The 56,448-nt window shown below is 65.8% G+C and carries 54 protein-coding genes and 1 pseudogene; 23 read left to right on the top strand and 32 right to left on the bottom strand.

The annotated features are described in order from the left end of the window. Window positions 1–25: 25 nt before the first annotated feature. The 5 genes from EV641_RS26660 to EV641_RS26640 form a co-directional block, all read right to left on the bottom strand. Window positions 26–865, bottom strand: coding sequence for a F510_1955 family glycosylhydrolase (locus tag EV641_RS26660; RefSeq protein WP_132476104.1), 840 nt, complete (start codon window positions 863–865; stop codon window positions 26–28). A 39-nt stretch (window positions 866–904) separates the two neighbouring features. Beyond that, window positions 905–2,878 carry a copper-translocating P-type ATPase gene (locus EV641_RS26655; protein WP_199233401.1) on the bottom strand — a complete coding sequence of 658 codons (1,974 nt, stop codon included), beginning with the start codon at window positions 2,876–2,878 and terminating at the stop codon, window positions 905–907. Between the two features lie 271 nt (window positions 2,879–3,149). After that, window positions 3,150–3,821, bottom strand: coding sequence for a DUF305 domain-containing protein (locus EV641_RS26650; protein ID WP_132476099.1), 672 nt, complete (start codon window positions 3,819–3,821; stop codon window positions 3,150–3,152). A gap of 77 nt (window positions 3,822–3,898) precedes the next feature. Beyond that, window positions 3,899–5,416 (bottom strand): multicopper oxidase family protein, encoded by a 1,518-nt coding sequence (locus tag EV641_RS26645; RefSeq protein ID WP_132476096.1) that lies wholly within the window; start codon window positions 5,414–5,416, stop codon window positions 3,899–3,901. Next, window positions 5,409–5,696: an SHOCT domain-containing protein gene (locus tag EV641_RS26640; RefSeq protein WP_132476093.1), complete on the bottom strand. Its 288-nt coding sequence runs from the start codon at window positions 5,694–5,696 to the stop codon at window positions 5,409–5,411. The genes EV641_RS26645 and EV641_RS26640 overlap by 8 nt, the downstream gene beginning before the upstream one ends. Window positions 5,697–5,910: 214 nt before the next feature. Between EV641_RS26640 and EV641_RS26635 the strand changes: the two genes are divergently transcribed. Both EV641_RS26635 and EV641_RS26630 read left to right on the top strand, forming a co-directional pair. Beyond that, window positions 5,911–6,609: a response regulator transcription factor gene (locus EV641_RS26635; protein WP_132476156.1), complete on the top strand. Its 699-nt coding sequence runs from the start codon at window positions 5,911–5,913 to the stop codon at window positions 6,607–6,609. Next, window positions 6,606–7,763 (top strand): ATP-binding protein, encoded by a 1,158-nt coding sequence (locus tag EV641_RS26630; RefSeq protein WP_132476090.1) that lies wholly within the window; start codon window positions 6,606–6,608, stop codon window positions 7,761–7,763. Before EV641_RS26635 ends, EV641_RS26630 begins: the two co-directional genes overlap by 4 nt. 132 nt (window positions 7,764–7,895) lie before the next feature. On the opposite strand, the gene EV641_RS26625 is transcribed toward EV641_RS26630, so the two are convergent. From EV641_RS26625 to EV641_RS26610, 4 genes and pseudogenes are all read right to left on the bottom strand, one after another. Further along, a complete protein-coding gene (locus EV641_RS26625) occupies window positions 7,896–8,330 on the bottom strand; it encodes an arsenate reductase ArsC (protein WP_132476087.1) in 435 nt (144 codons plus the stop codon). Window positions 8,331–8,357: 27 nt separating this feature from the next. Beyond that, window positions 8,358–9,000, bottom strand: a pseudogene (locus tag EV641_RS26620) (arsenate reductase ArsC). 25 nt (window positions 9,001–9,025) lie between these two features. Further along, window positions 9,026–10,066: an ACR3 family arsenite efflux transporter gene (arsB, locus tag EV641_RS26615; protein ID WP_132476153.1), complete on the bottom strand. Its 1,041-nt coding sequence runs from the start codon at window positions 10,064–10,066 to the stop codon at window positions 9,026–9,028. 32 nt (window positions 10,067–10,098) lie between these two features. Next, a complete protein-coding gene (locus tag EV641_RS26610) occupies window positions 10,099–10,512 on the bottom strand; it encodes a metalloregulator ArsR/SmtB family transcription factor (protein ID WP_132476083.1) in 414 nt (137 codons plus the stop codon). Between the two features lie 53 nt (window positions 10,513–10,565). Here EV641_RS26610 and EV641_RS26605 point away from each other — a divergent pair, with 53 nt between their 5' ends. The 3 genes from EV641_RS26605 to arsA are packed head-to-tail and all read left to right on the top strand — an operon-like array spanning window position 10,566 to window position 13,296. Continuing rightward, entirely contained in the window at window positions 10,566–10,988 is a 423-nt protein-coding gene (locus tag EV641_RS26605) for a low molecular weight phosphatase family protein (RefSeq protein WP_132476081.1), read from the top strand. A gap of 58 nt (window positions 10,989–11,046) precedes the next feature. Continuing rightward, a complete protein-coding gene (gene arsD / locus EV641_RS26600) occupies window positions 11,047–11,439 on the top strand; it encodes an arsenite efflux transporter metallochaperone ArsD (RefSeq protein ID WP_064063745.1) in 393 nt (130 codons plus the stop codon). Window positions 11,440–11,496: 57 nt separating this feature from the next. Beyond that, window positions 11,497–13,296: an arsenical pump-driving ATPase gene (gene arsA, locus EV641_RS26595; RefSeq protein ID WP_132476078.1), complete on the top strand. Its 1,800-nt coding sequence runs from the start codon at window positions 11,497–11,499 to the stop codon at window positions 13,294–13,296. Window positions 13,297–13,366: 70 nt separating this feature from the next. On the opposite strand, the gene EV641_RS26590 is transcribed toward arsA, so the two are convergent. The 8 genes from EV641_RS26590 to EV641_RS26555 all read right to left on the bottom strand — a co-directional run bounded on the left by EV641_RS26590 (window position 13,367) and on the right by EV641_RS26555 (window position 23,000). Further along, the gene (locus EV641_RS26590) at window positions 13,367–13,714 is read right to left on the bottom strand and encodes a DUF3703 domain-containing protein (RefSeq protein WP_054720545.1); all 348 of its coding nucleotides are present in this window, start codon (window positions 13,712–13,714) and stop codon (window positions 13,367–13,369) included. Window positions 13,715–13,724: 10 nt separating this feature from the next. Continuing rightward, the gene (locus tag EV641_RS26585) at window positions 13,725–15,689 is read right to left on the bottom strand and encodes a cation-translocating P-type ATPase (protein WP_132476075.1); all 1,965 of its coding nucleotides are present in this window, start codon (window positions 15,687–15,689) and stop codon (window positions 13,725–13,727) included. Then, a complete protein-coding gene (locus EV641_RS26580; RefSeq protein ID WP_054720048.1) occupies window positions 15,686–16,057 on the bottom strand; it encodes a metalloregulator ArsR/SmtB family transcription factor in 372 nt (123 codons plus the stop codon). The genes EV641_RS26585 and EV641_RS26580 overlap by 4 nt, the downstream gene beginning before the upstream one ends. A gap of 148 nt (window positions 16,058–16,205) precedes the next feature. Beyond that, the gene (locus EV641_RS26575; protein ID WP_072738915.1) at window positions 16,206–17,072 is read right to left on the bottom strand and encodes a TniQ family protein; all 867 of its coding nucleotides are present in this window, start codon (window positions 17,070–17,072) and stop codon (window positions 16,206–16,208) included. 46 nt (window positions 17,073–17,118) lie between these two features. Further along, window positions 17,119–18,183 (bottom strand): ATP-binding protein, encoded by a 1,065-nt coding sequence (locus tag EV641_RS26570; protein WP_059384188.1) that lies wholly within the window; start codon window positions 18,181–18,183, stop codon window positions 17,119–17,121. Continuing rightward, window positions 18,180–20,234 (bottom strand): helix-turn-helix domain-containing protein, encoded by a 2,055-nt coding sequence (locus tag EV641_RS26565; RefSeq protein WP_199233399.1) that lies wholly within the window; start codon window positions 20,232–20,234, stop codon window positions 18,180–18,182. The genes EV641_RS26570 and EV641_RS26565 overlap by 4 nt, the downstream gene beginning before the upstream one ends. A gap of 101 nt (window positions 20,235–20,335) precedes the next feature. Next, window positions 20,336–20,953, bottom strand: coding sequence for a TnsA-like heteromeric transposase endonuclease subunit (locus EV641_RS26560; RefSeq protein WP_241997489.1), 618 nt, complete (start codon window positions 20,951–20,953; stop codon window positions 20,336–20,338). A 595-nt stretch (window positions 20,954–21,548) separates the two neighbouring features. Further along, window positions 21,549–23,000, bottom strand: coding sequence for an NAD(P)/FAD-dependent oxidoreductase (locus EV641_RS26555; protein ID WP_132476072.1), 1,452 nt, complete (start codon window positions 22,998–23,000; stop codon window positions 21,549–21,551). A 124-nt stretch (window positions 23,001–23,124) separates the two neighbouring features. On the opposite strand from EV641_RS26555, the gene EV641_RS26550 reads away from it, so the two are divergent. Beyond that, window positions 23,125–24,042: a LysR family transcriptional regulator gene (locus tag EV641_RS26550; protein ID WP_054716768.1), complete on the top strand. Its 918-nt coding sequence runs from the start codon at window positions 23,125–23,127 to the stop codon at window positions 24,040–24,042. A 1-nt stretch (window position 24,043) separates the two neighbouring features. On the opposite strand, the gene EV641_RS26545 is transcribed toward EV641_RS26550, so the two are convergent. Beyond that, a complete protein-coding gene (locus tag EV641_RS26545) occupies window positions 24,044–24,961 on the bottom strand; it encodes an alpha/beta hydrolase (protein WP_241997488.1) in 918 nt (305 codons plus the stop codon). Between the two features lie 163 nt (window positions 24,962–25,124). Between EV641_RS26545 and EV641_RS26540 the strand changes: the two genes are divergently transcribed. The 3 genes from EV641_RS26540 (at window position 25,125) to EV641_RS26530 (ending at window position 27,992) form a co-directional block, all read left to right on the top strand. Then, on the top strand, window positions 25,125–26,294 hold the full coding sequence (locus tag EV641_RS26540; protein WP_132476069.1) for a histidine kinase: 1,170 nt from the start codon (window positions 25,125–25,127) through the stop codon (window positions 26,292–26,294). Between the two features lie 10 nt (window positions 26,295–26,304). After that, window positions 26,305–26,976 (top strand): response regulator transcription factor, encoded by a 672-nt coding sequence (locus EV641_RS26535; RefSeq protein ID WP_054718718.1) that lies wholly within the window; start codon window positions 26,305–26,307, stop codon window positions 26,974–26,976. Between the two features lie 89 nt (window positions 26,977–27,065). Beyond that, complete coding sequence (locus EV641_RS26530; RefSeq protein ID WP_132476065.1) at window positions 27,066–27,992, top strand: CPBP family intramembrane glutamic endopeptidase; 927 nt, start codon at window positions 27,066–27,068, stop codon at window positions 27,990–27,992. A 35-nt stretch (window positions 27,993–28,027) separates the two neighbouring features. Here EV641_RS26530 and EV641_RS26525 read toward each other — a convergent pair whose 3' ends face one another. Further along, window positions 28,028–28,618 (bottom strand): PadR family transcriptional regulator, encoded by a 591-nt coding sequence (locus tag EV641_RS26525; RefSeq protein ID WP_132476062.1) that lies wholly within the window; start codon window positions 28,616–28,618, stop codon window positions 28,028–28,030. Between the two features lie 129 nt (window positions 28,619–28,747). On the opposite strand from EV641_RS26525, the gene EV641_RS26520 reads away from it, so the two are divergent. From EV641_RS26520 to EV641_RS26510, 3 genes are read left to right on the top strand one after another with little or no spacing between them, the layout of a single operon-like run. After that, window positions 28,748–29,863 carry an aromatic ring-hydroxylating dioxygenase subunit alpha gene (locus tag EV641_RS26520; RefSeq protein WP_132476059.1) on the top strand — a complete coding sequence of 372 codons (1,116 nt, stop codon included), beginning with the start codon at window positions 28,748–28,750 and terminating at the stop codon, window positions 29,861–29,863. A gap of 1 nt (window position 29,864) precedes the next feature. Next, a complete protein-coding gene (locus tag EV641_RS26515) occupies window positions 29,865–30,854 on the top strand; it encodes a PDR/VanB family oxidoreductase (protein WP_132476056.1) in 990 nt (329 codons plus the stop codon). Between the two features lie 17 nt (window positions 30,855–30,871). Beyond that, entirely contained in the window at window positions 30,872–32,215 is a 1,344-nt protein-coding gene (locus EV641_RS26510; protein WP_132476054.1) for an MFS transporter, read from the top strand. A 38-nt stretch (window positions 32,216–32,253) separates the two neighbouring features. Here EV641_RS26510 and EV641_RS26505 read toward each other — a convergent pair whose 3' ends face one another. Beyond that, window positions 32,254–32,853, bottom strand: coding sequence for a hypothetical protein (locus EV641_RS26505; protein ID WP_132476051.1), 600 nt, complete (start codon window positions 32,851–32,853; stop codon window positions 32,254–32,256). Between the two features lie 138 nt (window positions 32,854–32,991). Between EV641_RS26505 and EV641_RS26500 the strand changes: the two genes are divergently transcribed. Beyond that, window positions 32,992–34,152, top strand: coding sequence for an iron-containing alcohol dehydrogenase (locus EV641_RS26500; RefSeq protein ID WP_132476048.1), 1,161 nt, complete (start codon window positions 32,992–32,994; stop codon window positions 34,150–34,152). A gap of 180 nt (window positions 34,153–34,332) precedes the next feature. Next, window positions 34,333–34,989: a Fic family protein gene (locus EV641_RS26495; protein ID WP_132476045.1), complete on the top strand. Its 657-nt coding sequence runs from the start codon at window positions 34,333–34,335 to the stop codon at window positions 34,987–34,989. A gap of 72 nt (window positions 34,990–35,061) precedes the next feature. Here EV641_RS26495 and EV641_RS26490 read toward each other — a convergent pair whose 3' ends face one another. Together EV641_RS26490 and EV641_RS26485 are read right to left on the bottom strand one after the other, a co-directional pair. Then, a complete protein-coding gene (locus tag EV641_RS26490; protein ID WP_132476042.1) occupies window positions 35,062–36,696 on the bottom strand; it encodes an ABC-F family ATP-binding cassette domain-containing protein in 1,635 nt (544 codons plus the stop codon). 205 nt (window positions 36,697–36,901) lie between these two features. After that, the gene (locus tag EV641_RS26485; protein WP_132476039.1) at window positions 36,902–37,636 is read right to left on the bottom strand and encodes an MBL fold metallo-hydrolase; all 735 of its coding nucleotides are present in this window, start codon (window positions 37,634–37,636) and stop codon (window positions 36,902–36,904) included. Window positions 37,637–37,767: 131 nt separating this feature from the next. Between EV641_RS26485 and EV641_RS26480 the strand changes: the two genes are divergently transcribed. Both EV641_RS26480 and ygiD read left to right on the top strand, forming a co-directional pair. Next, window positions 37,768–38,616 (top strand): alpha/beta hydrolase, encoded by an 849-nt coding sequence (locus tag EV641_RS26480; RefSeq protein WP_132476036.1) that lies wholly within the window; start codon window positions 37,768–37,770, stop codon window positions 38,614–38,616. A gap of 21 nt (window positions 38,617–38,637) precedes the next feature. Then, entirely contained in the window at window positions 38,638–39,483 is an 846-nt protein-coding gene (ygiD, locus tag EV641_RS26475) for a 4,5-DOPA dioxygenase extradiol (protein WP_132476144.1), read from the top strand. Window positions 39,484–39,487: 4 nt separating this feature from the next. Here ygiD and EV641_RS26470 read toward each other — a convergent pair whose 3' ends face one another. Beyond that, window positions 39,488–40,471: an alpha/beta hydrolase gene (locus EV641_RS26470; RefSeq protein WP_054713944.1), complete on the bottom strand. Its 984-nt coding sequence runs from the start codon at window positions 40,469–40,471 to the stop codon at window positions 39,488–39,490. Window positions 40,472–40,597: 126 nt separating this feature from the next. Then, window positions 40,598–41,734 (bottom strand): nucleotide pyrophosphatase/phosphodiesterase family protein, encoded by a 1,137-nt coding sequence (locus EV641_RS26465; RefSeq protein ID WP_054713947.1) that lies wholly within the window; start codon window positions 41,732–41,734, stop codon window positions 40,598–40,600. A gap of 222 nt (window positions 41,735–41,956) precedes the next feature. Between EV641_RS26465 and EV641_RS26460 the strand changes: the two genes are divergently transcribed. Next, window positions 41,957–43,348, top strand: a complete 1,392-nt coding sequence (locus EV641_RS26460; protein WP_054713966.1) for a sodium/glutamate symporter — start codon at window positions 41,957–41,959, stop codon at window positions 43,346–43,348. 17 nt (window positions 43,349–43,365) lie between these two features. Here the strand turns inward: EV641_RS26460 and EV641_RS26455 are convergent, their stop codons facing one another. Further along, complete coding sequence (locus EV641_RS26455) at window positions 43,366–44,280, bottom strand: universal stress protein (protein WP_132476033.1); 915 nt, start codon at window positions 44,278–44,280, stop codon at window positions 43,366–43,368. A gap of 1,049 nt (window positions 44,281–45,329) precedes the next feature. On the opposite strand from EV641_RS26455, the gene EV641_RS26450 reads away from it, so the two are divergent. Together EV641_RS26450 and EV641_RS26445 are read left to right on the top strand one after the other, a co-directional pair. Beyond that, window positions 45,330–46,931 carry an AMP-binding protein gene (locus EV641_RS26450; RefSeq protein WP_132476030.1) on the top strand — a complete coding sequence of 534 codons (1,602 nt, stop codon included), beginning with the start codon at window positions 45,330–45,332 and terminating at the stop codon, window positions 46,929–46,931. Then, window positions 46,928–47,731 (top strand): class I SAM-dependent methyltransferase, encoded by an 804-nt coding sequence (locus EV641_RS26445; RefSeq protein ID WP_199233398.1) that lies wholly within the window; start codon window positions 46,928–46,930, stop codon window positions 47,729–47,731. Before EV641_RS26450 ends, EV641_RS26445 begins: the two co-directional genes overlap by 4 nt. 28 nt (window positions 47,732–47,759) lie before the next feature. On the opposite strand, the gene catC is transcribed toward EV641_RS26445, so the two are convergent. The 3 genes from catC to catA all read right to left on the bottom strand — a co-directional run bounded on the left by catC (window position 47,760) and on the right by catA (window position 50,177). Further along, window positions 47,760–48,044: a muconolactone Delta-isomerase gene (gene catC, locus EV641_RS26440; protein ID WP_054713957.1), complete on the bottom strand. Its 285-nt coding sequence runs from the start codon at window positions 48,042–48,044 to the stop codon at window positions 47,760–47,762. A 42-nt stretch (window positions 48,045–48,086) separates the two neighbouring features. Next, window positions 48,087–49,214: a muconate/chloromuconate family cycloisomerase gene (locus EV641_RS26435; protein WP_132476027.1), complete on the bottom strand. Its 1,128-nt coding sequence runs from the start codon at window positions 49,212–49,214 to the stop codon at window positions 48,087–48,089. Between the two features lie 111 nt (window positions 49,215–49,325). Next, window positions 49,326–50,177: a catechol 1,2-dioxygenase gene (catA, locus tag EV641_RS26430; RefSeq protein ID WP_132476024.1), complete on the bottom strand. Its 852-nt coding sequence runs from the start codon at window positions 50,175–50,177 to the stop codon at window positions 49,326–49,328. Between the two features lie 207 nt (window positions 50,178–50,384). Between catA and EV641_RS26425 the strand changes: the two genes are divergently transcribed. Beyond that, entirely contained in the window at window positions 50,385–51,182 is a 798-nt protein-coding gene (locus EV641_RS26425) for an IclR family transcriptional regulator C-terminal domain-containing protein (protein WP_054719314.1), read from the top strand. A gap of 32 nt (window positions 51,183–51,214) precedes the next feature. Here EV641_RS26425 and EV641_RS26420 read toward each other — a convergent pair whose 3' ends face one another. Beyond that, on the bottom strand, window positions 51,215–52,150 hold the full coding sequence (locus EV641_RS26420) for an AraC family transcriptional regulator (protein WP_132476021.1): 936 nt from the start codon (window positions 52,148–52,150) through the stop codon (window positions 51,215–51,217). A gap of 200 nt (window positions 52,151–52,350) precedes the next feature. On the opposite strand from EV641_RS26420, the gene EV641_RS26415 reads away from it, so the two are divergent. The 3 genes from EV641_RS26415 (at window position 52,351) to EV641_RS26405 (ending at window position 55,160) form a co-directional block, all read left to right on the top strand. Next, window positions 52,351–52,914, top strand: coding sequence for a flavin reductase family protein (locus tag EV641_RS26415; RefSeq protein ID WP_132476018.1), 564 nt, complete (start codon window positions 52,351–52,353; stop codon window positions 52,912–52,914). Between the two features lie 49 nt (window positions 52,915–52,963). After that, window positions 52,964–54,577 carry a 4-hydroxyphenylacetate 3-hydroxylase N-terminal domain-containing protein gene (locus tag EV641_RS26410; RefSeq protein WP_132476015.1) on the top strand — a complete coding sequence of 538 codons (1,614 nt, stop codon included), beginning with the start codon at window positions 52,964–52,966 and terminating at the stop codon, window positions 54,575–54,577. A gap of 91 nt (window positions 54,578–54,668) precedes the next feature. Continuing rightward, window positions 54,669–55,160: a hypothetical protein gene (locus EV641_RS26405; protein ID WP_054719443.1), complete on the top strand. Its 492-nt coding sequence runs from the start codon at window positions 54,669–54,671 to the stop codon at window positions 55,158–55,160. Window positions 55,161–55,166: 6 nt separating this feature from the next. Here the strand turns inward: EV641_RS26405 and EV641_RS26400 are convergent, their stop codons facing one another. The 3 genes from EV641_RS26400 to EV641_RS26390 all read right to left on the bottom strand — a co-directional run. Continuing rightward, a complete protein-coding gene (locus EV641_RS26400) occupies window positions 55,167–55,427 on the bottom strand; it encodes a Txe/YoeB family addiction module toxin (protein WP_054719440.1) in 261 nt (86 codons plus the stop codon). A 2-nt stretch (window positions 55,428–55,429) separates the two neighbouring features. Beyond that, window positions 55,430–55,690 (bottom strand): type II toxin-antitoxin system prevent-host-death family antitoxin, encoded by a 261-nt coding sequence (locus EV641_RS26395; protein WP_054719449.1) that lies wholly within the window; start codon window positions 55,688–55,690, stop codon window positions 55,430–55,432. A 75-nt stretch (window positions 55,691–55,765) separates the two neighbouring features. After that, window positions 55,766–56,448, bottom strand: a 683-nt coding sequence (locus tag EV641_RS26390) for an AraC family transcriptional regulator (RefSeq protein WP_241997487.1), incomplete at its 5' end; no start/stop codon positions are given.

Genomic DNA, 56,448 nt, shown 5'->3' with positions numbered 1-56,448 from the left:
GATCCGGACCAGTGCTCCTCCGGGGTCAGTTCAGCGGATAGAGCATCTGGGCGGTCGCGGCGTAGGCGGTGTCGAAGTCGACGGCGAGCACTGCCTCGACCGGCCCGACCACCGCGTGCTGCTCCCAGGCCTGGCCGGTGCGGCTGCGCCACGCGGTGCCGGCGGTGTCGATACCCCACACTGAGCCGTCCTGCGCGGCGGACAGCAACGCCAGCGGTGGGGCGTCGGGCACCACGGTGAAGGTGAGTCCGGCGTCGGTGCTGTGCTGGAGTCCGGCGGTGGTGGTCGCCCACACCCCGGCGTCGGTGACGGCGAGCGCGGCCGCAGCCACCGGAGCGCCCGCGGTCCAGCTGCTGCCACCGTCGGTGGAGATCAGCAATCCGGTCACGCCATCGAAGCCGACCAACAGCGCACCGTCCGTAGCAAGAGCGTGAAAATCCACCTCGCTGCTCAAGGATGTCGGCGTCCAGGTGCGGCCGCCATCGGTGCTGTCGATCAGCCCCAACGGATTCGGCGCCGAACTCGACGGTCCCGGATGCCCGGACGCGAAGAGACGGTCAGTTCCCGGAGCGCCGGTCAGTCCCATGAAGTCGTCGTCGGATACGCCGACGCGGGTGGTGCGCCCGCTGTCGGCGATCTCGACGAGACCGGTGTGGGTACCGGCCAGCACCACACCGCCGGAATCGAGGTGCAGACCGTGCAGATGATCCAGGGCCGGTTCCAACGCTGTGCCAGGCACCTCCGATGCGACCCCCGACTCGGTGGTCGTGGTGGATTGTTCACCGGTCGCACAAGCGGCGAGCACAGCCACCGCAGCAACAGGCACCAGGACACGCGCCCACCGGCGCGGGGGAAAACTCGACATGAGAAGCAGAAACTCGTTTCGGATCGATCGGGTGCCGGCTCAGGTGTGAGCCAGGCGGGTGGGGTCGAGGTCGAGGCGCCGCAACAGCTGGGCGTTGAGCGCCACGACGATGGTCGAGACGGACATGAGGATCGCGGCGACCGCCGGGGAGATCGCGACGCCGGCGAATGCGAGCACACCCGCGGCGAGTGGCACGGCGATGATGTTGTAGCCGGTGGCCCACACCAGGTTCTGCCACATCTTGCGGTAGCTGGCGTGCGAGAGCGCGATGATCGACAGCACCGCCCGCGGATCGTTCGCCGCCAGCACGACCCCGGCGGATTCGATGGCGACGTCGGTGCCGGCGCCGATCGCGACACCGACATCAGCCCGGGCCAGAGCCGGGGCGTCGTTGACACCGTCGCCGACCATCGCGACCGTGTGCCCACGATTCTGCAGCTCGGTGACCTTGGCGTCCTTGTGTTCGGGTAGTACCTCGGCGAAGACCTCGTCGATCCCGAGGTCGGCGGCTACCGCGTCGGCGACCTGCCGCGCATCGCCGGTGATCATCGCGACCTTCACCCCGCGGGCGTGCAGGGCGTCGATGGCCTGACGGGATTCCTCGCGCACGGCGTCCTCGAGCGCCACGGCCCCGAGGACGCGGTCGCCTTCGGCGATGTGCAGCACCGACGCCCCGCGCGCTACCCACTGCTGGGTCACGGCGGTGACGTCGGTGGGCACCGACAACCGCAGATCGGCCAGCATCGCCGGGCCGCCGACAGTGATTTCGGCGCCGTCGACGAGCGCGCGCACCCCGCGGCCGGGCAGCGACCGGAAATCGGTGGCGACGATCCGCTTACTGGCCGGCACCCGATCGTCGGCGGCGGCGACAATGGCCCGGGCGACGGGGTGCTCGCTGTCGGCTTCGGCCGCCGCCGCCAGCGCCAGCAGATGCTCGTCGGTGACTTGGTGGGCGGTGGCGATGCCGGTGACCTGGTGCCGGCCCTGGGTCAGGGTGCCGGTCTTGTCGAACAGGACCACGTCGACGGTGCGCATGCGTTCGAGCGCGAGCCGGTCTTTGACCAGCACCCCGGATCTGGCGGCGCGTTCGGTGGAGATCGCGATCACCAGCGGGATCGCCAACCCGAGTGCGTGGGGGCAGGCGATGACGAGCACAGTGACGGTGCGGACCACCGCTTCGTCGACGTTGCCGACGAGCAGTGTCCAGATCGTGAAGGTGAGGATGCCGGCGACGGTGGCGAAGTAGAACAGGAACGCTGCGGCTTTGTCCGCCAGCGCCTGGGCACGGGACGAGGAGGCCTGGGCGTCGGCGACCATCCGTTGGATACCGGCCAGGGCCGTGTTCTCGCCGACGGCGGTGATCTGCACCCGCAGGGCGCTGTCGGTCGCGACGGTGCCGGCGACCACGGTGTCGCCTACCTGCCGGGTGACGGCCTTGGATTCGCCGGTGATCATCGATTCGTCGACCTCGGCACGGCCGTCGGTGACGGTGCCGTCGGCGGGCACCCGCGCCCCGGCCCGCACGAGTACCAGATCCCCGAGCGCCAGTTCCGACAAGGGAACGTCGGCGGTGCCGGTATCGGTGATCTTCTCTGCGGTGTCCGGCAGCATCGCCGCGAGCGCGTCGAGGGCGCCCGACGCCGAGCCGAGAGCGCGCATCTCGAGCCAGTGCCCGAGCAGCATGATCACGATCAGCAGCGCGAGTTCCCACCAGAAGTCCAGGTCGAACCCGCCGAGACCCAAGGTGGTGACCCAGGACGCGAGGAACGCAACGGTGATCGCCATGGCGATCAGCAGCATCATCCCGGGCCGGCGAGAGCGTAGTTCGGCCCAGCCGCCGGTGAGGAACGGGGTGCCGCCGTAGACGAAGATCACCGTGCCCAGTACCGGGGGAATCCACATGGCGCCGGGGAAGTCGGGCATGGTGTAGCCGAGCAGGTCGGCGACCATGTGGCTGAAGAACACCACCGGTATCGCCAGCACCAGTGACACCCAGAACCGGCGGCGGAACATCTCCCCGTGTGCCCCGTGCCCGGCATGCCGATCGTGCCCACCATGGCCGCCATGAGCGTCGTGCTCAGGGTGGGTGTCGTGACCGACGTGGGCGAGGTGCTCGCCGTGCCCGGCGTGCGCATCATGCTCGTCGGGTGGCGGGCTCTGGACCTCGGCGCCGTCATTGTGTCCGGCGGGCGACGGGTCCGGGTGGGGGTGTCCGTGCTGCGGGTGCGACATCGAAAGCCTCCTGGGATGGCGAACGGGCCGAGAGGAACCGGGCGGCGCCCGGTTACAGGGTGGTCAGCAGCTGCCGCATGGTCTCGATCTCCTGCTGCTGCGTGTCGCCGATGGTGCGGGCCATCTCTACCGCGTCGGGGAACTGTCCGTCCTCGATCTCGGTCTGCGCCATGTCGACTGCGCCTTCGTGGTGGGCGATCATCTGCTCGAGGAACAGGCGAGCGGCGTCGGCGCCCTGTGCCTCGGACAGCGCCTGCATGTCCTCCTCGCTCATCATCCCTTCCATCTCCATCCCCTCCATCCCCTCCATACCGTCCATACCGTCCATGCCCTCGTCCATGCCGGGCATGTCGTGGCCTGTCTCGGGCATCGCGGTGGGCTCACCCCACTGCTCGAGCCAGGACTCGAGCTGCTCGATCTCCGGGCCTTGAGCGGCCTTGATCTGCTCGGCCAGGGCGGTCACGTCCGCGGGAATGTCCTGCTTGGCCAGCAGCATGTCGCTCATCTCGATCGCCTGACTGTGGTGCGGCAACATCATCTGCGCGAACATCACGTCGGCGTCGTTGTGCGCCGCGGCCTCGTCGGCTGCCGAGGTGGCGGTGGCCGAGGTCGTGGCCGGCGAGGTCGCGACGGTGGTGCCGGTCCCGGTGTCGCTGCACGCAGCCGCGGCGAACACCACCGCCAGGGCGGTGGCGCCGACGGCGAGAAACTTCTTGTTGTTCATGGGATGTGGTCCTTTCTCGAACGGTCACAGACCGCCATGGCACCGAAGTCCGGACACGGCCGGTCCGCATGCGGGGATCAGGCCAGGTAGGACACGGTGGTCATCATCCCGGCTTCCTGGTGATACGCGTTGTGGCAGTGCAGCGCCCACTGGCCCGGGTTGTCGGTGTCGAATTCGATCTCCACGGTGCGCATCGGCCCGATCGTGACAGTGTCCTTGCGCAGGCCGGTGTCGGTGAGCGCGAAGGTGTGTCCGTGCAGATGCATCGGATGGAACATGTCCGACATGTTCCGCATCCGCATCCGCACCCGCTGCCCTTCGGCCACGTTCAGCGGTGGGATATCGGGATGAGCGCGGCCATTAAGAGTCCACCGGTACGGCGACATGGTCCCGCCCATATCCACGCTGTGATACACATCGTGCTCCCTCTCGGCCAGACGCACATACTCCCGAGGCGCCAGATCGGTGCCCAGTAGTACCTGCCGGTCCAGCTCGCCGGGTCGCGACTGTGCGGGCAACTCGCCGACGGCGGTGCGCACCAGGGCCTGCCCGTGCCCGGTCTTGCCTTCCGCCTGCGCGAACAACGGGAACACGCCGTCGCCGAGAGTGACGAGCACATCGACACGCTCGCCCATCCCGATCAGCAGCGCATCGGTGTCCTGCGGCACGACCGGGAAGCCGTCGGTGTGGGTGACGGTCATCCGGTGCCCACCGAGGGCGACGCGGAACGCAGTGTCGGCGCCGGCGTTGACGAACCGGATCCGCGCCCGCTGTCCGGGTGTCGCGGTGAACACGATCGGGTCCTCGGGGACGCGCCCGCCGACCAGGAAATGCGGGTAGCTCACGTCTCCGGCGCCGCCGAGCAGCGGGGAGAGCATGGTCTCCTCACCCGTGTCCATTCCGTCCATGTCCATGGCGCCGTGGTCCATTCCGCCCATCCCGCCGTCGCCACTGGCACCGGTGGCGGCGCCGATGCCGAGGTCGCGGGCCACGTCGTCGGGGGTGCGGCCGGTGCCGTCGAGCCAGTCGTCGAGCACCACGATCCACTCGTGGTCGTAGTCGCCGGGCTCGTTCGGATCGTCGATGACCAACGGCCCGTACAGGCCGCGATCGAGCTGCAATCCCGAATGCGAGTGGTAGAAGTACGTGCCCGGATCCGGGACCGTGAACTCGTAGGCGAACCGGCCGCCGGCCACGATCGGATCCTGGGTCAGCCCGGGCACACCGTCCATGTCGTTGCTCAACGCCAGCCCGTGCCAGTGCACACTCGTCTCCGCCGGCAGCTGGTTGTCCACCTCCACCCGCAGCAGATCCCCGGCGCGGGCTCGCAGCAGCGGCCCCGGTAGCTGCTCGTCGTACCCCCAGGTCGACACGATGCGCCCGCCAAGGTCCACCTCGACCGGACGCGGCGTCAACCGCGCCGAGACCACCTGCTGACCCGGGATGCGGCGTTGCTGTTCGAGACGGCGCACCGCAGTCGACGAGGCCTGCACGGGGGCACCGGTCGGTGAGCCCGACCCGGAACAGGCCATCAGGACTCCGGCCCCGGCAAGTATTGATCCGAGAAGGAAGGATCGACGGACCAGCTCAGCCATGAACATGCCCCTGCCGGTGCTCGACCTTCGTGGTGTCGCCGGGGTGCATCAGCACCTGCCGACGGGCCACGAATTCATCGGAGTCGATGTCACCGCGGGCGAAACGCGTCTCGAGCAGCCGAAGCGGATCGGACTCCTGGCTGGTGCGGCCGGGTCCGTTCGCACGGTCGGTGCGGAACATCATGGCCATCAGATAGATCACCACCGCCCAGAACGCGAACATGCACACGGCCATGACGATCCATCCGGTCCAGGTCAGCTCACCTGCCCAGCCCATCATGGTCGCCTCCTTTCACCGGTTCGTGCTTCCAGCCTGGTGTGCCTACCCGTGGATTCCTGTGGAGGTCGTATGAAGATTTGCTCAAGAAGCCACACCGCCTCGTCGACAGCGGTGTCCGCTGGTGAAGATGGACGCCATGGACTCCTCCGCTCGCACCCCCACCGCGACCAGCGACTCTGCGGCGCCGCCGCGCCCGTCGACCGGGTTGCGGGCGATGGTCGTCGAGGACGAGGCACCGTTGGCGAACCTGATCGGCTCGTATCTCGAACGCGACGGGTTCGAGACCGCGATCACCGGTGACGGCGCCGACGCCGTCACCCTCGCCCGACAGGTCGACCCCGACGTCGTGGTCCTCGATCTCGGCCTGCCCCATCTGGACGGGGTCGAGGTGTGCCGGCAACTGCGGACGTTCTCCGACGCCTATGTCGTGATGCTCACCGCCCGCACCGAAGAGATCGACACCCTCATCGGGCTGTCCGTCGGCGCAGATGACTACATGAGCAAACCGTTCAGCCCCCGCGAATTGATGGCCCGCATCCAGGCCATGCTGCGCCGTCCCCGCGCCCACGTCGCCGCACCCAGACCGGCCGAGACCGCCGCCACCGGCCTGATCCGCCGCGCCGGGGACCTGGCCCTCGATGTCGACGGCCGGGAAGTCACCGTCGCCGGGAGGCCGGTGGCCTTGACCCGCACCGAGTTCGACGTCCTGGCCGCGCTGGCCCGCGATCCCGGCGTGGTGCTCACCCGGGCTCAGCTGATCGAGGCGGTGTGGGGACCGAGCTGGACCGGCGACGCGCATCTGGTCGATGTGCACGTCGGTCATCTGCGCCGCAAACTCGGCGACGATGCTGTCCGCGGCCGCTATGTGCGCACCGTGCGTGGGGTCGGCTACAAGATGGGCGCCGGACAATGACGGCCCGGCGCCCCCACCGCAGACGAGGTTCAGCTGCATCGCCCCAGCAGGCACTGGCGGGATCGAGTTTCGGCACCCGGCTGTTCCTCGCCTTGACCGTGGTGGTGGTCGGCTGCGCCGCCAGCGCCTGGCTCGTCGCCTCCGCCCTCGCGCCCGGGATCTTCCATGATCACCTCGGCCAGGCCGGCATCGACCACAACTCGAGTCAGGCCGCGCACGTCGAAGAGGCGTTCGCCTGGTCGATCGTCCTTGCATGGGGTCTGGCGGTCGCGGTCGCGGTGCTGCTGGCATTGGCGGTGAGCTGGTACATCACCCGCCGTGTTCAACGCTCGTTGACCGCGGTGACCACCTCGACCGCCCGGATCGCAGGCGGCCGGTACGACACTCGCGTGTCCAGCCCCGGTCTCGGCCGCGAATTCGACGAGCTCGCCGTCACCGTTAACGAACTCGCCCGCCGTCTCGACGCCACCGAAAGTACCCGCCGCCGGATGCTCACCGACCTCGGCCACGAGATGCGCACCCCGATTGCGACCCTCGACTCTTATCTCGAAGCCCTCGACGACGGCGTCCGCACCCTCGACGACGACACCCGACAAGTTTTGCGCGATGCCACCCACCGGCTGGGGCGTCTCGCCCAGGACATCACCGCGGTCTCGCGCGCCGAAGAACACCTCACCCGCATCCGGCCGGTGCCCACCACCACCGGCGTCTTGGTCACCGCCGCGGTCGATGCGGTGCGCGAACGGTACGAGAACACAGGCGTCGAATTGCACAGCCGTCTCGACGACTCCCTGGTCGTATCGGTCGACCCCGACCGGCTCGGCCAGGTCCTGGGCAATCTGCTCGACAATGCCCTGCGCCACACCGCCTGTGGCGGCACGGTCACGGTCACCAGCAGACGAGCGAACCGCGATCGGGTGGAGATCACGGTGGCCGACACCGGCGAGGGCATTGCTCCCGAGCACCTCGACCACCTCTTCGACCGGTTCTACCGCGCCGATACAGCCCGTGATCGCCGACACGGCGGCAGCGGTATCGGCCTGACCATCACCCGTGCCCTCGTCGAAGCCCACCACGGGCGCATCCGAGCACACAGTGACGGGCCGGGCCGTGGGGCACGCTTTACGATCGAACTGCCCGTCATTGCAGTCTGACCTCGGAGCCTGCTTCGGTGTTGCCGTATCCGGCACATCTCAATCCGTGGACTCACGACCTTCGAGCGCGGACCCTCGACTCGAGGGACTGAACGCCTCCGTCATGTTTGTTGTCATCGGCGCCCACCCCTGTCAGGCTTGGGCGCCGTCTGGAACGAGCTCGGCGATCAGCGCCTCGACCTTGGCTTTGATCTCGTCGCGGATCGGACGCACCGCCTCCACCTCTTGCCCGGCCGGATCCTCGAGCACCCAATCCCGATACGACGTGCCCGGAAACACCGGGCACGTGTCGCCGCACCCCATGGTGATCACCACATCGGAGGCCTGCACCGCGTCGATGGTGAGGATCTTCGGGTTCTGCGCGGAGATGTCGATACCGACTTCGGCCATCGCCGCGACCGCGGCCGGGTTGACCTGCTCGGCCGGAGCGGAGCCCGCGGAACGGACCTCGACCCGGTCGCCGGCCAGCGCAGTGAGGAATCCCGCGGCCATCTGGGAACGGCCCGCGTTGTGCACACACACGAACAACACCGAGGGTGTGCGATCGGTCGAGGAATCAGTTGTCATGAAAACAGACGTCCTTTCGAAGAGAATTCAGGCAGAAACGGTGTCGAGTTCGGCCAGCAAAGCCCGCACGCGAGTGTCGATATCGTCGCGGACGGCGCGCACCGTGCCCAGCGACTCGTCGTCCGGATCGATCAACGACCAATCGAGGTAGCGCTTACCCGGATACACCGCGCACGCATCACCGCACCCCATGGTGATCACCACATCGGCGGCTGCCACCACATCGTCGGTCAGGGGTTTGGGATATTCGCCGCCGAGATCGAGCCCGATCTCGGCCATCGCCTCGACCACGACAGGATGAATCGCCGCTGCAGGAGCCGATCCGGCGGAGCGCACGTGCACCCGTCCCGCGCCGTGATGAGCCAGCAGTGCCGCGGCCATCTGCGAACGTCCGCTGTTACGCACGCACACGAACAGCACCTCCGGCACATCCTTCGGTATAGCGCCCTCGGCCTGCGCCAGAGCAGTGAGGCGTTCGCCCGCGAAGCGGGTGGCCAGCGAGGGCAAATGGGTATGGATCTTGGCGGTGCGCCGCATACGACTCGAAGACCATCCGCTCGACGGTCTGCGCCGAGAACACCCCGGCGTACTTCTCGGCGAGATGTTCGGCACTGCGGTGCAGCACCGCCTGAGGCATCAGTAATTCTGGCTGAGCAGCGTGCTGGGACATCGACATCTCCTGACGTGGCCGATCCTTACGACACAGTGGGGGCGGGAGAACTGGTGAAACGCTTACGCAGGGCGAGCGAGACGTAGATCAGAGCAACCAGGACGGGCACCTCGATGAGCGGACCCACCACCCCGGCCAAAGCCTGGCCGGAGGTGACACCGAAGGTGCCGATCGCCACCGCGATGGCGAGCTCGAAGTTGTTTCCGGCGGCGGTGAACGCCAGCGTCGTGGTGCGCTCGTAACCGAGCCCCACTGCCGCACCGAACAGGAACCCACCACCCCACATGAGGATGAAGTACGCGAGCAGCGGCAACGCGATCCGCACCACGTCCCACGGCTGCGAGGTGATCTGCTCGCCCTGCAGGGCGAACAGGATCACGATCGTGAACAGCAGCCCGTAGAGCGCCCACGGGCCGATCTTCGGCAAGAACGTGTCCTCGTACCACTCACGTCCCTTGGCTTTTTCACCGAAATGGCGGGTCAAGAAGCCGGCGACGAGGGGGATACCGAGGAAGATCAGCACCGATTTGGCGATCTGCCACGGGGAGACATCGAGGGTGGTCTGTTCGAGCCCGAGCCAGCCGGGCAGGATCGACAGGTAGAACCAGCCGAGCACAGCGAACATGATCACCTGGAAAACCGAGTTGATCGCAACCAGTACTGCGGCGGCTTCGCGGTCGCCGCAGGCGAGGTCGTTCCAGATGATGACCATCGCGATGCAGCGAGCCAGGCCGACGATGATCAGGCCGGTGCGGTACTCGGGCAGGTCGGGCAGCAGCAGCCAGGCGAGGGCGAACATCAGCGCCGGGCCGAGCACCCAGTTGAGAATGAGCGAGGAGATCAACAGCTTGCGATCGCCCGTGACGGTGTCGAGGCGGTCGTAGCGCACCTTCGCAAGCACCGGGTACATCATGATCAACAGACCGAGCGCGATCGGCAGAGAGATGTTGTCGATCTCGATGACGCTCAACGCGTCCCCGAGCCCGGGAATGAGGCGGCCGAGCAGCAGACCGGCGACCATGGCGATGCCGATCCACACGGCCAGGAACCGGTCGAGGACCGACATCTTGCCGGCGACGGACCGGTGTTCAGTGGTGGTCACGAGACGATCTCCTGAAGGGCTTCAGTCGGGGCGCAGGTGCAGGTGCAGGCCGATCCGGGCAGGACCCCGGATTCGGTGGCGAGCACCGCGGACAGTTGCTCGAGGGCGGCGGGGATCACCCGGTAGTACACCCAGGTGCCGCGGCGCTCACAGTCGAGAAGTCCGGCTTCGCGCAGCACCTTGAGGTGGTGCGAGATGGTCGGTTGCGACAGGTCGAACGCGGGGCTGATGTCGCACACACAGCTCTCCCCGCCCTGGTGGCTGGCGATCATGCTGAGCATGCGCAGCCGCACCGGATCACCGAGGGCCTTGAACATGCGGGCCAGGTCGGTGGCCCAATCCGAGGTCAGGGGCTCACGGGCGAGCGGCGGGCAGCACGGTTCGGCCTCACTCGACAGCTGATTCGACATGCGTCTATATTGACTGTTATCAATCCAGTCGTCAAACGGGAAGGGACCTCCACGTGCCCACTGCTTCGGTGCTGTTCGTGTGTGTGAAGAACGGCGGAAAATCCCAGATGGCCGCAGCGTTGATGCGCAAGACAGCCGGCGACCGCGTCACCGTCCATTCGGCCGGTACCGCCCCAGGGGCGTCCCTTAATGCTCTGTCGGTGCAGGTCCTCCACGAGGTAGGCGCCTCCATCGACGGTGAGCGCCCCAAGCCGATCGATCCGCAACTCCTCACCGAAGTCGACCTGGTGGTCACCCTCGGCGGCGAAGCCCACGTCGATGCGCCCGCCGGGGTGGTCGTCGAGAACTGGGACACCGATGAGCCGTCCGAGCGCGGCATCGACGGCATCGAGCGGATGCGCCTGGTGCGCGATGACATCGCTGTCCGCGTCGAGGAGCTCGCTACCCGGCTGCTTTCCGACGCCGACGCCCGATAACCGAGTTCGTCCCGGAAACTCTGTTCGCCCTCGAGCACTGAAGGAATACCTGATACCTATGAGCACCATCGCAGTCTTCGAACCGGCCCTGTGCTGCAACACCGGCGTGTGCGGCGAGGACCTCGACCAGAACCTGGTCACCTTCACCGCCGACATGGCCGCGCTGACCGAGCAGGGCGCCGCCATCACCCGCCACAACCTGGCCAACGACCCGCTCGCGTTCGCCCACAACGAGACCGTCAAGAAATTCCTCGAACTCGCCGGATCGGACGGGCTGCCGCTCGTGCTCGTCGACGACGTCACCGTCGCTACCGGGCGCTACCCGACCCGCACCGAGCTCGCCACCTGGGCCGGCCTCGAGGTACCCGCGCCGCCGTCCGGGGTGACCATGCTCGGGCTCGCGGACGACAGCGACTCCTGCTGCACCCCGGGCGAGTCCACCTGCTGCTGACCATGTAGATCCGCACCCCGCCCGCCGATACCCATCCGACGAGGAGTACCTGCTTTCATGGCTGCCGCCGACCCGACGTTTCTGACCGACCCGCCCCGGTTCGTGTTCTTCACCGGTAAAGGTGGGGTCGGTAAGACCTCCATCGCGTGCGCGTCAGCGGTGCGCCTGGCCCGGGCCGGAAAGAAGGTGCTGCTCGTCTCGACCGACCCCGCCTCCAATGTCGGGCAGGTCTTCGGTCTGAGCATCGGCAACACGATCACCGAGGTCCCCGCGGCGGCGGGGCTCTGCGCGCTCGAGATCGACCCCGAGGAGGCCGCCGCCGCCTACCGCGAACGCATCGTCGGTCCCGTCCGCGGGTTGTTGCCCGCAGCGGAGATCGCGTCGATCACCGAGCAGTTGTCCGGCTCGTGCACCACCGAAGTCGCGTCGTTCGACGAATTCACTTCTCTGCTCACCGATCCCGACGACCGGGTCGCCGGGTTCGATCACGTGCTGTTCGACACCGCCCCCACCGGCCATACCATCCGGCTGCTGCAACTGCCCGGTAACTGGACCGAATTCCTCGACCACGGCAAGGGCGACGCGTCCTGCCTCGGTCCGCTGGCCGGGCTCGACAAGCAGAAAGCCATGTACGCCGGCGCGGTCGAGGCGTTGTCGGATCCCGGCCGTACCCGCCTGGTGCTCGTGGCACGCGCGAACCGTGCCGCTCTGGCCGAGATCGCCCGCACCCACAGCGAACTCGCCGCGATCGGCATGACGAGACAGCATGTGGTCGTCAACGGCGTGCTGCCCGACCCGGCCGATGACACCGACCCGCTGGCTACCGCCGTGTACCAGCGTGAGCAGGCAGCATTGGCGGGTCGCGGCGCCGCGATCGTCGCGCTGCCCACCGATCTGGTGGAGCTCAAGCCGGTCAACATGGTCGGTCTCGATGCTTTGAGCACCCTGTTCGACACCACCACCACCACCACCGCTGTGAGTGTCGACGACACCGAACCGGGTGTCGCCGCGGTCGCCGATGCTTCACTGGCGGATCTGGTCGATGCGATCGAGGCTGATGGCCACGGGCTGGTGATGTGCATGGGCAAAGGTGGAGTCGGCAAGACCACCATTGCCGCCGCGATCGCGGTGGCGCTGGCCCGCCGTGGTCATGACGTGCACCTGACCACCACCGACCCCGCCGCACATCTGACCGACACTCTCGCCGGGGAACTCGATCACCTCGAGGTCTCCCGCATCGATCCGCACGAGGCGAGCGAGACCTACCGCAACCGGGTCCTGGCCACCAAGGGCGCCGAACTCGACGACGCCGGCCGCGCCACCCTCGCCGAAGATCTGCAGTCCCCGTGCACCGAGGAAGTCGCGGTGTTCCAGGCCTTTTCGAAGGTCATCCACGAATCACGCCGCAAGTTCGTCGTCGTCGATACCGCCCCGACCGGGCATACTCTGCTGTTGCTCGATGCGACCGGCTCGTATCACCGGGAGATCGCCCGGCAGATGGGCGATGGCGGGCGCTTCATCACCCCGCTGATGCGGCTGCAGGACCCGGCGCAGACCAAGATTGTGCTGGTCACTCTTGCCGAGACCACCCCGGTGCTCGAGGCGGCCGGTTTGCAGGATGATCTGCGGCGCGCTGGTATCGAGCCGTGGGGGTGGGTGGTCAACAATTCCCTGGCCGCGGCGGCGCCCACCGCGCCGCTGCTGCGGCAGCGAGCGGTTGCCGAACTCGAGCAGATCGACACGGTCCGGGACGAACTCGCCAATCGGTGCGCGGTGATTCCGCTGGCCGTCAGCGAACCGGTCGGAATCACCGCGTTGGGACAGCTGGCCGAACGGCATCCGGCACCGGTGCGTTGATCCGCCAGCACCGGGCCGGGTCGTCCACTCATGTCGTTCGTGTGAGACATGCCTGAAGCCACGATTCGGATCACGCTGTGCCAGTGAGGACGTCGGTCAGATCGGCGGGAATCGGCATGGGGGTCATCAACCCTGCAGCGACGCGGCCGGTGTTGCCTTCGGGGTAACCCCCGAGCGCGGAACCGGGGGCAGCAACCATGATCCGGATGATCTGCCCAAGGGCTTCGCGACGGTCGCGTTGACGCACCGCGAGACCGAGCATGGCGAGGTGATTGCGAGTGTGCGGCCACGGGTAGGGCTGCGACAGGATGTGCGCGCGTTCGAGATGGGTCCACCGCTCGGCTGCAGTGTGAGTGTGTCGAGCGGCGGTCATCTCCGCGGCATACCAGGCTCGGACAGTTGCAGGCATTGGACTCATGGAAGGCCCTTCAGGAAGAAAAGGATTCTCGTACCCCAGGATTCGACGCAGGTGCCGCCGATCCGGAGATTGTCAGGGGGCGAGCGCGTCCGGCGCGGACCCCGTTGGCGATCACGATGATCTCGGCGACCTCGTGAACCAGGACAACCGCCGCCAGGCCGAGTACCCCGAACAGCGCCAGCGGCATCAGGACGGTGATGATCGCCAGCGAGAGGCCGACGTTCTGCAACATGATCGTCCGTGACCGCCGGGCATGCTGCAGGGCTTGCGGCAGGTGCCGCAGGTCCTCACCCATCAAAGCGACGTCGGCGGTCTCGATGGCCACGTCGGTGCCCATCGCGCCCATCGCGATCCCCAGATCGGCGGTCGCCAAGGCGGGGGCGTCGTTGACACCGTCGCCGACCATCGCCGTCGGCCGCGTCTTGCGGAGGGTGTGCACGATGCGGGCCTTGTCCTCCGGACGCAGGTCCGCGTGCACCTCGTCGATACCGACGTCGGCGGCCAACGCGCGTGCGGTGCGCTCGTTGTCGCCGGTGAGCATCGCCACGGTGTAACCGTCGCGGCGTAGCCCAGCAACCACGTCGCGGGCCTCGGGACGCAGTTCGTCGCGCACCGCGATCGCCCCGATCAGGGTGCCGCCGCGTTCGATGAGCACCGCGGTGGCTCCGGCGTGCTGCATCCGCTCGATATCGGCGGCGAGGGGGCCGGGGTCGATCCACCCCGGCCGGCCCAGACGGGCGGGGGTGCCGTCGAGGTGTCCGGTCAGTCCGGCGCCGGGGACCGCGTCGACGTCCTCGGCTGGTGTGTAGTCGTCGACGGCGGCGAGGATCGCTGTGGCGAGGGGGTGTTCGCTGCGGGCCTCGAGTGCGGCGGCGACGTTCATGACGTCGGCGCGGGTGGCGTCGCCGGTGGTGGCGACGTCGATGACCTCGGGTCGGTTGCGGGTCAGGGTGCCGGTCTTGTCCAGCGCGACGGTGCGGATACGGCCCAACGCTTCGAGGGCGGCCCCGCCCTTGACCAGGACGCCGAGCTTGGAGGCGGCGCCGATCGCGGCGACCACGGTCACCGGGATCGCGATGGCCAGCGCACACGGGGACGCGGCGACCAGCACGACGAGGGCGCGTTCGATCCACACCAGCGGATCACCGAATACGCTGCCGATCGCGGCGATCAACGCCGCGGCAACCATCACTCCCGGCACCAGGGGCTTGGCGATCTTGTCGGCCAGACGCTGGGCCTCGCCCTTGCGGGATTGCTCGGCCTCCACGATTTTCACGATCTTGGCCAGCGAGTTGTCCTGCGCGCCGGCGGTGACCTCGACCTCGAGCACGCCGGTGCCGTTGATCGACCCGGCGAACACCTCGGAGCCCGGTCCGGCCTCGACCGGCACCGATTCCCCGGTGATCGCGGAGGTGTCCAGGGCGGTGCGCCCGGTGCGGATGGTGCCGTCGGTGGCGAGCCGCTCCCCGGGTTTGACGATCATGATCTCCCCGAGCCCCAACTCCGCGGGGGCGACGGTCTGTTCACGGCCGCCGCGCAGGACGGTGGCAGTGTCCGGCACCAGATTCAGCAGGGCGCGCAGGCCCCGTCGGGTGCGAGTGACCGCGTACTCTTCGAGACCCTCACTGATGGCGAACAGGAACGCGAGCATCGCGGCTTCGCCGACCTCGCCGAGCAGCACGGCGCCGACGGCAGCGATCGTCATCAGGGTCCCGACCCCGATCTTGCCGCGGGCCAGCCGCTTGAGGGTCGAGGGGACGAAGGTGTAGCCGGCGACGACCAGCGCCACCGCCTCGAAGCCCGTCCCGAGAGCGTCGGGCCCACCGGTGACGCGGACGATCAGGGCCGCAATCAGCAGGACACCCGCGGCGGCGGCCGCCCGGATCTCGGTGACCTGCCACCACTTGTCGGGCTCCTGGTCGTCTTCGCCCTCGACGCGGGGTTCGTCGGGGCCGCATCCGCAGGCGTCGCTCATGCCGTCACTCCCGTGTCGGTGTCGGTGCCGTAGTTCGGGCACAGCGCGACGGCGTTGCCCGTGGCGGCCAGGAGGGTTTCGGCCGAGGCCAGCAGGTCGAGCAGTTCCAGTCGGGCCAGCGAGTAGAACACCTGCCGGCCCTGCGGGCGGCCTTGCACCAGGCCGCAGTCCCGCAGGCATGCCACGTGCGCCGACACTGTCGATTGCGCCAATCCCAGCTCGCCGACCAGGTCCGCTACTCGGGATTCCCCGGCGGCGAGGCGGCGCACGATGGCCAGGCGGGTGCCGTCGGAGAGACTGTGGAACAACGCTGCTGCAGAGTCGAGACTTTCACCGAAGCAGGTCGTCGCTCGCTCATTCATCGTCATAAAACGATGATATTGAGGAAACATGATTAATCAAGCGGAGGGAGCGGGACAACGCGCGTTCTACTCCGCCAGTGCGGACTCCGACAACGGTCGCGAATGATGACGGCTGGCGGATTCTCGGACCGGCTCGTCACGACTCAAGGGACGTTCACAGACTGGCCGGCTGGCTCCCAGCCTGGAACGGCCAACGGGTCGCATGCCAGTTCTGCCTCGCGGGAGGATCGCCTTGCTCAGACTGTCCAGGCCGGTCGCCAGGTCCTCGCACGGGAGAGCCGATCGTGTCGACGAATCGACGGCACAGCTCGTCGAGCACCTCGGTGATGGGCATGTCGGTGGTGCCGTAGCGCAACTGTCGGCTCGGCTGAAGGTCGGCGAGGGCAGCGAACTCGATCAGATTCTGCTGGGCATGACACAGCTTCGCCGGTGCAGCGAGGACAGCAGCGTCACGCAGGTCGTATCGGCAGAACGGTCTCACACGCCCCGGGCGTTGCGGTTCGCGAGCATGGCGCTGCGGGCACTGCCACGGCGGGGCCAGAGCGCTCATCCACGCCGTTCCTGTCCACGGCACCTGACCGCAGCCTTCGCATGTCGACTGCAGATACACCTGGTGGCGTACACAGAGCGGCAGCAGCGGATTGGCCCAGCCTGCATGCCACCACGGATCGGGTTCGGCCAGGCATCGGGCACAGAAACGCGATCCTCCCCGGTCGGGCCGAATGTGGCGGTGGTGCACCAGGTACCGTGCCGCGGCGGCATCGATCGGCCGGCCCCACAGGGCGGCGCGCAGGTCACCGGCAGGGACACCGAGGTGAGCGGCGATCCACCGAGCGTGCAGGCTCAGGTGCTCGAGAACGAGGTGATATCCGGTCGGGCTCCGCGGCACACGGAGCTCGCGCAAAATCTGGATCGGGGTCAGTTGGTAGCGACAGCCGACGCGCATCAGCCAGCCCGGCAGATACTCGGCGGGATGTAGTTGCACGGTGATCGGCCACCGGTCGACTCTTATCGTGGCCATAGTGGTTCCCCAACCACTGAGCCGGCCAGGGCGGGACCAGCCGGTATCAGCCGGTGCGGGCGGCGGATTCGCTGGCATTGTCGACGGTCGCGGTCGTAATCAACTCAGCAGTGACGGCTTCGACGCCGGTGACGATCGCGAGATACGAGATCCGGTCGAGCAGATTCGTCAACGACGCGATCCGCCCCTGGGTGCGGCGGTGCAGCAGCCGAGCATGCTCGCACAGCATCCCGTCATGGCTGCCGGCGAGGGTGAGGTGTTCTTCGGCGGTGCGCAGCAGCGCGAGCCAGCCGCGCATCCCGGTGTCGGTGTCGATGCTGAACGGGGCAACCGGGCAGCGGGTGGCGCGGCGGCTGGTCTGGGCGTAGACGGTGTGCTCGCCGAGCAGGCCTTCGTCGAAGAAGCGTTTGGCGGTCAGATTCACCCCGACGTAAATGAAGGTAGCGGCCATGTCGTTGGCCAAACCCTTGAGATGGTTCGATACCTCCAGGCCGTTGCGGTGCCGGAAGTCGACGAAGTGCAGATCGTCGAGCACGATCAACCGGGTACCGCAGGAGGTGACACAGTCCACCGCCAAGGCCCCGAGTTTCGAGGTGGAGGCACGGTCCACGGCCGGATGGCCGTAGAACCGCAGGATCTGCTGATTGAGGCCTTTGAGGGTGACCCCGGCGCTGAGCGGGATGAACGCCACCGGCCACCGTTGATGCCCCTCCACGGTGAGGGGTCCGTCGCGGCGCAGAACTCGCCGGTGGACGTCGCGGGCATAGCGGGTGGCGATGGTGGTCTTGCCGAGGCCGGGTTCGGCGTCGATGACCACCGAGCCGCGCAGCTTGTCGCCGTCCCGATACGCCGAGGCCATCACCTGATCGCAGATCCCGTAGGCGGCGGCGAGTTGGCTGGTCTTGATCGTCGGCAGGTTCGCGTTCCACACCATCCGGGCTTCGTTGTAGTCCTCGAGCTCCTCCTGCGACAGTCGGGACATCGCGGTGCGGGAGAGGACCTCGAACGGTTCACGCGGTGGGGCGGTGACGAAGGCGTGCCAGCCCTGTTTGCGGGAGAGCTGGTAGCGGACAGTGCCATACGTTGCCAGCCAGGTGGCCCAGGGGTTCATTCGTCGAACACCTCGAACACGTCTTCGTCGGGATGCTCCGCGTAGTACCGGTCGAATACGTCGACGTCGTCGACCACCTCCAACCGTTGAGTTCGACTGGTGGCGAGTTCGTCGAGCAGCTCGGCGACGCCCGGCACGGACGCAGTGTCGCGTTCGTCGTCGATACCGGACTGCTGTCCTTCGGTTTCCGGATGCGGGCGGTGGGCACTGAGTCGGCGGGCCAGGGCGCGGTCGCGGCGTGTCGCGACGTCGTCTCGGCTCCACGCGAGCAGCAGATCCCGTACCGCGGCGGCGGGATCGAAGTGGCGATGCTCGCGCACGGCGATGCGTTTGGCGTAGTCGGCGGCGTCCCTGCTGAACGGCTGGTTCAGGCAAGCGCCGTGCTCCCACACCAACTGATGCCAACGGTGGCTGTCCGGGTCCTGGAACCAGGCGTGCCGGATGTCGTGATTGTCGACGAAGATCGGCCACTTGCCGGCGTGCACACCGCCATACGGCGAACGGGTGGTGCGATACAAGGTGAGCCCGGATCCGTCGTAACGCAGTCCGTCGACCTCGACGCCGTAGTGCTGGATCGTACGCCAACGCACATCGAGGAACTCATACGCCAGATCCGGATTCGCCGGCAACAGCAGACCACCCGATTTGGCGACCCCGATCTCGAACATCTCGCTCGGCGAAAACCCCACCCGCGGCAGTTCCGGCACGCACAGCCCGTCATGTCGGGTGTGGTGATAGACCCGGCCCACCCATTCCCGGATGATCTGCTCGAGTTCGCTGGCGTAGTAGAACGCGGCGTCTTCGACGTCTTTGCCCCGTGAGTACACGTCCGGGCCCTTGTAGGCGGGCAGGTGCTGTAGCAGTGATTCGCGCAGGGTGCGGAAGAAGCGTTCGACGGTGGGTTTGTCGGTGGGCTTGTGCGGGATCGCCGGCTGAACGGTGATACCCAGTCGGGCGCAGACTCCGATCACATGAGAGGACAGGTACTGCTTGCCGTGATCGACGACGATCGCCTCGGGCAGACATGCCGGTAGATCCCCGACGCGTCGCTGGGAGATCCCGTCCGGGGACTCGGTGCCGACGAGCAGGTTTCGCGGCACCCCGTGATACGGCCAGAGTTGATCCGCAGTCGGGTCGGTGTCGCGGGCGGGAGTGATGCACTGGTACAGCACATTCGCCACGTCCTGGGACCGCGTCGATAGCGGTGTCAGGCGCAGTCCGAGGATGCAGCGGGTGAACAGGTCCATCGCCACGGTCAACTCCACCCCAACCCAGCGCATGGTGACCGGTTCCATCGCGAACACATCCAGCGCGGTGGTATCGAGCACCACGTACTCCCCCGGACGGGTCGCGCGCAGTCGGCCGAGGACACCGCGGGGCCGGTCCGCCACCGACCGCCGGCCTTTCGCGCTACCGAACGCGTGCTGCCCCTTCGACAATGTCTTCACCCGCCGGTATGCCGTGCTCAGGGAGGGCAACGGCACCATGCCCGGCCCGAATTCTGCTTCCAGGTCCTTGGCAACGGCATCGATGACCGCGCCGATCGTCGGGGTCGAGACGGTGACGTACCTATCGAGCACCCGCACACATGCTGCGTCCCACCGGTGATCGACACTGGTGGCGTAGCGGCTACGGATCCGACTGTCCGTGAGTCCGGCAACTCCTGCCGCGCGGTATCCGGCGATCCAGCGGTACAGGGTGCGCACAGAGACGTGAAGTTCCGCCGCTCTGGTGGCCAACACCGATTCGAGTTCGGCGCCGGAGGTCGCAACCTCGGTCAGGATGCCGCGGACGTGTTCGGCTCGTGTTTCCAGTTCCTGAATCTGGGTTGCGGTCAGCGAGGAGAGCACTACGGCAGCAGGGTCAGCGGAGGCGGTGTCGTCCGGCGGTGAGATCGCTGTTCCCCGTGCCGCGATCTCGGTGACCGCGACACGCTGCATCCGCTCTCCGGACCGGAGGGTGACATCGTGTCCCTGCAGCGCCACGACTTCCCATGAGCAGCCGTCGAGCCAGACCTTGATTCCTGCACGTAGTTCGACGATGTTGGTCACGGCGTGCTCCTTACACCGGACACCTGCGACTGTCCGGACAGCGGCACCGTCAGGTCCACCGACCACAGACCGGACCACAGCTTCGCCAGCACCGCGATTCGCTAGCCGGGCCTGTTCACCGATGCGGCGAGGTCGTCGAGGGTCATCCCGGGCACTGCGACGCTGTCGAGTGCCCTCATCACCGCGGGGTCGATCCACTCGCTACGACGAGCGCCCCCGAGGATTCGGAGGTTCGCCAGCACTACTGGGTTTGCACCGGTCCACACTTCATACGACCAGCCCCGACTCGAACACAGTCGTTCGGTCCAGGCGAACACCTGCGCAACTGCGTCGCGACGGGCGAACTCGGCGGGTTTGACGTCGACGACCGTGAATCCGCCGTCTGTGCGTTGGAGCAGCAGATCGGGCGCATGCCGACGCATGGTCTTCCCGTCCGGGCCGCACAGCCACATCGGCTGTGCGGCGATCCGCACCACTTCCGGTGCGTAGTCCGCCAGCCACAACCGGTCCAGTTCGAGTCGGCTCTCGTAGAGGACGTGGCCACGGTTGGTGGCCGACCAGAACATCCCGGAATAGTGGCGCTGATGGGGGTGACTGCGGACTTTCCGTACCGGCAGGCCCAGGATCATCCGATAGGGATCTGCCGCAGCGAGGGTCGTCGCGACAGGATCACCTGATTCCTGCACGTACCTGACCTCAACCTCGCTGGTCCGGGGCACTTTTTCAGGGTCCCGCTACTGACACGAATTTGAGAAACCGACACGCCGCTGACAGGCGACTGACATGAAATTGAGAAACTGACACCGAATCCGAGAACCTACATCTCAGGTAAATCGGTCGCATTATTTCGACCTGGGGTTTGTCACTCACGGTCTGTGCGGGGTTGGTGACGAAAAGTGACATTTAAGTCACCTATCCTCGTGAACCCCGAGGTGAGCGTGATTTCGCGCGCAGAGATGGTGTCGGCGACACCCCGTCTCCGACCATGCAGAACCAGCGGAGACCGCCCCGAGCTGACACACCGAGGAACCAGAATGCGTCCTCGGACCAGAGGCGCTGGAGTTGTTCCGCGCCACAGCGACGCGGATCGCCACCCTGTCACCGCCGTGCCCGGGCCGTCAGCGCTCGCGACCTCAGCCTGGTCGGGCATTCACCATCTGGTGCCGATCCGAGGACACAAACGCTCGGCTGGGATACCCCTGCCGAGCGTCTGCGTGATCTGATCACCACCGGCCAACAGCAGCGTTGCGTTGAGCCTTACAACTGCCTGCGATCGGGCCTCGTCCGTGGAACTTTCGTTCAGGCACCGGGCTCCTACGAGACCGGGACGGGTACACGTGCGGCGGCCGCAGCCTTCTTCTTCGCCCGTTTGCTCAGGTTCTTGGTCGCGTCCGTCTTGGACGCACCGGCCTTTGATGCGTCCGCCTTCGGCGCGGCGGCAGGCTTCTCTTCTTCGGCAGGGGCTGCTGGTTCGAGTTCCTGCGCGTAGTAGAAGTGCGGACGACGGTGGCCGAGGAACGACCCGCACCACGACATCACCGCGATGTACCGGTTGCGGAACCCGACGAGGTACACCAGGTGCACAGCAAGCCATAGAACCCACGCGATAAAGCCGGTGAGTTCGATCTTGCCGACGCGGGTGATCGCGCGGAAGCGATTGATGATCGCCATGCTGCCCTTATCGCGGTACTGGAACGCGGTTCCCGCGGGCACCTTGCCGAGGATCATCTTCGCGACGTGCCTGCCGCCCTGCATTGCGAACGGCGACTGCGCGGGCAGGTTGTCGAGCGTGACCATATCGCCGATGGCGTAGATGTTGTCGGCGCGCCCGACGGTGAAGTCGTTGTCGACGAGAAGTCGGCCGCCCCGGACGGTCTCGCAACCCGTGCGTTCAGCAAGCACGCCGGCGAAATCGTTGGCCTGGATCCCGGCCGACCAGATGATCGTCTCGGCCGTGAGGCGGTGGGTTTCGTCGGTGTTCGCCGTCTTCAAGGTGGCACCATGCTCGTCGATGTCGGTGACCATCGTGTTGACAACGACGTCGACACCGGCCTTTTCGAGCGATTCCTTCGAGTACTCGCTGAGCTTGCCGCCGAAGGGAGGGAGCACCTTGTCGGCGCCCTCGACGAGGGTGACGGTGACGTCCTCGCCCTTGATGTTGCCGATCGACTCTGCGAAGTAGCGCTGGGCGAGTTCCTTGATCTGCCCGGCCAGTTCGACGCCGGTCGGGCCTGCGCCCACGACGACGAAGCTGAGCAGGTTCTTGCGGAGCTCGGGGTCGGTCGTGATGTGTGCTTCCTCGAAGCAGCGGATGATCTGGCGACGCAGGCGTTCGGCGTCGTCGACCGTCTTGAGAGCGAACGTGAGGTCGGCGAACTCGTCGCGGCCGAAGTAGGCCTGCCGGGCGCCGGTCGCGGCGACCAGGTGCTCGTAGCCGAGGGTGTGGCGCTTGCCTGCCGCCTCGTACACGACGGTGTTGTCGTCGGGGTTCACGTCGACCACGCGGCCGAGTCGCACGTCGGCGCTCGGGTACTTCGCGAGGATGGCACGAACGGAGGGAGCAATCTCGCCGGGTGAGATGACGCCGGTCGCCACTTGGTACAGCAAGGGCTGGAACAGGTGCTCGGTGGTTTCCGAGATGAGAACGAACGGCGTGCCTGCCTTGCCCAGCTTCTTCGCTACGGCAAGGGCGCCGAACCCGGACCCGACGATCACTACCTCGGTCCGGTCGACGACTGTCGTCTCTCCCTTGTTTGCACCACCCATGCTGCCGATACCTCCACATTGAAGTTCTTGTATGACTTCAAACCTAGGTATCTACATCCCTTGGAATCCAGTAACCTGGGATATTCGAAAAACTGTTATCTGTTTCGCTCATAAATGGGGTTTGATGGACTTCCGACAACTACGCTACTTCCTCGCTGTCGGCGAGGAGTCCAGCTTCTCCCGCGCAGCGCAGCGGTGCTTCATCTCGCAGTCCGCGATCAGCCACCAGATCGCGAAGCTGGAGCATGAGCTGGGCACGAGCTTGTTCGACCGGTCCACCCGATCGGTCAAGCTCACCGCCGCCGGCCTGCGGCTGATGCCGATCGCGTCGGAAGTACTCGGCCTCGAAGCGCGCGCGTTCGAAGTGGCCACCGAACCCCGCGACAGCATCCGGATCACCGCGAACATGAGCTTCGCGACGCAGAGCCTCGACGCGATCTCCCAGGTCCGCGAGCGATACCCCCACATCGACGTCGAGTTCGTCATCAAGGACTTCACCGACCGCGTCAACGCCGTCGCCTCCGGCGAAGCCGACCTCGCCCTCATCCGCGGAGAGGTGGACAGGCCGGGGCTCGAGACCGTGCGGCTCGGGATCGAGGATCTGGTGGTGGTCACCTCGAGCCAGCATCCGCTGTCGGCGTTCTCGACCGTCGACCTGGGCGAGCTGGCGCACTACCCGCTACTGCTCCCTCCTCGCAGCAGCCAGGTTCTGTTGCACCGTGTCATCGAAGACGCGTTCGTCGAGGTGGGCAGACGTGCACGCTTCGGTCCGTCGATCGCAAGCGATCACACGGCAACCCTCGAAGTCCTCACCAACCCGCGTGCATGGACGGTGCTCTACGCCAGTACCGCCGCCGAGACTCCGAGCAAGGGGCTCAAGTTCATGCGTGAGAAACGACATCTGCTTCGGGTGCCTGTATGTGGAGTGGTACGCACGGGAACGGTCCCGACACCCGAGCTCGAGTTCCTCGTCCAGGCTCTCGCGCACTCGATCGTGCCGGCGACCGACAACGCGCCCCCGGTGCGTGGTTCTGGTAGTTGACTCAGCCGAATCCACGCACCGGGGTGTTCCGCCCCAGCCGCTCGATCTCGTCGACGATGATCTCGGGTTCGGTGATCGGTACGTAGTGGCTCGACTTCTCGGCCACCACATGCCTACCGTGCGATGACTGCGCGGCGCGATGGGCATGCGACGCGTTCGCGGATGCGCGTGCAGCGGCATTCATGCCGTCGCCGGTAAGGCTTCCGGAAATCGCGGTCACGGGAATATCGCCGAGCGCGGGCGGGTTGTCGCGCCACGCGGCGATCTCGTCCAGGAAGGTGCGTGCCTGCTCTCGTTGAGTTCGGAATACCCTGGGGTCGAATGCTTCTCGCTCCATGTCTGCGCGGACATCGGATGGGCACGCGTCGAGGAGGAAACGGAAGAAGTACTTCAGTACGCCCAGACGGGAGAGCAGGAGCATGACAGGAATCGAGATCTTCTCGACCGTCCGGAATCCCTTACCCAGCAGGAGGTCGGAGGATTCGTCGGCCGGGTCGACGAGTACGAGTCCGGCGATCCGCTCCGGGCGCCGCGACGCAGCCAGCCTGATGATGGGCCCGCCTGCACTGGAGCCGACCAGGATGAACGGTCCGGGACCGAAGTGGTCGAGCAGGTCGCCCAGGTCATCGGCCATGCGGTCGATGGTGCGTCCCGTCGGGTCCACGGGTGAGCGTCCGAGTCCGGATCGGTCGTACACGATCGCGCGTGTCAACCGCGCGACCCGAGGCTGCACGAGTGCCCAACTCGACCTGTCCGCGGCAGCACCGGCTTCGAACACGACCGTCGGTGCATCGGTCCCGTCAGGGGCTGTGCGCACCATGCTGAAGAGCCGCCGCCCGTCGCGGGTCTCGACCCACTCCGCAGTGCCCAGAGTGTGCGACCGGCCAGTACCCGTCGCCTCCGAATCGGTCGTTGCCACCGCTCGCTCCTTCAGTCGACGCCACCGAACGCAAACGTAAGTTCACCTCACCGACCGGTCAAGGCCTTCGTTTCGACGACGCACCACGTCAAGGAGGCACGATCCCCGCAATCGGGCTTCGGTTCACTTGTCCGGCTCGCGATGCCCACTAGACTCGTCGACCGTGCGCATTGCCACGTTCGACCCCAAGGGCACGCGGCAGTGGCGACTTCTGGTGCTGCTCTCCGCCGTGGTCCTCGCACCCACCACCGCGTTGCTGATGGTCGCGATGAACGCGGCGGGCTCGAGCCCGCTCGACCTCGCGGTGATCGGCGCCGCCGCGCTCGTCCTGCACTGTGCAGTTTTCCTCACCGCTCGATCCGCGGTCGCCGCATTCGCTGTCGCCTCCACGGCAATGTTGGTGCTGGCATTCGTGCCGGTACCGGGTTGGTCGAGCGGAATCCTGCTGCCGTCCGCGCTGTGCTTCCTGCTGGTCCTGTGGCGGGTCGTCTTCGATGCGCCGACACCGTGGCCGTGGATCGCGTTGGCAGTGGCATTGGCCGGAATCGCAGTGGCAGAGGCGATCGGGGCGTCGCGGGCCGACGGTGAACTGCCCCCATGGATGCAGACCTTCGAGGCCACACTGCTCATCGCGGTGGCGACGGTGACGTGGGGTGTCGCATGGACTGCACGGATGCAGAACGAACGTGCGGCAGCCGACGCGCAGGCCGCACTCGATCGTGCGCGCCGGACGGAGCGCGCACACATCAGACGCGACCTCCACGACGTCATCGCGCATTCGATCACGCTCATGGTTGCGCAAGCAGAAGCCGCGCGTGTCGGCACCGGCGAAGCGCATACGGACGAGTCACTTGCACAGCTCGCCGAGTCGGGGCGTAGCGCGCTGCGAGGATTGCGCGGCATGCTGCGAGTTCTCGACGCGAGCCCACCGGGCGCCTCGGATGTTGTGCCGGGCATCGATGCCCTCGACGACCTGGTCGCCGGGGCCACCACGCCGCTGCATCATGTGTCCCTCACCGAGAACGGCACGCGACGACCACTCGCCGCCGACACCGAGGTCGCTCTGGTCCGGCTCGTACAGGAGGGCATCACCAATGCATTCCGCCACCTGGAGGCCCCGGTGTCCGTCGAGGTGACCGTCGACTGGCATCTGGATCACGTCACCGTCCAGGTCAGCGACGACGGCGGGCGAGGTCCGCTCCGGACCGGGCCGCCGGGGACCGGCCTGACCGGCATCTCGGAACGGGTCGCGGCGGCCGGCGGTAGTTTCGACATCACCACCGGGCCATCCTGGACTCTGACCGCCCGATTCCCCGTACTCGATTCCCCGTAGAGGAAGCCCTGTGACAACCGCGCACCCCGTTCGGGTTCTGCTCGTCGACGACCAAGTGCTGTTGCGTGACTCCCTGGCGACGGTGCTCGGAGCAGATCCGCGCATCGATGTGGTTGCCGGTGTCGGTGACGGTGCCGCGGCGGTGGACGCTGTGCGCGCGCATCGTATCGACGTGGCCCTCATGGATATTCGGATGCCTGGGCTGGACGGCATCCGAGCCACCGAGCAGATCGTGCTGATGGCACCGGCCACACGGGTGCTGATCCTGACGACGTTCGACCTCGACGAGTTCGTCCTCGGTGCGGTGCGTGCAGGCGCCAGCGGGTATCTCACCAAGGACACTCCGCCGGGCCGTCTCGTCGAAGCGATCTGCGATGTCGCGGCAGGAAGCTCCGCGCTCGCGCCGGGAGTCACCGGGTCCGTTCTCGAGTATCTGCGGCAAGCACCGGTGCCCGACCGGTCAGCGATCGCGGTGTTGACCGCGCGAGAGGCGGACGTGTTCACGCAACTTGCCGCCGGACGTTCGAATGTCGAGATCGGCAGGGCGTTGCATCTGACGGAGAACACCGTCAAGACACATGTTCGCGCTGTGCTCGCGAAGCTGGGCCTGCGAGACCGCGTGCACGCCGTCATCTTCGCCTACGAGCACGGACTCGCCGGCAGGTCTCATCCTTCCGGGTGAGGCGGGACATCCGGCCGGGGGATCCGGCGACGGGTGCCGAGCGGCGAAACTCGGGGTGAGGGCCGGACGGCCCACCAGAGGAGACGTTGATGAACTCGCCGATTCCGGTCCGGGCCGAGCAGGTGGCCGTTTCCCCAAATCCGTCGATCCGACGCGCGGTGTTGTGGTTCACGCTCGTGCTCGCCGGGATCACCGGCGTCGTCATGGCGCCGTTGTGGCTGACGGGTGCGTCCCCGGACGCGTTCAATGCCGTTGTCCCCGTGATGTCGTGGGCGCCGGCGCTGGCAGCTGTCGCGGCATGGTTCGCAAGCGGCCGGCGAGTTCCCTTCACTCAGTGGGCCGCGCTTCGTCCGTTCCGGACGGGACGAACCCTCCGCACAGCAGGGCTGATGCTTGCGGTTTTCGTGGCGGTGCCCGCCGTGACGACAACCACCGCCCTCGCTGTCGGGATCGTCGCGTGGCAGCCGACACCGGAGGCGTTCGGCCTGCTGCCGTTGGTGCTGCCGTACGCCCTCCTCGCAATGCTCATGACGACGGGCGAAGAGATCGGCTGGCGCGGTGCGCTGCAGACAGCGCTCACGCCGCTCGGTCCGTGGAAGGCAAGCATCGTCATCGCCCTCGCGTGGTCGCTGTGGCACCTGCCGCTCACACTCGGCTTCGCTTCGGGTGGGGGACTGTCCATGCGGGAGGTCGTCGCGACGAGCATCAACCTCGTGATCGCCGGATGCATCCTTTCCGGGGCTCGACTTCTGTCGGGGTCGATGTGGTCTGCCGCGTGGGCGCACGCACTGATCAATACGACGTTGGTGTTCGCAGCATCGAATCTCGTCACACCGTCCACTGAGCTCGGCACCGGCGCGTACTGGGCGCTGCAAGTGATCAATTGGACCGTGCTCGCCGCTGTTGCCCTCGTGTGTGTGGCTCTCGCAGGTCGTAGCAGCAGCCCCACGGATCAGCGCGACCGTGGCACCGCCCGCGCGACGTCGGCAGCCTGCTCGAGAGCCTTCGAATCATGACTTCCGAGAAGTAGCTCACTGAGAAGTCCTGCGCATCATCCCTTCTCGGGAGATACCTTATCGAGGAGTGCAAGCCCCTTCCGCGCCCATTCGATTTCGACCTCACCGCGCGCGATGAGTCCGTCATACGCAAACGCTTTGAACGCGACGATCCGTTCGTGCTCCTCAGCGGGATACTTCCGCAACCGGACCGCGATGGTGGCGTTGGTGGCATCGACGATCGCAGCGCGCACCACGGTCCAGCACGCAATCTGGTCGGCATAGTGATCGATGTGGCGGCGCAGGCAGTCGCGGGCGCTGTCGGGGTCGGCCCATTCGAAGTACGCGGCTCGCATGTGCGCGGCGTCGCGGACCGGCGCGTAGTCGAGTGGGGAATCCATCCACTCGCGGAATGCCAGAACACCCGAGTCGGTGATCGAGTATCGGGTCTTGGTGCTCTTCGGCCCCCAGCGCACCTGTTCGCCTTCGATGAGCCCTTCTTTTTCCATGCGGCGGAGTTCCGGATAAATCTGCGAGTCGGGAGCGTGCCAGACATGCCCGACCGACCCGCCGAAGCGTTTCGCGGCGTCGTAACCGGTCAGCGGCTCGGCCGTGAGCAGGGCGAGCAGGGCGTAACGCAGACTCATGGGCCACCACCTTCCTCGCGGGAGTATTCCACTCTTGCCAAACCACTATATCGATAGATAGTGTGTGCGCCAGATCACTAACTACCTATGTAGATAGATAGTTTCAGCCCATTGATCGAAGGACCCCAGATGACCGACCTCGGACCCGGCGGCGCAACCGCAAAGAACATGGCCTACCCACTCGACACCTGGTACGTCGCAGCGTGGGATCACGAAGTGGGCCGACGCGAGATCCTCTCCCGCACCATCGCCGGTAAACCGCTGGCGCTCTACCGCACCGAAGAGGGGCGTCCCGTCGCCCTCGCCGACGCTTGCTGGCACCGACTCGCCCCGCTGTCCATGGGCACCCTCGTCGGCCCTGACGGCATCCAGTGCCCGTACCACGGACTGCAGTACAACTCGGCCGGCCGATGCACGCACATGCCCGCGCAGCAGACGATCAACCCGTCGGCGATGGTCGCGTCGTACCCCGTCGTGGAACGACACCGGTTCGTCTGGGTCTGGCCGGGCGACCCTCTGCTCGCGGACCCCGACACGATCCCCGACATGTTCCAGATGGACTCGCCCGAATGGGCCGGCGACGGCCGCACCATCGATGTGCAGGCCAATTACCAGCTGGTACTCGACAACCTCATGGATCTCACGCATGAGGAGTTCGTGCATTCGTCGTCGATCGGGCAGGACGAACTGAGCGAATCCGACTTCGTCGTCACGCACGACGACCACACCGTCACTGTGACGCGGTGGATGCACGACATCGATGCACCTCCGTTCTGGCTGAAGAACATGCGCGACAAGTTCCCCGGCTTCGAGGGCAAGGTCGACCGGTGGCAGATCATCGAGTTTCAGGCACCGTCGACGATCCGCATCGACGTCGGCGTCGCCGAAGCAGGTACCGGAGCACCCGAAGGCGACCGTAGCCAGGGCGTCAACGGCTTCGTCATGAACACGATCTCGCCGATCGACGAGCGCACCGCGCTGTACTTCTGGGCATTCATGCGCAATTACCGACTCGACAGCCAGCTCATCACCACGCAGTTGCGCAACGGTGTGCACGGCGTCTTCGAGGAGGACGAGGAGATGCTCATTGCGCAACAGAAGGCGATCGACGCGAACCCCGGCCACGAGTTCTACAACCTCAACATCGATGCCGGCGGCATGTGGGTCCGACGACTCATCCAGCGCATGATCGAAGCCGAACGCACCCTCGCCGCGGATTCGGCCACCCCGGAGCGGGTGCACTGACATGAGCACTGTGCAGATCACCTGGCAGCGTGGCCACGTCACTGCCGTCGACACGGCCGCCGATTCGATCGCGAAGATCACCATCGTCACCGACACACCCGTACGTCCCGAGCCCGGCTCCCATGTCGACGTGCGTCTCCCCTCCGGGGACGTGCGCTCGTACTCCGTGGTCGGTGGTGGCGCCGACGGGCACGGCATCACCCTCGGTGTCCACCTGTCCCCTACTTCGCGCGGCGGCTCCGCATACATGCATTCGCTACGCCCCGACGACGTACTCGACATCACCGCCCCACTGCAGAACTTCCCTCTGCGGGTCGGTGCACCGAGCTACGTCCTGCTTGCCGGAGGAATCGGCATCACCGCGGTGAGCGCGATGGGCGCTGTCCTGCGCCGCATGGGCTCCGCCTACCGGTTCGTCTACGTGGGCCGCACCCGCTCGGCAATGGCGTTCCTGCCCGAACTCGAGAAACTGCACGGTGATTGCCTCGAGGTCCATATCGATGACGAAGGAACCGGCCTCGACGTGACCACCCTGGTCGACGGCGTGGACGCCCGAACCGAGCTGTACATGTGCGGACCGATCCGCCTCATGGATGCCGTGCGCCGGTCATGGACAGACCGCGCGCTGCCCACACCGAACCTGCGATACGAAACCTTCGGGAACAGCGGATGGTTCGACGCCGAAGAATTCGTCGTCACCGTCCCCGGCCTGGGTCTCACGACCACGGTCGGTACCGGCGAATCGATGCTCGACGCCCTCGAACGAGCCGGGGTCGACATGATGTTCGACTGCCGCAAGGGTGAATGCGGCCTGTGCCAGGTCGGTATCGCCTCGGTGGATGGCCGGGTCGATCACCGCGACGTGTTCTTCAGCGAAGCGCAGAAGACCGATTCCACCAAGATCTGCGCGTGCGTATCACGCGTTGCACCCTGCCCGTCCGAATCCGGCGCGCGCTCCGCTCCGGGTGTCATCACCCTCGATATCCCCTGACCTTCAGAAGGAATCCCATGGACCTTCGTGCCCGCATCGACACCTCCCCGATGCGCCCCTACCAGTGGTTGATCGTCGGCCTGTGTGTCGTCCTCAACATTCTCGACGGATTCGACGTGATGGCGCTGGCGTTCACCGCCAAGAGCATCGGCGCCGACTTCGCACTCGGCGGCGCCGAGATCGGAATTCTCCTCAGCGCAGGCCTGATCGGCATGGCCGTGGGCGCGTTGGGGCTTGCTCCGATCGCCGACCGGATCGGCCGCCGCCCACTCATCCTCGCGTCGGTGGCGATGGCCACTCTCGGAATGGCTTTGTCCGCCACCGCCGGATCCGCGTGGGAACTCGGCACCTGGCGGGTCATCACGGGCCTCGGCATCGGCGGTATCCTCGCCTGCACCACCGTCATCGCCAGCGAGTACTCCTCGGCCCGCTGGCGCGGCCTGGCGATCAGCATCTACACGGCCGGCTACGGCGTCGGCGCCACCCTCGGTGGCATTGCCGCGGTGAGCCTGCAGGCCGAATACGGTTGGCGCTCCGTCTTCGTCGTCGGTGCGATCCTCACCGGCGTGGTCCTGGCGATCCTCGCTCTCCTGCTGCCGGAGTCGCTCGACTTCCTGACCAGCCGGGGCCGCGCGTCGGACCTGGACCGCGTCAACCTCATCGCGCGGCGGATCGGACAGGAACCCGTCGGGTCGCTCGACGCACCCACCGGCACCGAGCCCGCAAAGGCAGGACGCATCTCGGATCTGTTCTCCGGCAGCAATATGCGTCCCACGATGCTGCTGTGGGCAGCGTTCTTCGCTACGATGTTCGGCTTCTACTTCATCAACTCGTGGACCCCGTCGCTACTCGAGACCGCCGGACTCACGAAGGACCAGAGCGCCACCGCCGGAATGATGCTCACGCTCGGCGGCACCGTCGGATCCATCCTCTTCGGATTGCTCGCAAGCCGGTGGACCACCCGCGCCGTCCTGATCACCTTCACGCTGTCCTCTGCGCTGGCGATGGCCATTTTCATCGTCTCCATCTCGACATTGACCGTGGCGTTCGCGCTCGGCATCGTGATCGGTGGCCTCATCAACGGCTGCATCGCCGGCCTCTACACTCTGGCGCCGTCGCTGTACGCACCGACGGTGCGCACCACCGGCGTCGGCGCGGCCATCGGCGTCGGCCGGGCCGGAGCGATTCTCGCTCCCACCGCGGTCGGCGTGCTTCTCGACTCGGGGTGGACGCCGGAGCAGTTGTACTTTGCTGTCGCGGGAGTCGTCGTGCTAGCCGCAGTGGCGCTGTTCGCCATGAAGCCCGCTCGGGCCGAATCCACTGCTCCTACTGCCGAGCCGGCACGGGCCGACGCACCGTAGGAACTGCGTACGCCCCGCTGCTCTGTGACTCCACGGATTCAGGACACTTCGACGAAGTTCCCTTGCGCGTCGTAGTACACCGACTGACGGTCGCGTTCGGGTCCGTTGACGATCGCAATCTCGACGACGCCTGAACGGTCCCGGGACACTCTCGGTCCGGACGCATCGAGTTCCGCAGGATCACCTTCCACCCGCGTGAACGAGTCTTCCCACGCCCGGTGAACAATCTCGGGCGTCACCTCGCCTGCCGGGAACAACGTTGCCTCGAGGGCCTCGTACTTGTCCGCCCCGCCGTAGTCGTAGGGCCGAATCTCGCGACGGTCGGTGTAGATGTTCGCTATGTACTGGTTGAACTCCGTCGGCGCAGCAGGGTCGAGCGCATCGACAGCGAGGCTTCCGGCCGGGGAGTACGAGATCGCCGAGATGCGAATCTCGTTTCTCGAAGCTCCGGTCATGTCCTCCAACGCCGCCAGCATCGACTCCACTTCGTCCAGGGTCAACACGGAGGGATCGGAGTCCGCCTGTACTGCACTCGTGGGTGCTGATTCCGCTGCGTCGGCAGTGTCGTCCGACGATCCGCACGCAGCGAGCGCGGGCAGCAGCGCCAGTGCACCCAACGCGGAGACAAGTCTCTTCATCACAGCTGTACCGCCCCAATCCACGCAGTTCCGATAATCCGGGCAGATTCTACTGACGCCGACGTGGGTGCGGTCCCAGCCGTGCACGAGGTGTGTCCCAGTGCACACTCGACCGGGCTCGGGTGACATGATCCGAGCATGACTGCACCCATCGCACTGCCGCGCATCATGCGCATCGGTGGCGGAGCCGTCCGCGAGATCGGCGACGTCGTCTCGAGCCTCGGCCTGTCCCGCCCACTCGTGGTCACCGATTCGTTCCAGGTCGGCACCGGCGCGGCCCAGACGATGCTCGACAATCTCGACGCTGCCGGCGCCACCGCGCGCCTGTTCGCAGACGCCGTGCCCGACCCCACCACCGACTCCCTCGAAGCGGGTGTCGCCGCACTCGCCGAACACGACGCCGATTCCGTCATCGGGTTCGGTGGCGGCAGCCCGATGGACACAGCCAAGGCACTCGGCATCCTCGGGCGGCAAGGCGGGCAGATGCGCGAGTACAAGGCCCCGCGCAACAACATCGGGCCTGCCCTCCCGATCATCGCCGTACCCACCACAGCCGGAAGTGGTTCGGAAGCAACCCAGTTCACCGTCATCACCGACAGCACCAATGACGAGAAGATGCTATGCCCCGGCCTGGCGTTCCTTCCGGTCGCAGCGGTGATCGACTACGAACTGACACTGTCGATGCCGCCGCGACTGACCGCCGACACCGGCGTCGACGCCCTCACCCACGCCGTCGAGGCGTACGTCAGCCGCAAAGCAAACCCGTTCTCCGACAGCCTCGCCCTCATCGCCATCGGCACGATCGGCAAGGTACTGCGACGGGTCTATGCCGACGGCAACGACGCCGAGGCCCGTGAGCAGATGATGCTCGCAGCCACCCAGGCCGGCATCGCGTTCTCCAATTCGTCGGTGGCACTCGTGCACGGCATGAGCCGCCCGATCGGTGCACACTTCCACGTCGCCCACGGGTTGTCCAACGCGATGCTCTTCCCCACGGTCACAGACTTCTCCGTGGGCGCCGCCGAAGGCCGCTACGCCGACTGCGCCCGCGCGCTCGGGGTCGCGACATCCGGCGACAATGACACCGCCGCCGCGAACAACCTCGTCGAAGCGCTACGCGAACTGTGCCGCGACGTTCAGGTCCCGACACCCAAGGCCTACGGCATCGACAAGACTCAGTGGGACGAATTGATCCCACTCATGGCCGAGCAGGCGTTGGCGTCCGGATCGCCGAACAACAATCCGCTGGTCCCCACCGACGCGGAGATCCGAGATCTCTACGCGCAGGTGTACGGCTGACGACCGTTGACAGCAAGCCGAATTTCGCACAGGTCCAGGGGATGTACCTGGGGTCTCACCCGCATCACATCTCCTCGACGTCGTAGGTCGGCATTACATCCCGCACCGCGACGTGCCGCATCACGCGATTGCGGGCGCTTCGATAGCATCGACCACACCGCTCGTCAAAAGGAACGCACCGTGTCCACGATCAGGATCACCGACCTCGCCGGTGTCGTGTACTCCGCGGGCAAGGTGTTCGACGGCCTGGCAACCGGCCGCCTCGACACCGAGAACTTCCTCCGTTCCGGAAGCCTCGACGGAATCACCTCTCGCTCCGACCTCGCACTGCTCGAAGACCTCCGCGACGTTGCACAATTCGTCATCGACCATGGACGGCAACCGATCACCGCAGCGTTCGTGTGCGCAGTGAACGCCCACATCATCCGCAGCGGTGCGCTGCACCCCGGACAACTCAGAACGCAGGCTCAGCAGATCGGCGTGCAGACCAGGTACGGCCGCCACACTCCCGAGGCGATGACCGAGGCAAGTCTGCAGCAACTCCTCGACGACACGCTGCGCGGGACAGACGCCTGCGAGAACGCCTTGGACTTGTTCGTCGATCTGGCGAAGGCACAGCCATTCGAGGACGGCAACAAGCGCACCGCGCTGTTCGTTGCCAACAACCTGCTGATCAGCGCCGAAACAGGCAAACTGCTCACGATCCCCGTCGACGAGAACGACCCGAGCCTGTCCGACTCGTTCAACGACCTGCTCGCGAAGGCATACGTCCGGGACGAGCGCGGCGGTGTGAAGGATCTGCTGCGCACCCACGGCCTCGTCGCCCCGAAGAAGTAAACTTACGCTCGAATCCCAGTTTGCGCGGAAACTCCGCATCGGCCGATTCCGCCACTCGGGTCTCTGATCACGTCACAGGGCGAGGTGCGGCCAGTCGGCGATGTCCCGCCGCAGCTGCCGGTCGTGTGTCGCGAGCACGACCACCGCGTCGGTCGCGCCGAGCGCGTCGGTCAGCTCATCGACCAGCGTGATCGACAGGTGGTTGGTCGGCTCGTCGAGCAGCAGCACGTGCGGTCGGGTTGCGAGCACCATCGCGAGGTCGAGCCTGCGTTGCTGCCCCATCGACAGGTCCCGAACTCGCTGACCGAGATCATATTCGGTGAACAGACCCAGATCCTCGAGCGCCACCGCTTCCTCACCCAGGACGATGCCTGCGGATTCGAGCGCACCGACGTGCCGCTCGTAGACGTCCCGGACGCGGGCCGCTGAGGGCGCGGGCGACTCCTGGGCCAGACGTCCGACCCGCACGAGCTCCGCAATGTCCAGGTCTCCGGACGTGGGTGTCAATTCGCCGGCGAGTACGGCGAGAAACGACGACTTCCCGGCCCCGTTGGGCCCGGTCACGGCGAGCCGCGCGCGGGCACCGAGGGCCAGCGAGACCGGGGTGGTGAGGCGCCCCGATACGGTGACGTCCTCCGCTCGGATCAGAGGAACGTCGTGACCGATCCCGTCGAGCTCAGCGCCGAGTGCGGGCATCGAGAACCGCAGAGGCGGTGGCGGAGTGGTCACCGCATGCTCGTCGAGCGCGTCCTGTCGCCGGTGCACCGACTGCACCAGCGCCGGGGCACGGGTCGCGCGCTGATGCTTGCCGGTGCCCTTGCCGGGCCGCCACCCCGTGACGAGCCGGTCCTGGGCTGCCTCGAGGTCGACAGCGAGACGCGCATGCTCGGCCTGTTGACGTGCGTATTCGTCGACCCACCGCTCGTACTCCGCGACACGCCCCTTGCGGTAGCCGGCGTAGCCGCCGCCGTACAGGCTGGGGCGGCCGTCCACGCTGGGATCCAAATCGAGGATCGACGTCGCCACATCCGTGAGCAACGCACGATCGTGGCTGACGAGGACGACACCGCTGCGCGTCTGCTGCAGCCGTTCGGTCAGATACTCGAGCCCCGACGCGTCGAGGTGGTTGGTCGGTTCGTCGAGGAGCAGGAAATCGTGCTCTGCGCCGAGAAGACCTGCCAATCGGACGCGGTAGCGCTGCCCCACCGACATCTCGGCGAGCAACCGCGACCTGTCGGTCACCGCACCGAGCGCTTCGAGCGCGGTATCGACGCGACGGTCGGCATCCCACGCGTCGAGTTGTTCGGCTGCATCCAGGGCCTCGGCATACGCGTCCGCCGCGCCGGGTCGGTCGTCTGCAAGAGCCTCCACGGTCTCGTCGAGCAGTCGCAACACCTCACGGACGTGGACGAGTTCGAGATCGATGAGGTCACCGACGGTACGTCCCTCGGTGACGGTCATCTCCTGCTCGGCGACACCGAGCGAGCCGAAGCATCGCACCTCGCCTCGGTCGGGTTCGAGATAACCGGCAAGGACGTCGACCAGCGTGGACTTACCGCGGCCGTTGTCCCCGACGACCCCGATACGCGAACCGGGTGTCACCGCAAGATCGACACCCTGCAGGACGGGACGACCGCCGCGAGCAATGTGTACGTCGTGAGCGCCGAGTTGGGCTCGAGCGCGTTGGGGCAGGGTAATCGTGGTCATTGTTCCTCCAGGGAGGCGCACTCGGCCCACGACAGATGGGGCATGCGCTTCTGACGAACGGCCATGAGAACAGACCGGTGGACACAGCTCGACCCGTCGCCTCGGCTACCTCACGAGGTACGGATCGGTGTCGTCAGTTGAAGAGAAGCGCTTGAATCACGTCGTCCAGGATACCGATCCCCGCGACGACGTCAATCGCATTTGTTCACGCCGTCGGGCGAACGCCTTCGAGCGCAGCGGTGAATCGTTCTTCGTAGGCCGCGGCGAGGTCGCCGAGAGCTGCGTGGCAATCACCCTCGTACGCAGGTGCATGCATCGGGGCGAGCACGCGCGGCTGCAGGTCGGCGAGTGCACGGATGGTCGGGGCCAGTTCGGGGGTCAGGCACGTCGCGTGTCCCATATCTTCCGCTGCCAATGCGGGACCTACTATCTCGCTGTCCGTCCGTGCCGAATAACTGCCGAATGCTGTGAACAGGTCGCCGCACAGCAGCGTCGACGTGGTCTCCTCGAACATCATTCCGGCGTCCCACCCGTGTGGCACATGAGGCGTGTCGATGTGGCGGACTCGGCGCAGGCCTGTGTCCAGCACCTCGCCGTCCTGCAGGGGCCGTGGCGGCCGGTCGGCGAGGTCGTTGACCTGAACGAAGCACGCCATCGCGCCGTGCGCGACTTCGGCAGCCGGCGCTACGGCGAGCCACGAGTTCATCGAGCCGCATTCGTCCGCCTCGACGTGACCGAATGTAATCCACCGCAACCGATTCAGCGGAATCAGTCGTGCGACAGCATCGGAGACAGAAGGGAACAACGACCGATACCCGGTGTGGAACAACAGCGGCTCGTCGCCACCTATCAGGAATTGGTTCATCGTCAGGTTTGCCTCGTCGACGAACGTGGACAGGCGGTACACGTCGGGAGCAATTTCGGTGATGACAGTGTCCATCACGATCCCTCTCGCTATGAGGTCCCCTTTCCGAGGTTCCTCCGGTCTCGTCGAGTCCACAAGCCCGGACGGTGTCCTCGTGGAAGGATGCGTGAGACGGCCACGTGACCACCCCCCGGTAGGAGATGCCCATGCAGCACACCGAGTCCTCGTTCAGCGGGGGCAACGACACTCGGATCGTGTATGACCTGTGGTCGCCCGACAACGCCGAGATCGCCGGGGTACTGGTGCTCGCGCACGGACTCGGCGAGCACGCGCGCCGCTACGACCACGTCGCTGAGCGCCTGACCGAGCTGGGCCTGGTCGTGTTCGCACCCGATCATCGCGGCCACGGTCGGTCGGGCGGCAAACGGCTGCATGCGAGGGAGATGTCGGATTTCACCGACGACCTCGACTCGCTGTTCGATATCGCAACGCAGGCCTATCCCGGTCTGCCGGTCTTCCTGCTCGGCCATTCGATGGGTGGGGCCATCGCGTTGGCGTATGCACTCGACCACCAGGATCGTCTGACCGCGCTCGCGCTGTCCGGACCTGCGGTGATCGTCACGTCCGGAACTCCGGGCATCGTCGTGGAGATCGGCAAGATGATCGGCCGCTTCCTTCCCGACCTGCCGGTGCAGAAGCTCGACAGCAACGCTGTGTCGCGCGATCCGGCGGTCGTGGCGGCGTACCAGGCCGATCCGCTCGTGCACCACGGGTTGGTTCCCGCCGGGGTCGCGCGTGTCCTCATCGTCAACGAGGAGAGCGTGGAGACTCGGCTTCCGTCCCTGACGTTGCCGGTGCTGGTCCAGCACGGCACGGCAGACGCACTCACCGATCCGGCCGGTTCGCAGCTGATTGCCGACCGCGCAGGCTCGGAGGATCTGACCCTGAAGCTGTACGACGGGCTGTTCCACGAGGTGTTCAACGAACCCGAGAACGACAGGGTACTGGGCGATCTCGTCGATTGGTTGCGCCCTCACATCGCCCCCGGAAGATGAGTGACGTTCATGACGACACGCATGCCCGTCGCATTCGTCGGCCACGGCAGCCCGCTCAATGCACTCGAATCGAACCGGTACACGCAGGCGTGGGCCGCGTTCGGGGAGTCGGTGCCGACACCGCGTGCGATCCTGTCCATTTCGGCGCACTGGTTCATCAATGCCACGGCGGTCACCGCGATGCCGTCGCCGCGCACGATCCACGACTTCTTCGGTTTCCCGCAGGAGTTGTTCGATGTCGAGTATCCGGCACCCGGTCTACCCGAGCTGACGGAGGAGATCGCAGATCTCGCCCGACCGAAATGGGTGGGTGGCGATGTCGATTCGTGGGGCATCGATCACGGCACGTGGTCTGTGCTCACCCACATGTTCCCGGATGCGAACGTGCCGGTGGTGCAGTTGAGCCTCAACGCGTACAAGCCGCTCGAGTATCACGTCGAACTCGGGGCTTCGCTCGCATCGCTCCGTGATGCCGGTGTGCTGATCGTCGGCAGCGGCAACATCGTGCACAATCTCCGCAGTATGGATTCATCGAAGCCGGGCGAAGGGTTCGACTGGGCCCAGCGTTTCGACGAGGCAGCCGCCGAACTGCTGCGCGAACGGCCCGGCGATGCACCTGCACTGCACGAGCACCCCGATTACGCGAAAGCTGTTCCGACGCCGGACCATTTCCTGCCGATGTTGCACTTCGCCGGGTTGCTCGCCGCATCCGGAGAGCAGCCCGACACGCTTGTCGGCGGGGTCGACTACGGATCGCTGTCGATGACCTCCTATACGGCGGGTGCACAGTGCCCGTCCGGCGCCGAGAACGGCGGCCACGGTGCGGGACTTTCGGATTCGACCGACCCGTCGAACACCAACCTGTAGTGGATCAGGCGGCGCGACCGTCGTCGACTGCGACGACGGCACGCCGCGCGAATCGGGTACTCAGCCCGATGAGTTCCATCGCCTCGGGCAGCGCTCGCGCGAGGACCGGCCACGCGTGGATCTGCTCGCGCCACAGGTGCGTTTCCACCGCCTTTCCCGCGTCGGTGAGTCGCTCGGTCATGTCCTCGACGTCGGGTCGGGTCAGCTCGAATTCGGCTGCACACAGGAACATCGGCGGGAAGAGGTCGGGGTCGGCGTCGACAGGGTTCATCTCGCCCTCGATCGCTTCCTGACCCGCCAGCCAGCGCGGGCGCAGCTTTTCGAGCGCCTCGATCGGCAGGTAGGCATCCTTCTTCATGTACTCGAGATCGTGACCGGAGTCGTCGAGGTCCAGGCTCAACAGCGGCGAGTAACCGATGACGGCGGCCGGTCGCTGGAGGCCGCGACGAGCGGCGATCTCCGCGACCTTGACGGCGAGATACCCACCGGCCGAGTCGCCGCCCACGATGATACGGGTGGGATCGACGGCAGTCTCGAGCAGAGCGGTGTACGCGTTCATTGCATCGTGGACCGATCCCGCAATGGGAACCGCCGGGACCTGCCGGTAGTCCATCGAGTACACGGGCGCCCCCGAATCGAGCGCGAGTTGCACGCACAGCTGCCGGTGCGTCGACGGCCCGCAGAAGATGAAACCGCCGCCGTGGAAGTACAGGATGGTGGCGTCCTCGAGAGGATCGTCGACGGGTTTGGGAGAGATGATGCACTCACCGGGCACTCCGCCGAGATCGGTGTCGACGATCTCCACCGATCGGGGCCTGGGGGTGACCTTGTCGACCACCCACGAGAGCCGGCCGAGAAGGCCGATACCGAAGTCGTTGCTCGGCCAGATGCTCAGAATCGGCTTGACGAGGATCCGGACGACCCAGAGAAGGATCAGCGCGATCCGACTCGTCCGATCGTGCCAGGTCACAGAAGCTCCGGAGCTCATGTGCACACACTATGTGACAAATCGGATTGCGGGTACGCGACGTTGCCCACGTCGCGACCCGTTTTGCGGTTCACCACACTCGGCTCTCACTGAAGACCCCCGCTGGTCACTGAAGACCCCCGCTGGTCACTGAAGACGCAGCAGTGGCACGAATAGTTCGTCGTCGGTGAGTGCACCATGTTGTCCGGGCAATTCCGACATCACTCGCTCACCGTCGGTACGGATGACGGACGATTCCCCCCTCCCGATCGCCACGATGTCGCCTATGCGTCCGACGAGCGACGGCGTGGGTTCGGGGCCGAACAAGCCGGCGGCGAGCACGTCGTCGCGGGTGCCGACCCACATGTCGTCGCCGAGTTCGTTCCGCCAGCGTTCGAGCACCTTGCCGACGCTGTCGGTGTAGACGTGTCGGCAGCGAGGTTCACCGGCGATGACGCTCACGTCCTCACCCAGTCCCGAAGTGTGGTCGAAGTCGACGCGACGCCCTCTGGAGGCATCGATCATGCCGTGATCTGCGGTGACGAGCAGTCGCGCGTCGCGAGGCAGCGCCGCGGCGAGTTGCTCGACGAACCGGTCGACGACAGTGAGCTGCGCGAGCCACGCATCCGATTCCGGCCCGTACACGTGGCCGAGCGTGTCGACCTCGCCGAGGTAGCAGTAGACGAGGCTGCGTTCGTCGGCTCCGATCGCCGACACCACGCGCGCGAGTAGATCACCGTAGGCGGAGACACCGACGAACGTGCCGCCGCGCAGAACAGCGCGGGTCAGGCCGCTGCCGTCGAAATGCCTCGGCACGACGGTGGTGACGGCGATCCCCGCATCAGTGCCACGCTCGAACGCCGTCGGATGCGGTTGCACGTCCTCGGGAACCAGTTCGTCGCGCTTGTCGATGGCGGTGCCCGCGAGTGTCCATCGCAACCAGTTGACGGGTGCTTCGATCTCGTCGACGTACGACTGGTAGCCGGTGATCCCGTGGCGACCCGACGGGAGGCCGGTGCCGAGCGACGCGATGCTCACCGCCGTTGTGGTGGGGAACCCGGCGCGGATCGAGTGTCCGGGTGCCGAGGTGAGGAACGGTGCTGCCTTCTTGTTCCGTTGCAGCAGTTCCCACCCCATACCGTCGACGAGCAGGACGACGGTCCGGGAGCACTCGGCAAGTCCGAGGCGGTTCATCTCGCCGGCAACACCCGCGGAGGCGAGCACCGACGGCAGGAGGTCGGCGAGGGTCGGTTCGTCGTACACGTCGCGCAGCGGCAGGCTCATACCCCGAGTATGGCCCGAGCGCCCGCATGCCGTCAGTACTCGCTCGACAGCTCCCTTCTCTGCCGGCACCTCTCTCGACGACACCTATCAGGCCCAAGCCCTCCCGCTCGGATAACTATCTGCACGGCACCATCATTGATCCCCTCTCGACGACCGACTCCCAGTACGGTCATTTCCGATGGCCGATGGCCGATGGCCGGCGCCGCGCAGGGAGGGGACGGAATGTTCGAGCAGCTGAGCGAGGCACAGATCGTGGGGTTGTCGCTGGTGGTCCTCGGTGCCGTACTGGTGTTCGCGTGGTTCGTGCGAAGTCGGGTGCGCGCGCTCAGCGCGCTCTTCATACCGGCGAGTGTCGTCGCGGGGTTCGCCGTGTTGCTGCTCGGCCCACAGGTGCTCGGCGAACTCACCGGCACCAGCGGCCTGATCCCCGAATCCGTCATGGAGGTCTGGCGGGTGATCCCCGGACTGATGATCAACGTCGTGTTCGGCGCGATCATGATCGGAAAGACGCTGCCGAAGCCTCGGCAATTGTGGGACGCCGCCGCGCCGCACGCCCTCTTCGGCGCATTCCTGTCGTTCGGACAGTTCGCCCTCGGCGGTCTGGCCGTCATCGTGCTGCTCCAGCCTGTGTTCGGGCTACCCGCCGAGGCAGGCTCCCTACTCGAAATGTCGTTCGCAGGCGGTCACGGAACGATCGCCGGCATGGGTCAGCTCTTCGACGACACCGGGGTCCCCGAACTCGTCGACATCGGGCTGGGACTGGCGACGATCAGCATGGTGACGGGCATCGTCGGTGGCTCGGCGCTCGTTCGGTGGGCGGTTCGCAGCCCGAAGGTCACGGTGGTGCGCGACGAACAGTTCGGATCCGATGAGCGCTACGACGTCGACGACATCCACGTCGCACCGATCGACGAGAAACCGTCCACGGACACCGGTCTCCACCCGACGACACTCGCGTTCGCGCTGATCGGTGTCGCGATACTCCTGTCGGTGGCAATCCTGTGGTCGGCGAGGGCCTTGGTCTCAGCGCTGGGGTCGGACATTCTCGACAAGATGCCGCTGTTCCCGGTCGCCGTGATCGGTGGGTTCCTCGTTCAGTGGCTGGTGACCAAGACCGGGCACGCACATCGGGTCGACAAGCGCGCCGTGGAGGGAATCTCCTCGATTGCCCTCGACATCCTGCTCGTGTGTGCCATCGGCACAATGTCGTTGGCAACGATCGGATCCAACATCCCAGCGATCGTCGTGTTCACCTTCATCGGGGTCGGGTGGAGCGTGGTGTCTCTGGTGTGGCTGGGACGACGATTCCACCGCACGCACTGGTTCGAGCATGCGATCGCCGATTTCGGGCAATCCCAGGGCAACGTGGCCACCGGTTTCGTGCTCGCCGACATGGTGGATCCCCAGCGTCGGACTGCCACAGCGAACGCCTACGGGTACAAGCAGCTGCCGTACGAGCCGTTTCTCGGCGGCGGGCTGCTCACCGCACTGTCCGTTCCGCTGATCACCTCGATCGGACTGCCGTTGTTCACTGCCATCAGCGTGGTCGCAGTTGCGGTGATCGGCGTGTGGGGTATGCGACGGAAGGCACCCGCCCGTTCTGGAGGTAGCTGACGACCTGCACCACGCGGTCAGGACACTTCGCCCGTATCGCGGTAGACGATGACAGTCCTGTCCGCACGATGCAGCAGGTTCTGACTTGTCGAGCCGAGCAATGCCGCTGCGATGCGGCCGCGGCCGCGACTCCCCACGACGGCCAATTGGGCGTCGTCGAGGGCTCGCAGCAGTTCCCGCGGTGCCGAACCGCGGGCCGACACCGCATCTACAGGCACGTCAGGGAAGCGACGCCGGAAGGGTGCAAGGATCTCGGTAAGCCTTGTCTCCTCCGTGCGGGCGACAGCATCCCAGTCCACGAGCAGCGACGTCGGACCCGACTGGCGCAGCGTTTCGGGTCTGGCGGCGCCGATCGCGTACTCGTCGGTCCAGGATCGAACCGCGGTGATGGGTACACCGAGCAGGTCGGCGAATGTGAACGCAAACTCGGCGGCGGCGGTAGACGTAACGCTGCCGTCGAGCCCGACCACGAAAGGGCCCGTATCGGGCCCGGGATCGGCGGGGTCGCCTCGCCAGACGACGACAGGGCATTCAGCGTGGTTGACCACCCGCACCGCGGTCGATCCGAGCAACCAACGCTCGACGGTCCCTCGGCCCGTCGCTCCGAGCACAACCATGGTGGCGCCCTTCGCGGCAGTGAGCAGCGCTGTCGCAGCGGGTTCGTCGCCGAGTACCGTCATCAGGCGACTGTCGGGCGCGCATTCGCGGACGGCGGCGACCGCAGAGGAGAGCACCTCGGCTCCCTCAGCGGCGAGGCTGTCGATCAACTGTTGCGATAAGTCGTCATCGGACGCGTGGGCAGGGCTCGGCGCGGAATGTACGAGGTGCAGTGGCTGACCTAGCTTTTCGGCTACCGCAACGGCCCACTTCGCAGCGCCCAATGAAGTGTCGGACCCGTCGAGCCCGACCACGATGTGCGTTCCGGCGTTCATAACGGTATCTCCATCTCGTTCGGCAGCAGGCCACCCACGCGCGCCGTGGCTCGTGGCGCGAACCACGACATGAGACGACAGTATCTGTCCGTCGCTCTTCCTTCGCCAGATCCGTTCAGACGCAGAAATCACTTACTTCGCCCGGCGCGCCGCGTGCCCACCTCCAAGCGGCTGACACTGGTGCTGCGGATACCTACGCAAACAAACAAATGTTCGAGTTGACGGGCATCGTCGCACGTGGGACTATCCCTGCACCGACCTGAAAACAGGTCGACCCCGGCTGGTGCTACCAACACCGAACCGGGGTCTGGGCACAAGACAGATAGGACTGTCATGCACCGTAGGGTGGAGTCTATCCACACGCCCCCAGGGGGCGCTTCTCATGGTTCGGCCTTCGACGCCGACCCCTGCCTTCTCACCCCGCCGGGGTCTTCACTGACGTCCTGACTTCACGAGCCTCTCGACACCTCCGTCGAGGGGCTCGAGATGTTTCGCTTCGACGTGTGCGCGGGCCGTTCCGGTAGCCGCGGCGCGTCGGGCATTCGTCGCTCATCACCCGAGGTCCGACGTCAGTGCATCGACGCTGCGCGCAAGGGTGCCATTCCCGTGCGTGAAACCGACTGGGCGCCAGTACCTTCGTCTCCACTGCTGGCGGTGGAGCACCCGATCGCGAGGGTCGACACGAACGACCGGGTCCAGCGCAAGCCGCACGTCACTTCCGACGTGGGGCCAGATGCGTTGGCCGAGACGGTCTATCGGGGTATGGCGACCGGGCAGCGTTGGGGAAGGGGCCGAAGGCAAGCACAGGGACCCGCAGGGTCTCCGTACGGTTTGGCGCAGCCGCCCGCAAGGCGTCCTATCCATCCCCACTCTCAGGCTGTTCGGCTTGACAACCATTCGGGCATCAATCAAGATCGACCGGAAACCGGCGGGAGGGGGAAACCCGCCAGGTCACTATCAGGGGAATTGGACTCAGCAGGCAGCCCGGCATCTGCCCAGGCACTGCGCCAGTCAAGACAAGCCCGCCGGGCCGGCGGGCGGGGGGAAACTTGAATACATCCGAATCATCTGTGCCGTACGGAAATGTCCTCGTCGACGGCCTACGAGCACAGCGCGACAACCGACCCGAGCACACGGCGGTAACAGACTTCCGGACGTCGACGCAGCGCTCGTTCTCAGACCTGTGGCTCGCCGCCGAATCGGCAGCGATGCACCTGCACCGTTCCGGCGCACGACCAGGGCAACACGTGGTGATGACGCTGCCGCTCGGCTCCGAACTTATCGCATACTGTTACGGCGCAGCAATACTCGGTGCTGTTCCCGCATTCGTCGACCCCAATCAGCCTCTGGAGTCACTCGCCCCCTGTTTGGCTGATCTCGATGCTGAAGTATGGGTATCGTCGATTCCCGATCCGGCGCGAGGACTGTACCGCGGCTCCATATGCCCACCCGACCACACCATCTTCGACGCGGGCGACAGCGCCTCTACCAGCAACGAACAGCCCTGGGAACAGCGCGCGTGGAGTGTGAACGACACCGTCCTGATGCTCTACACCAGCGGCACCACAGGGATTCCCAAAGGAGTACCCTGGACCTCCCGCGAGCTCTCCTCTCAGATGCGGTACTACGGCGACAATGACATTCGCTCGGAATTCTGTCTGTTCCCTCACCTGGCCTTGGTATCTCTGGCGATCGGTCGCCGAGTCGTATTACCCGACCTATCCACCGCTCAGCCGGCTCATCTCGATATCGACGCGTTCTATCGCCAACTGGCCGGCTCGGGCAGCGACTATCTCTTCGCCTCACCTCTCGTATGGCACCGCCTCGTCACCCATATACAACGCCACGGTCTGCCTGCTCCGACTCTTCGTCGGGCCGCGACCGCCGGCTCAGCGATCGGCGTCCGGTTGATCGAACGAATGCGCGCCGCACTCGATCCGGCAGACGTGGTCGTCCCGTATGCAAGCACCGAAGCGTTGATGCCGATCACCGTCGTCGGCGCCGACGAACACATATACCTGTCGCAGTTGAAAACCTGGAACGGCAAGGGGACACCGCTCGGTCGTCCAGCCGAGGAAATGCAAGTCCGCATCATCTCCCCGTCGTCGAAGGGCTCGAATTTCGACGTGACAACTGCAAGTCTCGACACCGGCGTCGCAGGTGAGATCATCGTTGCGGGACCGCGGGTGGTCAGAACCTATCATCGCCGTGACGATGCCGTGGCCGCATCGAAGTTGCGGGATTCTCCAACGGGTGAAATATGGCACCGCACTGGAGATCATGGATACATCGACGACTCTGGGCTTGTCTGGTACCTGTGCAGGAACAGGGATGTGGTCGACTCCCCTCATGGACCCATCCACCCCGATGCACTCGAGCAGATGTGGAACATGGTGACGGGGTTTGCACTCAGTGCTGTGGTCTACGATGCCGATGCGGACCGACTCTTCTATGTCTTTCCTCATGACGAGGATCCGTCAGCCGTCGACATCGGCACCATGTCCATCCTCGCCCGGCGCTTGCATCTGCCCGACCCCACACCGGTACGGTTACCGGGCGCGCTGCCGACAGATCCTCGCCACAACAGCAAGATCGACCGCGATGCTGTAAGCAGGTTGGTCAGGCAGATCACCGCGTCGGGGTGCTCGTGACAAACACATTCGCCGTGGATCATCCGGCCGAGGTCATCGATATCTATCTGAATGTCTGCGCCGACGAGAATCGCTTTGTCGCGCAATCGATCGCGGCGTTCGACACAATCGGATTGAACGGATCTGTCCTCGATTGCGCTGTCGGAACGGGGTTCGGGACCATCAGGCTCCTGGAATTAGGCTATTCCCTCGTATGTTCCGACGGAAGCGCCGAGATGCTCGACCGATTTCGACACAACTGCATCGAGGCAGGGCTTTCCAACGATGCGATCTGCGCTCGTTGGGAAGACCTCGGCCGGATGTTTCCCGAGGTGTTCGACATGGTGATGTGCCGCGGAAACTCCCTCGCATACGCCGACACTTGGGATTCCGACACAGCACTCGAGTTCGACCCCGGTCGCGTGATCACCCATGTGGCAGGTATGGCAGGCGCCCTCCGTCCCGGCGGCGCACTTCTGGTGGATCTGCCGTCAGCTCGGCCGGACACTTCCCCCTCTATTCTCGAGCATCAGGGGTTCTGCCCTGCGGGACGACCGGTAACCGTCATCGAAGAGATCTCCACCGACCACGAGACCCGCATCCGGCATTGGGATGTCGCGATGACCGTGGGACATCGAAACTACCGGTTCGCGCGATCGTCTTATCTTCTCGATCTGAACACTCTGCGAGATGCACTCGACGCATGCGGATTCACATCGGTCAGGTCACTTCCGGGCTCATCGGTGCGCGATCACTACCAGACTGTCGTTGCGATCAAACAGCGATCACAACCGACCCGCCGGATCGCCGCAGGGCGGTGACGTCACTACTCCGACCGCGGCGGTCGAGTCAGTCCTTTACGTCCGACCCGTGCTTCGTCAGCGCCATGACCTCGATGTCCATGTACGGGAACAACGGGAGGTTGAACAGGATCTCGTGCAGCTCGTCGGCCGAGTCCACGTCGAAGATGGAGATATTGCTGTACTTTCCGACGATGCGCCAGATCTCGGGCCACTTACCGGCCCGCTGGAGTTCCTGACTGTAGGCCTTCTCCTTGGCGATGGTCTCGGCGCGCACCTCGGGATCGAGGTCGCGCGGAATGTTGACATCCATCCGAACGTGGAACAGTGCCATGGGTTTTCTCCTTCGACTGTGGCGGTAAAGTGGGGTACGACGTCAGTCGCGGGCGTACTTCTTCACGACATCCATGTCGAGCTCGACGCCGAGGCCTGGACCCTCGGGCAGGTGCACCTGTCCTTCGGAGTACTCGAGCGGCGTCTTCAGCAACTCGACCGCAAACAGCTGCGGGCCGAACAACTCGGTGCCGTAGTTGATCCCGGGCTCGGCGCATGCGAAGTGGATGGACGCGGCGGTTCCGATGGGGCCTTCGATGGACGTCGCGCCGTGACAACGCAGACCGGCGGCCTTCGCAACCGCGACGACCTCCTTGCTCCGCTGCAAGCCACCGCATTTGGTGGTCTTGAGGGCGATGACGTCGGCCGCGGCGAGCTTGGCGACCTCGTATGCGTCGTGCGGGGTCTGGACGGATTCGTCGGCCATGACCGGCGCGGAGACGCGGCGGTTGATCTCGGCGAGGACATCGAGCTGGTCGGCCGGAGTGGGCTGCTCGATGAGTTCGACGCCGCCGTCGACGAGCTGCGGAACGTGTCGCAGGGCGGTGAAACGATCCCAGCGGGCGTTGACGTCGATGCTGAATCCGACCTTGCCGTCGAACGCTTCCACGATCTTCACGACACGCTCGGTGTCGACGACGGGATCGAGTGCTCCCATCTTGAGTTTGAAGGAGAAGTTGAGGCGCTGCTCCATCTTGTGGGTGACCTCGTCGACGATCTCTTCGAGAGGTGCCGCGCCGAGCGCCCAGCGCACGTCGACTCCGGTGCGGAATGCGCCGCCGAGCAGTGACGCGACCGGGATGCCGAGGCTGCGACCCCACGCGTCGTGCATGGCGACGTCGACCGCGGCCTTCGCGAAACGGGCGTTCGCGACGATCCGTTCGATGTCGAGCATGACGCCGCTGATCTCGTCGACGCCGCGACCGATGATGTACGGGCCGATGTACCGATCGACGATCTGCTTCATCGTCTCGACGGATTCGCCTCCCCACCACGGGCCTCCGGGCACGACACCTTCGCCGTAGCCGGTGACACCACCGGCGGTGGTGACGGCGACGAACAGGATCGGCTGCACTTCCGATGTCGTGGTCGCGAACTTGTGCGGACGAATCAGGGGCACGTCGACGATCGTCGATTCGACGGAGACGATCGCCAGGTCGGGGTCGGACATCTTCGGTCAGCTCACAATCAGTTCTGGGTGTGACGGTCGATACTGTGCAGGTGCACTCGTGGAGAATGCCGGTGCCCCTGTGGGACACCGGCATTCGAGGTCAGATGTGGATCACGCTTCGGGATCGAGAGCGAAGTTGTACGTCACCTCTGCGATGCCGTCGGCGTTCGTCTCCGGATCAAGGATCAGCTCCGGCTTGGTCGCGGTCGCGACGTCGTCGTCGACCCACTCGCCGCCCTTGAAGTAGAGCTGAGTGGTGACGGCACGCTTGCCCGGGGCCGACACCAGCAGGTGCAGGTGGGCGGGGCGCCACGGGTGTCCACCGTAGGACTTGATGAACCAACCGGTCGGGCCGTCGTTCGGGATCTGGTACGGAGCCGGCTTGAGCGTGGTGATCTCGTAATTGCCGTCGTCGTCGACCTCGATGGTGCCGCGCAGGTTCCACTCGGGGATGCCGGGGGCGAACTGCGAGTAGAAGCCGTCCTCGTCCGCGTGCCACAGTTCGACTGTGGCGCCGGAGATGCCGTTGCCCTCGAGGTCGGTCACCTTGCCCTTGAAGATCAGCGGAGGCGCAACCTTGTCCTTCTCGCGCATCGGCATGGTGCACTTCGACGGCAGCTTCGGGGCGTTCGGCACGTAGTAGGGACCTTCGATGGATCCCTTGGTGCCGGTGAAGTGCTTGCGGTTGTAGTGCACTTCCTCGATCTCGTGCTCGAGGAAGACGTCCAGCCACAGCGGCCACTCGCCGTACTCGCCGACGTCGATCATCCACTGCTTGAGCACCCGGTACTCGTCGTACGTCACCTCGTGCTTGTGGACGATGCCGGCGAGAGCCTCGAGCACGTCCTTGTAGATCGCGGCCGCACGCTCGACGGACGTGTCGGACGTGGCCCGCTCGGACTTGAACTTGTCGGTGGCGGCGTTGCCGGAACCGTGAGCGGTGGGGTTCTCGGTGGTGGTCATGGACTCTCCTCGTCGGGGCTGAGAACGGTGTGGAAAGCAGGTAGCAAATGCACTGGTCCGGTCGGGTCCAGGGCTGTGGACTTACCGGAGAGTACGCTGTGCGTACTTGTGGATCGCAGTGCGTACACCACATACTGTGCGTGTTGTCACATCGCTTGTCAACACCGAATGAGGCAACATCGACAAGTCCCGCAGGTAGGAGAAGCGATGCCGAGCACCGGCCTAGGCAACAACCCGAGTAACGACCGCGATTTCGTTCAGAGCATCGAGCGCGGTTTTGCGGTATTGCATGCCTTCGACGACAAGGATCCGAAACCGACGTTGGCCGAGATTGCGACCAAGACCGAACTGTCGCGGCCTGCGGTGCGTCGAATCCTGCTGACACTGCAGCGGCTCGGTTACGTTACTTCGACGGGAACGCGCTGGTCACTGACTCCGCGCGTCCTGAGCATAGGGCAGCACTACACGTCCTCTCACACCCTTGTGGATTCCGCTCTACCCAAATTGGTGGAGATCGCCGACCATACGCACGAATCTGCGTCGCTCGGTGTGCTCGACGGGACCGAAGTCGTGTACGCGGCCCGCGTACCGGTGCGGCGGATCATGAGCATCAACGTCTCGGTCGGTACCCGTGTACCCGCGTACGCAACCTCGATGGGTCGGGCTCTGCTTGCCTGGTCACCACGCGAGCAGGTCGACACCGTGATCGCGGAGACCCGCTTCGAGAAACTCACCCCCACCACCATCGACAACGCCGACGCCTTCCGCGTCGAACTTGCGGAGGTCCGCAGCCAGGGTTACGCGATGGCCTCGGCCGAGCTCGAAGACGGATTGATCTCGCTCGCGGCACCCGTGTTCGACCCCGCCGGCCATGCGGTGGGCGTGCTCGCGTGTTCGACGTCGACGGGACGCCACACCCTCGATTCCTTCCGGGATCTATGTGCCAAACGCGTGGTGGACTGCGCTGAGACGTTGAGCGCAGAACTCGGCTACCGCCACCGCTGACGCCGGTCCCCCCAGATCGGACGCCCGTCGGTTCAGGAGCGCAGCGTCGCGGAGGGCGCTACTCCGTACTTGCGTTTGTACGCTGCCGAGAACCGTCCGGTGTGCGTGATTCCCCATTTCAACGCCACATCCGTCACTGACAGATTCCTACCGGATCCGGCAGACAGTTCCTCGTGGATGCGCGACAACCGCAGATCGAGCAGGTAGTCGCGGGGGCAGACACCGAGGTACTCCCGGAAGCCCTCCTGCAGACGACGCACGCTCACCCCGGCCACCTCGGCCATGTCCGCCGACGTCCAGGGCAACGACGGATCGTCGTGCACTCGGTCGATGACCCGCTTGATGATCCGGGGCCGCGCGCCTCCCGTCGGATCGGCGTCGTCGGGCATCACCGCGAGAATGAACGACGAGGTCAGGGCACCGGAGAGCTGATCGGCGACCAACGGGTTATGCCAGAGGGATTCGTCGGATTTGAGCTGCTCGATGACGGAACGCAGCAACGCCATCCAGCTCTGACCTGCGTCGGTCGACAGGTCGACCTGAGGGGGAAGGTGCAGGTCGGGGCGCCCGAGGATGCGGGCCATCTCCCGGTGCAGGTAGTCGCGTTCGAGCTTGACCCCGACGATCTCGCAGTCGCCGCTCCACCGGCGGATCGTCGCGTCGATGTCCGGCTCGAACACGGTGGCCTGCCCCACCCCGGACTCGGCCTCGACGCCACTGGCGATCGACTCGATCGTGCCCGACAGGGGAATGTTCACGGCATAGGCGCCCGGGTGCGAACTGTGCACCGACGCCTCGGCACCCCAGCCGATCCGGGCCAACCGGATCGGCCCCAGAGGCAATGTGCGCAGGTTCAGGCGAGGTTCGGCCTTCTCGAGGGGAGTGAGGTCATGCGAGAAGTACGCATGCGACACCACCTCTTCCACCTCGCCCCAGTCGGACGGGTGTCGAGTCGAGTCCTCTGCCATCTGTGATCCACCTCGTCTTTTTCGGATACCGGGGACCTTGATTCCAGTGTGATCAGGGACACGCGCCCTGGCAAACAAGGACTTTATACCTACCCGCCGCGTTAGGTGGATAGTGACCGCGCTCACTGGATCGCACATCCCCGTCGGTGTCCATATGGTCTGTGTCACACCAGATCGAACCGGACAGGGAGGACGCAGACATGGAACAGCGAGACCTGCGAAACATCTTCGGACAGTTCGCAAGTGGCGTCACCGTCATCACCTGCGCCAACCGGGACGGCGAACCGCACGGCGCCACCGTCACCGCGTTCACCGCAGTGTCGCTCGAGCCGCGACTGTGCCAGGTCACCTTGACCCGCACCTCGAAGGCATGCGGATTCCTGTCGGGCGCACCGTTCGCCGTGAACGTCCTCGCCTCCGACCAGGTCGACACCGCGATGCACTTCGCGGGCAGGCCGCAGTCGCCCGAGCCGACATGGGAGGCCGGCCCCACCGCCCCGGTCCTCGCCGGCACCGCCGCGACGATCTCGTGTATCCCGTGGCGCGAATACGACGGCGGCGACCACGTCATCTACATCGGCGAGATCGTCGATGCCTCCAGCCGCGACGTCGATCCCCTCCTCTTCTTCCGCAGCACCTTCCACGACCTCGGCGCTCCCAGCGCGTCTGCGGCATGGAACGGCAGCCTGGACGATCCGCACAGCGGATGGTTCGACGCCCAGACCAAGTTCACCCCGCTTCACCTGGCCACATCCCCGGCCTGACAACACCTGACACAGCGAATCCCTGCCCCACCGGACTAGGAGAAATTCCATGACCACCACCGAACCGCGCCCCGACACTCTCGACCGCTCCAAGGTCAACGTGGCCGCAGAGTGCGAAGCGAACCGGACGAAGAATTTCGCAACCCGCCCCATGACCGGCGACGAGTACATCGCGTCGATCGACGACGGCCGCGAGATCTTCCTGCACGGCGAGAAGGTCAAGGATTTCACGAACCACCCGGCGTTCCGCAACTCCATCCGGATGACCGCGCGCCTCTACGACGCGCTGCATACCGGTGAGCATGTCGACGCGCTCACCACACCGACCGACACCGGCAACGGCGGCGTCACGATGCCGTTCTTCCGCACCCCGAAATCCTCCGCCGACCTGGTCAAGGACCGCGATGCCATCGCCACCTGGGCACGTCTGACCTACGGCTGGATGGGCCGCTCCCCCGACTACAAGGCCTCTTTCCTCGGCACCCTCGGCGCGAACGACGAGTTCTACAACCCGTTCCAGGACAACGCGAAGCGCTGGTACCGGGAATCGCAGGAGAAGGTTCTGTACTGGAACCATGCGATCATCAACCCGCCTGTCGATCGCCAGCTGCCCCCGGACCAGGTCGGCGACGTGTTCATGAAGGTGGAGAAGGAGACCGACGCCGGCCTCATCGTCTCCGGTGCGAAGGTCGTCGCGACCGGCTCGGCCATCACCAACTACAACTTCATCGCTCACTACGGCCTGCCGATCAAAAAGAAGGAATTCGCGCTGATCTGCACGGTGCCGATGGATGCACCCGGCATCAAGCTGATCTCCCGCGCCTCCTACTCGGAGAATGCCAACATCGTCGGCTCGCCGTTCGACTACCCGCTGTCGAGCCGGATGGACGAGAACGACGCCATCTTCATCTTCGACAAGGTCCTCGTCCCGTGGGAGAACGTCTTCATGTACGGGGACGTCGAGAAGATCAACCAGTTCCTGCCGGGTTCCGGTTTCCTGCAGCGCTTCACCCTGCAGGGCTGCACCCGCCTCGCGGTGAAGCTCGACTTCATCGCCGGCCTGCTCATGAAAGCCCTCGACGCCACCGGCGCCGGCGGATTCCGAGGAGTACAGACCCGCGTCGGTGAGGTCATCGGCTGGCGCAACCTGTTCTGGTCGCTGACCGACTCCATGGTCAACAATCCCGAACCGTGGATCGGCGACACCGTCATCCCGAAGCTCGAATACGGCCTGACGTACCGGATGTTCGCGATGCAGGGCTACCCTCGCATCAAGGAGATCATCGAGCAGGATGTCGCCTCGGGCCTGATCTACCTGCCGTCGTCCGCCGCCGACTTCAAGAACCCCGAGGTACGCCCCTACCTGGACAAGTACGTTCGCGGATCCGACGGCATCCAGGCCGTCGATCGTGTCAAGGTCATGAAGGCACTGTGGGATTCGATCGGATCCGAGTTCGGTGGCCGCCACGAGCTGTACGAGCGGAACTACGCCGGCAACCACGAGAACGTCAAGGCCGAACTGCTGTTCGCCGCCGAGACCCGCGGTGACGTGGCCTCCATGAAGGGCTTCGCCGAGCAGTTCATGAGCGAGTACGACCTCGACGGCTGGACGGTGCCCGACCTCATCGGCAACGCCGACGTGAGTGCCTTCTACAAGAAGTAACACTCCTACCACCGCGCGCGGGCGGACGACCCCCACCCTTACCCGCCCGCGCGCGGTTCCTGATCCACCCACCGGCGAAGGAGTACCCGAAATGTCTGCAGCGTCGAATTCTGGTGCCCCTGCCCCCATCCCGGAGTTCGATGCCGTCGTTCTCGGGTACTCCTTCGCGTCGAAGCGTGCAGCGACCCGGCTCCGCGACGACCTGCATCTGTCCGTCCTCGAGGTGGTCGACGCAACGGCAGCCACGTACGACGACATCAACAATCGCTGGGAGATCCGCGTAGGTCGGATCGTGATCGCGCGGACGAAGTTCGTGATCGACGACGACGGGAAGATCCACCTGCAGGGTCGCGAAACGGACGAGATCGATCCCGCTTCCGTGACAGCGCACGGATTCCCCAACCTGTTCCGCCCGGCCGGCACCGATCGCGCCGATTCCCTCGGCTACACGGTGTCGTGCATCGAGTACATGCGTGCGCACGGCCACGACTTCGTCGAGCGGCGGCTACGGACAGCGGTGGCCGACGACGACTACCCCGAGTTGTCTTTCGACCGTCCGACCCCGGCCATGTGGGTCGGATAGCACGCGTCAGCGTCCGTAGTGATACCGGCAGGCCGCGATGCGGATCTCCGTGTCGGTGACCTTGTAGACAAGACGGTGTTCGTCGGTGATACGCCGAGACCAGTACCCGGCGAAGTCGTGCTTCAGCGGCTCCGGTCTGCCGATGCCGTCGTTCCCGTTGCGTAGGATGTCCTGAACAAGAGAGTTGATGCGCTTCAACACCTTACGGTCCTGCGCTTGCCACCACAGGTAGTCCTCCCAGGCGTTGACATCCCACACCAACCGCATGGTCAGTCGTCACCGTCGATCAACTCGTGCAGCTGACCCTCCCCGGATTCGAGCCGTTCCATTGCATCGAGCAGACGTCGCGCGTTTGTCGGTGAACGCATCAGGTAGGCGGTCTCGCGCAGCGACTCGAAATCCGCCAGCGATACGATCACTACCGGCTCGTGCCCCGATCGAGTGATCACGACTTCCTCGCGGTCATTCACCACCGAATCCAAGACTTCAGCGTAGCGAGCGCGGGACTCGCTGTAACTCATGGTCCTCATGACAACCTCCTGATTGTACAGAAAATTGTACGTCCAATCGGACATCGCAGCAATGTCCACGACGCAGTCTTGCCGTCAGGAGTCGCGCAATGCTCGACTCGGTGTGATTCCGTACCGCTTCCTGAACGCCGCCGCAAATCGGGCAGGGCTGCTGAAACCCCACCGGAACGCGACGTCGGTCACTGTGACGCCCGAGCCACCGGCCGCGAGTTCTGTGTGCGCGCGGTCCAACCTGATGTCGAGCAAGGTGGCGGACGGGCTGCTTCCCACATAGTCCGCGAACGTCTCCTGCATCCGCCGCACACTGGTGCCGGCGATCTCCGCCATGTCCGCAGCGGTCCACGGGCGTGACGGGTCGTCGTGCAACGCATCGAGCACCCGCCGCACCATCCCCGGCCTCGGCGCCGGTGCTGCCTCTTCGGACGGAGGAGACACCGCCAGCACGAATGCGGCGGTGACGGCACCCGCAAGCTGCTGCGACACAAGGGGGTTGGTGAGCGAGCTCGCACCTTCGAGCTGATCCGACAACGAGACAACCAGGCGGCGCCAATCACCGGCCGACCCGGTAAGGTCGATCTGGTCGGGCAGCACGAGCCGAGATCGCAGCGGCGCACCCAGAATCCGGTCGGCCTCGCGTTCGAGGTGGTCGCGATCGAACTTGACACCTAAAGATGCTTCGGTAATAGGGTGTGTCGCTGCGCGTGATTGATGCCGTGCTACTTGATCATTGAACAATGGCAGGGAAGAAGACTGATTCC

Source organism: Rhodococcus sp. SMB37 (assembly GCF_004345605.1).
GTDB lineage: Bacteria > Actinomycetota > Actinomycetes > Mycobacteriales > Mycobacteriaceae > Rhodococcus.
Note: the sequence above shows the minus strand (reverse complement) of the source record. Positions and strands in the feature narration are given on the sequence as shown.

Bases quoted from the DNA above. Each gene is read 5' to 3' on its own strand.
- EV641_RS26425 (WP_054719314.1), top strand. From the start codon at position 50,385: ATGCCGAGCACCGGCCTAGGCAACAACCCGAGTAACGACCGCGATTTC.
- arsA (WP_132476078.1), top strand. From the start codon at position 11,497: ATGGCTGCCGCCGACCCGACGTTTCTGACCGACCCGCCCCGGTTCGTG.
- EV641_RS26590 (WP_054720545.1), bottom strand. From the start codon at position 13,714: ATGAGTCCAATGCCTGCAACTGTCCGAGCCTGGTATGCCGCGGAGATG.
- EV641_RS26525 (WP_132476062.1), bottom strand. From the start codon at position 28,618: ATGAGTCTGCGTTACGCCCTGCTCGCCCTGCTCACGGCCGAGCCGCTG.
- EV641_RS26550 (WP_054716768.1), top strand. From the start codon at position 23,125: ATGGACTTCCGACAACTACGCTACTTCCTCGCTGTCGGCGAGGAGTCC.
- EV641_RS26635 (WP_132476156.1), top strand. From the start codon at position 5,911: ATGGTCGTCGAGGACGAGGCACCGTTGGCGAACCTGATCGGCTCGTAT.
- EV641_RS26555 (WP_132476072.1), bottom strand. From the start codon at position 23,000: ATGGGTGGTGCAAACAAGGGAGAGACGACAGTCGTCGACCGGACCGAG.
- EV641_RS26465 (WP_054713947.1), bottom strand. From the start codon at position 41,734: ATGAGCCTGCCGCTGCGCGACGTGTACGACGAACCGACCCTCGCCGAC.
- EV641_RS26650 (WP_132476099.1), bottom strand. From the start codon at position 3,821: ATGAACAACAAGAAGTTTCTCGCCGTCGGCGCCACCGCCCTGGCGGTG.
- EV641_RS26640 (WP_132476093.1), bottom strand. From the start codon at position 5,696: ATGATGGGCTGGGCAGGTGAGCTGACCTGGACCGGATGGATCGTCATG.
- EV641_RS26580 (WP_054720048.1), bottom strand. From the start codon at position 16,057: ATGACGATGAATGAGCGAGCGACGACCTGCTTCGGTGAAAGTCTCGAC.
- EV641_RS26630 (WP_132476090.1), top strand. From the start codon at position 6,606: ATGACGGCCCGGCGCCCCCACCGCAGACGAGGTTCAGCTGCATCGCCC.
- EV641_RS26490 (WP_132476042.1), bottom strand. From the start codon at position 36,696: ATGACCACGATTACCCTGCCCCAACGCGCTCGAGCCCAACTCGGCGCT.
- EV641_RS26420 (WP_132476021.1), bottom strand. From the start codon at position 52,150: ATGGCAGAGGACTCGACTCGACACCCGTCCGACTGGGGCGAGGTGGAA.
- catC (WP_054713957.1), bottom strand. From the start codon at position 48,044: ATGGCACTGTTCCACGTTCGGATGGATGTCAACATTCCGCGCGACCTC.
- EV641_RS26585 (WP_132476075.1), bottom strand. From the start codon at position 15,689: ATGAGCGACGCCTGCGGATGCGGCCCCGACGAACCCCGCGTCGAGGGC.
- EV641_RS26485 (WP_132476039.1), bottom strand. From the start codon at position 37,636: ATGGACACTGTCATCACCGAAATTGCTCCCGACGTGTACCGCCTGTCC.
- EV641_RS26520 (WP_132476059.1), top strand. From the start codon at position 28,748: ATGACCGACCTCGGACCCGGCGGCGCAACCGCAAAGAACATGGCCTAC.
- EV641_RS26510 (WP_132476054.1), top strand. From the start codon at position 30,872: ATGGACCTTCGTGCCCGCATCGACACCTCCCCGATGCGCCCCTACCAG.
- EV641_RS26395 (WP_054719449.1), bottom strand. From the start codon at position 55,690: ATGAGGACCATGAGTTACAGCGAGTCCCGCGCTCGCTACGCTGAAGTC.
- ygiD (WP_132476144.1), top strand. From the start codon at position 38,638: ATGCCCGTCGCATTCGTCGGCCACGGCAGCCCGCTCAATGCACTCGAA.
- EV641_RS26655 (WP_199233401.1), bottom strand. From the start codon at position 2,878: ATGTTCCGCCGCCGGTTCTGGGTGTCACTGGTGCTGGCGATACCGGTG.
- EV641_RS26505 (WP_132476051.1), bottom strand. From the start codon at position 32,853: ATGAAGAGACTTGTCTCCGCGTTGGGTGCACTGGCGCTGCTGCCCGCG.
- EV641_RS26415 (WP_132476018.1), top strand. From the start codon at position 52,351: ATGGAACAGCGAGACCTGCGAAACATCTTCGGACAGTTCGCAAGTGGC.
- EV641_RS26460 (WP_054713966.1), top strand. From the start codon at position 41,957: ATGTTCGAGCAGCTGAGCGAGGCACAGATCGTGGGGTTGTCGCTGGTG.
- arsD (WP_064063745.1), top strand. From the start codon at position 11,047: ATGAGCACCATCGCAGTCTTCGAACCGGCCCTGTGCTGCAACACCGGC.
- EV641_RS26515 (WP_132476056.1), top strand. From the start codon at position 29,865: ATGAGCACTGTGCAGATCACCTGGCAGCGTGGCCACGTCACTGCCGTC.
- EV641_RS26645 (WP_132476096.1), bottom strand. From the start codon at position 5,416: ATGGCTGAGCTGGTCCGTCGATCCTTCCTTCTCGGATCAATACTTGCC.
- EV641_RS26435 (WP_132476027.1), bottom strand. From the start codon at position 49,214: ATGTCCGACCCCGACCTGGCGATCGTCTCCGTCGAATCGACGATCGTC.
- EV641_RS26400 (WP_054719440.1), bottom strand. From the start codon at position 55,427: ATGCGGTTGGTGTGGGATGTCAACGCCTGGGAGGACTACCTGTGGTGG.
- EV641_RS26405 (WP_054719443.1), top strand. From the start codon at position 54,669: ATGTCTGCAGCGTCGAATTCTGGTGCCCCTGCCCCCATCCCGGAGTTC.
- EV641_RS26570 (WP_059384188.1), bottom strand. From the start codon at position 18,183: ATGAACCCCTGGGCCACCTGGCTGGCAACGTATGGCACTGTCCGCTAC.
- catA (WP_132476024.1), bottom strand. From the start codon at position 50,177: ATGACCACCACCGAGAACCCCACCGCTCACGGTTCCGGCAACGCCGCC.
- arsB (WP_132476153.1), bottom strand. From the start codon at position 10,066: ATGTCGGTCCTCGACCGGTTCCTGGCCGTGTGGATCGGCATCGCCATG.
- EV641_RS26575 (WP_072738915.1), bottom strand. From the start codon at position 17,072: ATGGCCACGATAAGAGTCGACCGGTGGCCGATCACCGTGCAACTACAT.
- EV641_RS26455 (WP_132476033.1), bottom strand. From the start codon at position 44,280: ATGAACGCCGGAACGCACATCGTGGTCGGGCTCGACGGGTCCGACACT.
- EV641_RS26610 (WP_132476083.1), bottom strand. From the start codon at position 10,512: ATGTCGAATCAGCTGTCGAGTGAGGCCGAACCGTGCTGCCCGCCGCTC.
- EV641_RS26500 (WP_132476048.1), top strand. From the start codon at position 32,992: ATGACTGCACCCATCGCACTGCCGCGCATCATGCGCATCGGTGGCGGA.
- EV641_RS26470 (WP_054713944.1), bottom strand. From the start codon at position 40,471: ATGAGCTCCGGAGCTTCTGTGACCTGGCACGATCGGACGAGTCGGATC.
- EV641_RS26625 (WP_132476087.1), bottom strand. From the start codon at position 8,330: ATGACAACTGATTCCTCGACCGATCGCACACCCTCGGTGTTGTTCGTG.
- EV641_RS26480 (WP_132476036.1), top strand. From the start codon at position 37,768: ATGCAGCACACCGAGTCCTCGTTCAGCGGGGGCAACGACACTCGGATC.
- EV641_RS26660 (WP_132476104.1), bottom strand. From the start codon at position 865: ATGTCGAGTTTTCCCCCGCGCCGGTGGGCGCGTGTCCTGGTGCCTGTT.
- EV641_RS26530 (WP_132476065.1), top strand. From the start codon at position 27,066: ATGAACTCGCCGATTCCGGTCCGGGCCGAGCAGGTGGCCGTTTCCCCA.
- EV641_RS26410 (WP_132476015.1), top strand. From the start codon at position 52,964: ATGACCACCACCGAACCGCGCCCCGACACTCTCGACCGCTCCAAGGTC.